The sequence below is a fragment of the Achromobacter anxifer genome, assembly GCF_903652925.1.
Classification (GTDB): domain Bacteria; phylum Pseudomonadota; class Gammaproteobacteria; order Burkholderiales; family Burkholderiaceae_B; genus Achromobacter; species Achromobacter anxifer.
This window is the reverse complement of record NZ_CAHLAR010000011.1, coordinates 1-55,837: the sequence shown is the minus strand read 5'-3', so window position 1 is coordinate 55,837 and position 55,837 is coordinate 1. Positions and strand designations below refer to the sequence as shown.

The window sequence follows — 55,837 nt, the reverse complement described above, 5'->3', positions numbered from 1 at the left end:
TGGGTATCGCGCAGCCGCGCGTCGCGGTCGCCGGCCTGAATCCGCACGCGGGCGAAGGCGGCAAGTTCGGCCGCGAGGACATCGACATCATCGAACCCGCGATCGCCGCCGCCCGCGAACAAGGCATAGACGCCAGCGGCCCCTGGCCCGGCGACACGATCTTCATGCGCGCGCGGCGCGGCGAATTCGACATCGTGGTCGCCCAGTATCACGACCAGGGCCTCATCCCGGTCAAGTACCTGGGCCTGGACCATGGCGTGAACGTGACGGTGGGCCTGCCCTTCGTGCGCACCAGCGTCGACCACGGCACCGCCTTCGACATCGCGGGCAAGGGCCTGGCCGACCACGCCTCGCTGGTCGCCGCCTTCGACCTGGCGCTGGCCATGACGCCTTGAGGCCGGCCGGCGCCGCTTCGCGGCGCTGACAACTGGCTGTCAGGAAGCATTGCGTCCCCGGGACTACAATACGCCCCGTTTACGGCGCCTCCCGGGCGCTTCCCGTCCGTCTCCCTCCCGTCCTCATGTCACGCCTTGCCCGCCTTCTGCCCGACCGCTTCACCCTCTACCTGATCTGCACCGTCATCATTGCCAGCATCGTGCCCGCGCACGGGCAAGGCGTGGCCGTGTTCGGCTGGATCACCAACATTGCGGTCGGCCTGCTGTTCTTCCTGCACGGCGCGCGCCTGTCGCGCGAGGCCATCATCGCCGGCCTGACGCACTGGAAGCTGCACCTGACGATCTTCTCGGCGACCTTCCTGATGTTCCCGCTGCTGGGCCTGGCGCTCAAGCCCGTGCTGGAGCCGCTGGTCACGCCGGAGCTTTACCTGGGCATCATGTTCCTGTGCTGCCTGCCCGCCACGGTGCAATCGGCCATCGCCTTCACCTCGATGGCGCGCGGCAACGTGCCGGCCGCCGTGTGCAGCGCCTCCGCTTCCAGCCTGCTCGGCATCTTCCTCACGCCGCTGCTGGTGGGCACGGTGGTCGCCAATGCCGGCAGCGCGCCGATTTCCTTCGACGCCGTCATCAAGATCATGCTGCAGCTGCTGCTGCCTTTCGTGCTGGGCCAGTTCGCGCGCCGCTGGATCGGCGCCTGGGTGCACAAGCGCAAGGCCATGCTCAAGTTCGTCGACCAGGGCTCCATCCTGCTGGTGGTCTACACGGCCTTTTCGGAAGCCATCAACGAGGGCCTGTGGAGCTCGACCCCGATCCCCGCGCTGGCTGGCCTGGTCGTGGCCTGCTCCGTGATCCTGGCGCTGGCGCTGGGCCTGTCGGCGCTGGCCGGTCGCGTGTTCGGCTTCAATGTCGAAGACCGCATCACGCTGCTGTTCTGCGGCTCGAAGAAAAGCCTGGCCAGCGGCATCCCGATGGCGCAGGTGCTGTTCGCCGGCCATGCCGTGGGCGCCATCGTGCTGCCCCTGATGCTGTTCCACCAGATCCAGCTGATGGTGTGCGGCGTGCTGGCGGCGCGCTTCGGCAAACGGCCCGAAGCAGAAGCCTGACATCGCTTTCCAGAACGCAATAAAAAACCGCGCCGAGGCGCGGTTTTTTCATGGGCCGGGCAGGCTCAGTACATGTCGCGCGGCTGCGCGCCCGAGAAGTTCAGGAAGCGCGTGCTGGAGCCCTGGAAGGTCAGGCGCACAGAGCCGATAGGACCGTTACGCTGCTTGCCGATGATGATCTCGGCGGTGCCCTTGTCCGGCGAATCGGGGTTATAGACCTCGTCGCGGTAGATGAACAGGATCACGTCGGCGTCCTGTTCGATAGCGCCGGATTCGCGCAGGTCGCTCATCACGGGACGCTTGTTGGGGCGCTGCTCCAGGCTTCGGTTCAGCTGCGACAGCGCGATCAGCGGGCAGTTGAGTTCCTTGGCCAGGCCCTTGAGCGAGCGGCTGATTTCCGACACTTCGGTGGCCCGGTTTTCACCCGAGCCGTTGCCCGACATGAGCTGAAGGTAGTCGATGATGATCAGGCCGAGCTGGCCGCACTGGCGCGCCAGGCGGCGCGCGCGCGCGCGCACTTCCATCGGGCTGAGCGCCGGCGACTCGTCAATGTAGACCTGCGCGTCCTGCATCAGCTGGACGGCGTGAGTCACGCGCGGCCAGTCCTCGGCGATCAGCTTGCCGGTCCGCATGCGGTGCTGGTCCAGCAGGCCGACCGAACCCAGCATACGCATGGCCAGCTGCACCGCGCCCATTTCCATGGAGAACACCGCCACTGGCAGCCCTTCCTCGATGGCGACGTGCTCGCCGATGTTCATCGAGAACGAGGTCTTGCCCATCGAGGGGCGGCCGGCCACGATGATCAAGTCGCCGCCTTGCATGCCCGAAGTCATCTTGTCCAGGTCGGTGAAGCCGGTGGGCACGCCGGTCACGTCGGAGGTGCTCTCGCGGTGATAGAGCTCGTCGATACGCTCCACCACCTGCGTCAGCAGCGGCTGGATTTCCTGGAAGCCCGCGGCGCCGCGGGCGCCCTCCTGGGCGATCTGAAAGACCTTGGACTCGGCCTCGTCCAGCAGCTGGCGGGCTTCCTTGCCCTGCGGGCTCATGGCGGCCGCCGAGATCTCGTCGGCAATCGCGACCAGCTTGCGCAGCATGGCGCGCTCGCGCACGATCTCGCCATAGCGGCGGATGTTGGCCGCCGACGGCGTGTTGTGGGCCAGCGCGTTCAGATAAGCCAAGCCGCCGGCGTCCTCGGCCTTGCCGGCGCTGACCAGCGATTCATGGACGGTGATGACGTCGGCCGGGCGCGCCAGGCCGATCAGGCGGGCGATATGGTGCCAAATCAGCCGGTGGTCATGGCGGTAGAAATCTTCTTCGACCAGCACGTCGGCAATGCGGTCCCAGGCCGCGTTGTCCAGCAGCAGGCCGCCCAGCACCGACTGCTCCGCCTCGATGGAATGGGGGGGAACGCGCAGGTATTCGAGCTGGGAATCGGCAGGTGTATTCATGACTTCAATAGTAACGGCTGCAGGATGTCCGCAACGCGGAAGAATCCCTGGATGTCGCGCGAAGGCAGGCGGCCCAGCACCACGCGCAGGGGCGCCGCGACGGCGCATAGCACCCGCGCCAGGCGGGTCAGGCGGGCCCGGACCTCCGCGTCGGGATTGCTCTCGAAGTAGACGTCAAGCGCCAGTTTACCCAGCGTGCGGGCCACGTCGTCGGGCAATTTACGCAAAGACACCATAGAGGCCAGCATCTGGAACAGATCGTAGGCCTGCGCCAGCGGCCGCGACAGGGTCGCGCCGATGTTCTCTTCGAAATCAATGCGCCAGAGCTCGCCGTCCTGCAGCGTAATGTTGCGGATCTGCGCGCCGCCGTGCCACATGCCGCGGGCATGGAAGGCGGCCAGGTCGGCCGCGGCCGCGCGCGCCAGCCACATCCGGGACGTGGTGTCCTCGTTGCGGATCAGGTCCGCCAAGTCCTCGCCCACATATTCCAGCACCAGCAGGCCTTGCTCCTGCCACCATACCTCGGGCACGCGGCAGCCCGCTTCGAGCAACTGCGCCAGGCGCCGCGCCTCATGCGCCAGACCGTTGTGCAACAGCACGCCAGGCCGCGGAAACTCGCCCAGGAAGAGCTTGCAGCCCACGCCCAGGAACAGCGCGCGCACATAGCGCAGCGCGTAGCTGACGCCGCGCCCGATGCTGGGGCGGCGGCGCTTGATGATGCAGCGCACGCCATCTATCGTCACATCCCGCACCGAAGGCTCACGCGACGCATCCACGCCATCAAGCCAGGCTCGCAGGCCAGGCGGCGCGTTGTGGTGAACGGGGGGCTGAGTCAAGAGGTCCTCTGAGGAAAGCGGTGCTGAGCCTGGATCGTGAGCCCGAAGACTACACGCAATACGGCGAGACAAACAGAAAAAAAGCCGGCACGCGGGCCGGCTTTTTTCTTACTGCGGATACCGGCTTAGGACAGTTCGCCTTCGACCAGGATCGTCACGTCGACCAGCACGTCAGCGTGCAGGGCGACCTGGGCGGGGAATTCGCCGATCGACTTCAGCTGGCCGTTGGGCAGGCGGATTTGCGACTTTTCGACGGCTTCGAAACCGGCCTTGCGCAGACCTTCGGCGATGTCGGCATTGGTGACCGAGCCGAACAGACGGCCGTCGACGCCAGCCTTCTGGACGATCTTCAGCTGGAAGCCGGCGACGCGCTCGCCCAGGGCTTGGGCAGCGGCCAGCTTTTCAGCCTGGGCCTTTTCCAGTTCAGCGCGGCGCGCTTCGAATTCCTTCAGGGCGGCGTCGGTTGCGCGACGGGCCTTGCGCTGGGGGATCAGGAAGTTGCGGGCGTAGCCATCACGCACGCGCACGACTTCGCCGAGGTTACCCAGGTTGACGACTTTTTCGAGCAGAATAACTTGCATTTCAGTGCCCCGGATTAGTTGTGGTTATCGGTGTAAGGCAACAGAGCCAGGAAGCGCGCGCGCTTGATGGCCGTGTCCAGCTGACGCTGGTAGATTGCCTTGGTGCCGGTCAGGCGAGCCGGGATGATCTTGCCGTTTTCTTGCACGAAGTCGCGCAGGGTGTCCAGATCCTTGTAGTCGATCTCTTCCACGCCGGCAGCGGTGAAGCGGCAGAACTTACGACGCTTGAAGAGCGGGTTCTGCTGCGTGAATTTGCGTTTTTCCTTGCGTTTTCCGAAGAAAGCCATGATATGTGCCTCTTTGTTTGAGGGGGCCGGGTTTTACCCAAAACGGGCCCAAACCCCCATAACCTATCCGATTTCAGAAGGCGCTCATCGCGCCTCTTGCTCAATTCCCTTCAAGCCACCAGCGGATCGCGTCCTGCGCTGCCGCTGATCTTGCGTGCCTGCTGCAAATGCAGCTTCACCTTCACCGAGTCCTTGCGGGTGGGAGCCAGAAACCCCTGCACCAGCAATTCGGACCCTAGGGCGGTGTCCTTCAGCAGCAACGCCAGATCGCCCAGTGCCACGGCCGAGATAGTCAGTTCGACGCGGCGCGGGAGGCCTGCTTCGACGACTTCCGACTCGTGCGCCAGCACCATTTCCAGTGCGGGCAATCCGGCGGGAGTGTGGCGCAAAGGCTCGCATTCGAGAACGCGGGCGCTGAGTTCCAGCTTGTTCATCCTGCCAGGCACCGAGGGGACTTCATGGGATGAGCTCTGCGTGAGCCCTGCTTACTCGGCCTGAGCCGGCGCTGCTGCTTCAGCCGAAGCCTTGCGGGCTTCTTCGCGTTCGACCGACTTCATCATGATCGAGGGCGTGGCTTGAGCCTTCTTGGTCTTGATGACCAGGTGGCGCAGAACGGCGTCGTTGTAGCGGAACGAGTGTTCCAGCTCATCCAGCGTGGCTTGGCCGCACTCGATGTTCAGGCAGACGTAGTGAGCCTTGACGAGCTTCTGGATCGGGTAGGCCAGTTGACGGCGGCCCCAGTCTTCCAGGCGGTGAACCGAGCCGCCTTGGCCCGTGACCAGCGCTTGGTAACGCTCGACCATGGCGGGCACTTGCTCGCTTTGGTCGGGGTGAACGATAAACACCACTTCGTAGTGACGCATGAGTAAAACTCCTTGAGGATGTCTCGCCGGCCGGCCGTCTTGCACCCATGCTTTCCATCAGGGGTGGTCATGCATATCGGGATTTGCATCGCCGATCTGCGTCCTAGACAGTGGCCCGCAAGGGGCAGCCCGCTACCCAAAAACCATGGGCGGTCGAGCAAGAAAGCTCTCGATTATCACCGATCGAGGCAATCGGCGCAAGCCAGGAAGGCCTCAGGAAATCAGGGACGGACTATTTTCGCCTCCCTGCCCCGCTGGCCGAGGCAAATCGGCCACATCGATTTCCTGGGGACGGTTGACCACGCTGACCATCACATAGCTGATGATCATCAGCAGGAACCACGAGCCCAGCTTGGCGATGGACACCAACTCCCAGCCCTGCGACTGGTTGGGATAGCGCCAGGCATTGGCAAAGGTGCCGATGTTTTCCGCGAACCAGATGAACAAGGCCACCAGCACGAAGCCCAGCAGCAAAGGCATGCGGCGGTAGACCCGCCAGATCCGGAAATACACCCAGGTGCGCGCGAACAGGATGGCGGTCAGCGCGAACAGCACCCAGCGGAAATCCATGACGTAGTGATGCGCAAAGAAATTCACATAGATCAGCACCGACAGCGCCACGCAGGCCGCCACCGGTGGATGGGCGCGAAAACGGAAGTCGAACAAACGCCAGACGCGGGCAAGATAGCTGCCCACCGCCGCGTACATGAAACCGGTGAACAGCGGCACGCCGCCGATGCGCAAGACACTGGCCTCCGGATACAGCCATGAACCCGCGGCGGTCTTGAACACTTCCATCCCAGTTCCCACCACATGGAACAGCAGGATCACGCGGGCTTCGCTCCAGGTCTCCATGCGCTGCGCCAGCAGCAGCGCCTGGATGCCCAGGGCCGCCAGGGTCAGGAAGTCGTAGCGGGCCAGCGCGGCATCCTTCGGATACCACCAGTGCGTGCCCAGCAACAGCGCGCACATCAGGCCGCCGAACAGGCAGGCCCAGGCCTGCTTCACGCCGAAGCGGAAGAACTCGTAGAGCGCGACGCCAAAACGGCCGCGGCCGGCCAGATTGCTGGCCAGCCGCGATTCCCATTCCTGCAGCCCCGCGATGAGCGGCCAGTCATTGGCCGCCGGATGGCTCACGGAAAGCTCAGCCTTCCACGACGGCGTAGGCCGAGTGGTTGTGGATGGATTCGAAGTTCTCGGCTTCCACGCGGTAGCGGGCGATGCCGGGATGCGCATTCAGGCGGGCTGCCACGTCGCGCACCAGGTCTTCGACGAACTTGGGATTGTCGTAGGCTCGCTCGGTGACGTATTTCTCGTCGGGGCGCTTGAGCAAGCCCCAGAGTTCGCATGAACCCTCTTCCTCGATCAGGCGGATGACGCCGTCCATGCCGATGTCGGCGTTCAGGATGGCGGACACCGTGACGTGCGAGCGCTGGTTGTGCGCGCCGTATTCGGAGATGGCCTTGGAGCAGGGACAGAGGCTGGTGACGGGCACCTGCACGATCAGTTCGAACTCGACCTCGTCGCCCTGTGCGCGAGCAATCCACTGCACTTCGTAGTCCAGCAGGCTCTGCACGCCGGAGATCGGGGCGGACTTGTTGATGAAGTACGGGAAGGCGGCGGTGATGTCGCCGCGCTCGGCATGCAGCAGCGGCAGCATGTCGGCCGCCATGGCGCGGAACAGGGTCGGCGTCATGGGGGTGCTGCGGTACTTTTCCAGCAGGGCCACGAAGCGGGACATGTGCGTCCCTTTTTCTTCGGGCGGCAGCGCGACGGTCAGCGTCCAGTTGGCCACGGTGCCCTGGGGCGAGCCGTCGCCGCTTTCAATCAACATGGGATGGCGCACGCCACGGATACCCACGCGCTGGATCGGGATGTGCCGGGTGTCCGCCGAACTCTGGACGTCGGGCATCACGATGGCGGGGTCGATCGGAGAATTCATTTCGGCTTACCTGTCTAGGCAGTCAGTCGTGAAAACGCACGGGCCTAGGAATCTTTGAGAGGGGGCCATTATCGCCCATAGTCCGCCAAGCGCCAGGGAAAACCCTTTCATTCGTAGGTTGGCGGGGCCGGAACAGTGTGTTTCATTCCCGCGGGCCGGAACGGGCCTGCCCGCGGGATCGGGCCGGATTCAGCCCAGCAGATTCGCGTAGCGGGCGCGGATCGAGCCCTCGATGCCGGCGGCATCCAGGCCGACGCCGGCCCACAGCGCCGACTGTTCGCCATGATCAATGAACTCGTCCGGCAGGCCCAGCTGCAGTACCGGGATCGTCACGCCCGCCGCGCTCAGCGCTTCCAGCACCGCGCTGCCGGCGCCGCCCATGATGGAGGCGTCCTCCAGCGTGACCAGCGCGTCGTGCCGGCTGGCCAGGTCGAGGATCAGTTCGCGGTCGATCGGCTTGACGAAGCGCATGTCGGCGACGGTGGCGTCCAGCTTTTCGGCGGCGCCCAGCGCGGCCTGGACCAGCATGCCGAAGCCCAGGATGGCGATCTTGCGGCCTTCGCGGCGCACCACGCCGCGGCCGAGCTCGACCGTTTCCAGGCCGGGCGCTTCCTGCGCGCCGCAGCCCGCGCCGCGCGGATAGCGCACCGACGCGGGGCCAGGATACTGATAACAGGTCGACAGCAGCAGCCGGGTCTCGTTTTCATCGGACGGCGTGGTCACGACCATATTGGGCACGCAGCGCAGGAAGGCGATGTCGTAGTTGCCGGCATGCGTGGCGCCGTCCGCGCCCACCAGGCCGGCGCGGTCCAGCGCGAACGTGACGTCCAGGTTCTGCAAGGCCACGTCATGGATGAACTGATCGTAGCCGCGCTGCATGAAGGTGGAGTAGATCGCGACCACCGGCTTCTGGCCTTCGCAGGCGATGCCGGCGGCGAAGGTCACGGCGTGCTGTTCCGCGATGCCGACGTCGAAATAGCGCTGCGGAAAGCGTTTTTCGAATTCCACCAGGCCGCTGCCTTCGCGCATGGCGGGCGTGATGGCGACCAGGCGCGTGTCCTGCTCGGCCGTGTCGCACAGCCACTGGCCGAAGACCTGCGTGAAGCTGCGCTTGCCCGGCGCCTTGGATTGCTGGATGCCGACAGCCGGATCGAACTTGCCGGGGCCGTGGTACAGCACAGGATCGGCCTCGGCCAGCTTGTAGCCATGGCCCTTCTTGGTGACCACGTGGAGGAACTGCAGGCCTTCCAGGGCTTTGAGGTTCTGCAGGGTCGGCACCAGCGCGTCCAGGTCGTGCCCGTCGATCGGGCCGACATAGTTGAAGCCGAATTCCTCGAACAGCGTGGCCGGCGTGACCATGCCCTTGGCATGCTCTTCGAAACGGCGCGCCAATTCCAGCACCGGCGGCACGTGCTGCAGCACCGCGCGGCCCACGTTCTTGGCCGCCGCGTAGAAGCGGCCCGACATCAGGCGCGCCAGGTAGCGGTTCAGCGCCCCCACCGGCGGCGAGATTGACATGTCGTTGTCGTTCAGGATCACCAGCAGATTGATATCGGGCGTGACGCCCGCGTTGTTCATGGCCTCGAAGGCCATGCCGGCCGACATCGCGCCGTCGCCGATGATGGCGATGTGCTGGCGCGGCACGCCGGCGTTGCGCGACGCCACTGCCATGCCCAGCGCGGCGGAAATGGAGGTGGAAGAGTGCGCGGTGCCGAAGGCGTCGTATTCGGATTCGCTGCGCTTGGGGAAGCCCGAGATCCCGCCCTGCTGGCGCAGCTGGGCCATGCCGGCGCGGCGTCCGGTCAGGATCTTGTGCGGGTAGGACTGGTGGCCCACGTCCCAGACGATGCGATCATGCGGCGTGTCGAACACCTGGTGCAAGGCCAGGGTAAGCTCGACCGTGCCCAGGTTGGACGACAGGTGCCCGCCCGTCTTGGACACCGACTCCAGTATGAAGCCGCGCAGCTCGTCCGCCAGCTTCTTCAGCTCGCGGCGATCCAGGCGTTTGAGGTCAGCCGGGGATTGAATGCGGTCCAGTAAATCTGTCGTCATGCTTTTATGTGGTTCGTTGGCCCGGCCTGCCTCCAGCCCGGGCTGTTCCCGGCTCAGCGGTCTCGTAGGACGATGAAGTCGGCCAGTTCGGCCAGGCGCGATCCGGCCTCGCCCAGCGGAGCCAGGGCGGCCAGCGCATCCTCTCGCAGCTCCTGGGCGAACGAGCGCGCGCCGTCCAGCCCCAACAGCGATACATAGGTAGGCTTGTTTTCGGCGGCGTCCTTGCCCGGCGTCTTGCCCAGGCTGGCGCTGTCGGCGGTGACGTCCAGGATGTCATCGACCACCTGGAAGGCCAGCCCGACGGCCTGCGCGTAGGCGTCCAGCGCCTGGCGCGAAGCCGAGCTGGCGCCGGCGACGATGCCGCCCAGGGCCACGCTGCAAGCCAGCATGGCGCCCGTCTTCATGCTGTGCATGGTCTGCAGCTCATCGCGCGACAGCGAATGGCCGACGCTGAACAGGTCGATGGCCTGGCCGCCCGCCATGCCCTGGCTGCCGGCGGCGCGCGCCAGCGACTGGGTGGCCTGCACGATCAGCGCGGGCGCGATCGGCATGGAAGCCAGCAGATCGAAGGCCAGCGGCTGCAGCGCGTCGCCCGCCAGCATGGCCGTGGCTTCGTCGAACTGCACGTGGGTGGTGGGCCGGCCGCGGCGCAGGGTGTCGTCGTCCATGCAGGGCAGGTCGTCGTGCACCAGCGAATAGGCGTGGATCAGTTCCACGGCCGCGGCGGCGCGGTCCAGCGAGGCCTGCACGGCCAGCACGCTGCCGCTCACCGGGCAGGCCTGGCCTGCCGCGTAGACCAGCGCGGCGCGCACCCGCTTGCCGCCGCCGAGCACGGCGTAACGCATGGCTTCGTGCAGCCGGGAGGGCAACGCGTCCGCCGGAGGGAGCAGATCGTCCAGGACGTCTTCGACGTGCTGCACGCGGCCCTGCAACCATTCCGGGAAGGCGAGTTGAATTTGCTTCATTGGATTCTTATTCGTCATCCAGCGCCGCCGGGTCCAGCGGACGCAGCAAATCGCCTTCCAGGACCTTGACCTGCTGTTCGGCCTGCGCCAAGCGTTCCTGACAGACACGCGTGAGCGCCACGCCGCGCCGGTAGGCGGTCAGCGACTGCTCAAGCGGCAACGAGCCGTCTTCCATGGCCGCGACCAGCGATTCGAGCTCGGCCAGCGCCGTTTCGAAATCCTGGGGCAAGGGACGGTCATCGATCTGCGGATCGGCTTGTGAAGATTTGGCCAAACGGGTCTCCGAGGGCGCTAGGGGTGGATCAATCCGTGAATTGTACGAGATACCCGCAAGGCCGTCGGGCTTGCCGCCGCGCGCCGCGCGTATCAGGCCGGCGCGCCCGCCAGCCCCGCTATCGCGGCTCGCAGCAAGGGCGCCACGCGCGTGCGCAGGCCGGCCTCGGGCAGCAGGCTGGCGGGGCCGCCGCAGCTCATGACGAAGACCCCCTCGCCGGTGATGGACGAGAACGGCACCGCCACGGCGTTGATCCCCGACTGCCACTCGCCGATGGCGTAGCAGCAGCCCGTTTCCCGCAATTCCGCGCGGGCGCGCTCGATCGCCGCGGGCGCCGGCGCGGCCTCGCCCAGGCGGGCCAGCGCGTCAGCGCAGGCCTGGGGCGGCAGGCTGGCCAGGTAGGCCCGGCCCATGGCGCTGTCCAGGCTGGCGCGATAGCCGACCGGCAGGCGCAGGTAGAGCGCCGACGAACCGTGGATGGCTTCGACATAGGTCATGGCATCGCCGTCGAAGGCCCCCAGGGCCACCGCGCCGCCCGTGGCGCGCGCCAGTTCGGTCATCGAGGCCTTGGCCAGCTCGCGCACCTCCAGCCCCGCCAGCAGCCCGAAGCCCAGGGCCAGCACGCCGTAGCCGGGCGAATACTTGCCGGTGTCCGGGTGATAGCGCAGGTAGCCCAATTCAGTAAGCGTGTAGGTGATGCGGCTGATCGTGGGCTTGGGCAGGCCGGTCAGGCGCGCCAGGTCCAGGTTGCCCAGCGCCGCCACGCCATGGCGGAAGCAGCGCAGCACGTCCAGCCCGCGCGCCAGCGCCGTAATGAAATCGGGCGAACTGGCGCCCTCGCCCGCCCCGGCGGCGCGCTTGCGGCGCGCGGGCAGGCTGAGCTCGACCTTGCCGTCGGGCTTGGCGGCGGGATGGGCGATGCGCTTGGGGTCAGAAAAAGATTGCATTTCTATTCGCTTCGTTTTTATAGTTTATTTCGAATAACAAAATTAAATTCCGATTTACGGAATTTAATTTATCCAAGGAGACTTGGCAAGCGCCGCCCCCGCGGCGTCAAAGCCAGGCCCGATTCCATCCATGCACACGTTTTCAAGGGGAAAACATGCTACGCACTAGCCTCAAACTGCTGGCCGGCCTGCTGCTCAGCGCCGCGGCGCTCGGCGCCCAGGCCGAGTCCTATCCGGCCCGTCCGATCAAGGTCGTCTCGCCCTTCCCGGCCGGCGGCGCCACCGACGTGCTGACGCGCATCCTGGCCGAACGCATGGCCAAGACGCTGGGCCAGCCCATGATCGTCGAGAACAAGGCGGGCGCCGGCACCTCGATCGGCGCGGCGTTCGTCGCGCGCGAAGCGCCGGACGGCTACACCATCCTGATGGCGACCAACTCCACCCTGGTCACCAACCGCTATCTGTATAAGGAACTGCCCTACGATCCCGACGGCTTCGCCCGGATCGGCATGGTGGGCGTGGGCCCGCTGGTGCTGCTGTCCAGCCCCAAGCGCCCGTTCAACAGCACCCAGGACGTGGTGGCCTACGCCAAGCAGAACCCGGGCAAGCTGACCTTCGCCACCTTCGGCCCCGGCACGTCCTCGCACCTGGCGGGCGAACTGTTCAAGGAACGCGCGGGCATCGACATCCTGCACGTGCCGTTCAAGGGCGCGACCCAGGCCCTGCCCGCCCTGATCAGCGGCGACGTGGACCTGTTCTTCGACATGGTGGCCACGGGCATGCCGCAGGCCGACGCCGGCAAGGTCAAGGTCTTCGCCATCACCAGCCCCAACCGCCTGGCCACCCTGCCCAAGCTGGCGACGCTGGCCGAGGAAGGCTATCCCTCGTTCGACATGACCGCGTGGTTCAGCTTCGTGGCGCCCAAGGGCACGCCCGCTCCGGTCATGGAAAAGCTGCAACAGGCCCTGACCGAAACCCTGCAGGATGAATCGGTGAAGAAGCGCATGCTGGACATGGGGATCGACCCGCGCTCCGGCACCGCCGCCGAACTGGATAAGCAGATCAAGACCGAACAACCCATCGTGTCGCAATTGATCAAGCAGGCCAACATCGTTCTGCAATGAGGTCCCGGGGCATTTCGTGAAGAAGCGAGATATGCCCTAACCCCTCGATACAGAAACCGGGCGCGCGCGGCTGCTAAGGTGAAAAGGCAAACACCGCAAGCTGGAGTCCGATGCCTTACACCGATGAGAAGTACGCGCGCCTGGACGCCGCCCGCTGGCTGGCGGCGGTGGCCGTGGTGCTGTTGCACAGCGCGGCCATGATCGTCAGCAACCCCGCCATCTACGGCGGCGGGGCCTGGCTTGCCGCCAACCTGTATGACTCGGCGGCACGGTGGTGCGTGCCCGTGTTCGTTATGGTCAGCGGCGCCCTGCTGCTGGATCCCGACAAGCCGCAGGATGCGCGCCAGTTCTACAGCCGGCGCGTGGCGCGGATCTGCGCGCCGCTTCTGTTCTGGACATTCTTCTACCTGACCTGGCGCACGGCGCTGGACTGGTGGGACGACGGCCGCGTCGATTTCTCCTTCTGGCCGCGCAAGGTGGTCCAGGGCGAGCCCTACTACCACCTGTGGTACCTGTACATGATCGTGGGCCTGTACCTGTTCGCGCCGCTGGTGCGGATCCTGTATGCGCGCAGCACGCCGCGCGCCCGCGGGTTGTGGGTGGTGGGCATCCTGGGCGTGGCGATCCTGGACGCGCTGTACCGCCGCGCGCTGGGCGCGCCCGCGGGCTTCTTCCTGACCTGGTTCCTGCCCTACCTGGGCTACTTCGTGGCGGGCCGCCTGATCTTCGACGGCCAGATGCGCATCCCCCGCCCCGGCCTGATGCTGGCCGCCAGCGTGGCCGCGACCGCGCTCGGCGTCTACGCCATGTCCAGCAACCGCACGCTGGACACTTACTTCTACGATTACTTCAGCCTCACCGTGCCCTTCATGTCGCTGGCCGCCTTCCAGTGGATCATCTCGTCGCCGCGCCTGCCCCGGCTGGCCTCGCTGGCGCCGCTGACTTTCGGCATCTACCTGATCCATCCGCTGTTCCTGGACGTGGCGCATCGCGCCGGCGCCTTCACGGGCGCGCGCAAGGACGCCTGGATGATGCCCCTGCTGGCCGCCCTGATATTCGCGTTGTCGGCCGCCAGCAGCTGGTTGCTCAGGCGCCATCCGGCCACCCGGCGCTTCGTCTGAAAGGCCTACATCTTCAAGGGGTTATGCCGCGATAAACGTGGCTGCGCCGGCTTCGGCATAACTTCACCAAGCTTCGCAGATCTTCACGGGCGCGGGGTAAGGGCTTGGGGTACAATTCACGGCTTATTTGATCGGCCAGACACCGATTTTTCTTCGCGCCAGCACGGAACGCATCCTGCGGATTTCAAAGCCGCCAGGCAAAAGCCTCTCCGTCCTGGCTTTTTTATCCGAGCGGGGGGAATCATGACCGACATCGGTCGGATGGCACATTTGGTGCCAGCTCGCACCCAGCTACCCGTCAGCGCGTATTTTGACGAAGCCCTCTTTGCCCGCGAGCAAGAACTCATTTTCAAGCAATCCTCGCAATACGTCGGCCACCAGAAAGTGGTGCCCGAAATCGGGGATTGGCGTACGTTGGCCCAGGAAGACGGAGGCCGCGTGCTGGTTCGCAACCAGCAAGGCGTCGAACTCATCTCAAATGTCTGCCGCCACCGCCAGGCATTGATGCTGGGCGGCGAGACCGGCAATGTGGCCGGCAACTGCAATACGCATGGCAATCTGAAGGCAACGGGCGGCAACATCGTCTGCCCCTTGCACCGCTGGACGTACAACAACCAGGGCGAGTTGTTGGGCGCGCCCCAGTTCGCCACCACGCCCTGCATGAACCTGCAGAAGTTCCGCCTGCGCGACTGCCACGGCCTGCTGTTCGAAGGCCCGCGCGATCCGGCCGCCGACATGGCGCCGCTGTTCTCGCGTCAGGAATTCGACTTCGGCGACTACGTGCTGGATCACGTCGAAGTGCACCAGTGCAACTACAACTGGAAGACCTTCATCGAGGTCTACCTCGAGGACTACCACGTCGGTCCGTTCCACCCGGGCCTGGGCCGCTTCGTCACCTGCGACGACCTGAGCTGGGAATTCAACGACTGGTACAGCCTGCAGAAGGTCGGCGTGCACAACGCCCTGGCGCAGCCGGGCTCTGACGTCTACAAGCAATGGCATGACCGCCTGCTGGCGTTCCGCGAAGGCGACGCGCCGGATTTCGGCGCGGTCTGGGTCACGTATTTCCCGACCCACATGATCGAGCTGTATCCGCACGTGCTGGTGCTCTCCACGCTGTACCCCAAGAGCCCCCAGGAAACGGTCAACGTGGTGGAGTTCTATTACCCCGAGGAAATCGCCGCCTTCGAGCGCGAATTCGTCGAGGCGCAGCGCGCCGCCTACATGGAAACGGCCATCGAGGACGACGAGATCGCCGAGCGCATGGACGCGGGCCGCAAGGCGCTGATGCTGCGCGGCGTGAACGAAACCGGCCCCTACCAGTCGCCCATGGAAGACGGCATGCAGCACTTCCACGAGTGGTATCGCCGCATCATGCAGGACCGGGTCTGACCCTTCCCCTCCATGCAAAAAAGGCCTCGCGGATGCGAGGCCTTTTCTTTTGGCGGCTGCCGGGATCAGCGTCCCAGCGCGCCCGCCACGGTGCGCTCGCCGATGGCCAGGCCCACCGTCATGCCCACGCCCGAGTGCATCACCGCCACGGTCGTGGCCGGATCGACCGGCATGACCGAGAACGGCGCCGGGCCATGCGCGCCATAGACGCCTTGCCAGCGTTCCAGCACGCGCAGGCGCGCGCCCAGCGCCTGGCTCGCCAGGTCCAGCATCGCGTTGTCAACGGCCTCGTCGTTGAACGGCAGCGCGTCCTGGCCGTAGCGGTGCGAATCCCCGATGATCAGTTCGCCGTAGGGTGTGGGGCTGATCAGCAGGTGGATGCCGTTCTCCAGCAGCATCGGCGTGCGCTGCTGGATCACCTCGCGCAGCGCCAGCGCCGAAGGCAGGTCGGAGAACGCGCCGTAATGCACGCAAGACAGGCCCGTCAGCAGGGGACGGTCGAGCGCGATGGGATGGGTCTCGAAGGCCGCGCGCAGCATCTGCAGGCGCGTGACTTCCAGGTTCATCGGCGCGAAGCGTTCGGGCAGCAGGGTCAGGTAATCGTGGCCCGGGCAGACGAACACATGGCCGCCCTTGAATTCGCCGGCCGAGGTGCATACCAGCCCGCCCTCCACCGCGCGCGCCAGCGTGCCGGTAATGAACTGCACGCCCAGCGACTCGGCCAGGTAGCGCGTGATGGCGGGCAGCGCCTCGCGCGAGTAGATCTGCAGATCGTCATGGCCTTGCAGGGCCGCGCAGTGGTGCGCCAGCTGGCCGCCGTACAGCTGAGCCACCTCGCGGCCCGACAGCAGCTCGGCGCGATAGCCTTCCTGGCGCATGCGCGTGTCGGCGAATTCCTGCAGCACGTCGGCCTCTTCGGCATTGCGCGCCAGCACCAGGGCGCCGTTGGCGCGCACATGGAAGCCCGCCTGGCCGGACAGCTCCAGCCACAGTTCGCGCGCCTGCTGGGCGTGCGACAGCATCATGCCGGGCGCCTGGCCCGTCACGATGACCTGGCCGAAATTGCGGATGGTGGCGCCATGCGCCTGGCGGCTGCGCTCGATCACGGCCACCGACAGGCCGCGCTTGGCGGCGGCCCAGGCGTGGGCGATGCCCAGCATGCCGGCGCCCACCACGACTACGTCGAAATTTTTCATAGCTGAATCCCACCCTCGAAGCGCGTCGGCGCGACGAAGAACGGAAGGTGAAACTGAGAGGTGAAACGGAGTGAGCGCGCGGGCAGCGCCGGGGCTGGCGCCGCCCGCGCAACCCTGCTTACTTCTTCTTCGGTTCGGACTTGCCGTCGTAGCGCTTGGTCCACTCGGCGATGATGCGGTCGCGGTTGGTGGCGGCCCAGGTGAAGTCGTTCTTGATCATGCGCTTGGTCAGGTCGGCCGGCAGGTTCGGGTTGGACGTGGCGATCGACGGGATGGCCAGCACGGCGAAGTTGGCCTTGTACAGCTCGTTGGCCTCGCGGCTGGCGGAGAAGTCGGCCAGCTTGCGGGCGGCTTCCAGGTTCTTGGTGCCCTTCATGATGGCGGTGGCTTCCACTTCCCAGCCCAGGCCTTCCGACGGGAACACGGCTTCGATCGGCGCGCCGTCGGCCTTCAGCTTGGCGGCGCGGTAGTCGAACGACACGCCGATCGGGAACTCGCCAGCGGCGGCCATGTTGCAAGGCTTGGAACCCGAGTGCGTGTAGGAACCGATGTTCTTGTGCAGGGCGTCCATGTAGGCCCAGCCCTTCTCTTCACCGAAGATCTGCAGCCAGGCGCTGACGTCCAGGAAACCCGTACCCGAGGACGCCGGGTTCGGCATCACGATCTTGCCGGCGTATTCCGGCTTGGTCAGGTCCTGCCACGACGTGGGTTTGGGCAGCTTCTGCTTTTCGGCTTCGATGGTGTTGAAGCAGATGGCGGCGGCAAAGCCGTCCATGCCGACCCAGGTGGGCTCGGCCTTGGCATCGCGCATGTTGGCGGCGATCTGGTCCAGACCCTTGGGGGCGTAGGGCTGCAACATGCCTTCCTTGTCCATCAGGCCCAGCGAGGTGCCGGCCAGGCCCCAGATCGCGTCAGCCTTGGGATTGTTCTTTTCGGCCAGCAGCTTGGCGGTGATGATGCCGGTGGAGTCGCGCACCCACTGGATCTTGATGTCGGGATTGGCCTTCTCGAATGCGGCCTGGTAGGCCTTGATCTGGTCGGCTTCGAGCGCCGTGTAGACCGTCAGGGTGGTCTCGGCGGAGGCGGCGCCCATCACGCCCGTCAGGGCGGCGGCCAGTGCAAGCAGCTTGTAGCGGTTCATGAATTACTCCGTGGGTAGGCGGAAAAAGGCCGAAGAAGGCCCCCGGGGCTGGCCGAAACCGGCCCCGGCAAGGGGTGCAAACAGGTGGAAGAGCGGTTAGGGTCGCTGGCCCGCGGACAGGCGGGATTCGATATCGGCGATCACGGCGGGCAGGTCGGCGACGGTGTCGATCAGGTAGTGCGGCGCGGCGGGCGACAGCTCCGCGCTGGCGGCGGTGCGAGCCGTCTGGCGGCCCGCCTCATCCAGGCTCAGGTATTCCTCCAGGGTCAGGCCGGCGGCGTTGCCCGACAGCAGCAGGCCCACGGTCCACATGCCGGCGCGGCGTCCTTCCTCGATGCCGGGCGCGGTGTCGTCGACCTTGATGCAGGCGGCCACGTCCGACAGGCCCAGCTCGACCACGTTCTTCAGCGCCATCGCGGGCGCCGGACGGGCGCGCGGCACGTCGTCGCTGGCGACGATGCAATCGGGCTCCAGGCCCTCGGAAGCGGCGCGCTCGACCACGCGGCGCATGACGCTGCCGGGATAGCCGGAGCAGGAGCCCACCTTCAGGCCGCGCTGGCGCAACGCGCGCAGCAGCTCGGCCGCGCCGGGAATCGCCGCCGAATACTGGGCGACCTTTTCCAGCTGCATCGGCAGGAAGCGTTCGTAGATGGCCGTCACGTCGTCATCGGTAGGCAGGCGGCCGAACTGGGCCTGGTACTGGCTGGCGATGACGGCGTCATTGCAGAGCGTGCGGATGTGATCCCACTTGCCCATGCCCATCGGGCCGCGGGCCTGCGCCAGCGACATTTCCACGCCGAACTGCGCGAACGCGTCCACGAACACCTTGGTGGGGGCAAAGGAACCGAAGTCGACCAGCGTGCCGGCCCAATCGAAGATCACCGCTTCCAGGCGGACGGGCAAAGGCGAAACAGTCATGAGGGTCTTCCTTGAAAAATCGTTCAATGGGCCGCGGGACGGCGCCAGGCCTGGCTGCGCGCCACCAGCGCGCGGCTGGCCAGATGCAGGACCAGGGCGGCAACGGCCGAGCTGGCCATGATCACGGTGCACATGGCGGCGGCGGGGCCGATGAAGCCGGCATCGTCCATGTTCAGCACCGCAACCGCGGCCAGCACCGTCGAGGGGCTGTACAGAAACACTACCGCGGACACCGTGGTCATGGCGGAAACAAACAGATAGCGGGCGACATCCAGCGCGGCCGGCAGGCACATCGGCAGCGTCACGCGCAGGAAGGTCGTCAGGCGCGGCACCTTGAGCGAGGCCGAGGCGGCCTCGAACTCGGGGTCCAGCGCATTGAGCGCGGTCGCCGCGGTGAGATGGGCGCTGGTGTAGAAATGGACGACGGTGCACAGGACCAGCAGCGGCATGGTGCCGTACAGCACGTTCAGCGGATTCGACAAGCTGTTGAAGAAGAAGATGTAGCCCAGGCCCAGCACCAGGCCGGGAACCGCCATGGGCATCAGGGCCAGCATGCCGACCATGCCGCGCAGGCCGCGCGCCACCGTGCCGCGGGCGGGCACCTTCTCCATCATCCAGGCGCCGGTAAAGACCACGGCCGTGCCCACCAGGGCGGTGCAGAACGCCAGCTGCAAGCTGTTGCGCCAGGCCAGCCAGCCGCCGCCGTCCATATTGTCGAAGTCATACGAGCGCAACGACATCGACAGGTTGTAGGGCCACATCTTCACGAACGAGGCCCACACCGCCACGCCGATGATCAGCAGCAGGAACGCGGCCAGCACGCCGGCCAGCGCCAGGAACGCGGCATCGCGGCGGCGGTGGGGGCTCGCGGCGTAGGGCTGGGCCCGGCCGCTCAGCTGGGCGCCCTGGCGGGCGCGCAGCCGCCGGTCCAGCGCGAAGGTCAGGACCGCGGGCAGCAACAGCAGGATGCCGATGGCGGCGCCCTTGGGGAAATTCTGCTGGCCGACCACGGCCTTGTAGGCCTCCATCGCCAGCACGTTGTAGTCGCCGCCGACCACCTTGGGCACGCCGAAGTCGGTCACCGTCAGCGTGAACACCACGCAGCAGGCGGAGAACACGGCGTAGCGCGTGCCTGGCAGGGTTACCGTCAGGAAGGTCCGCAGGGGGCCTGCGCCCATGGCGCGCGCCGCGTCGTAGAGGCGGCCGTCGGCCAGGGCCAGGCCAGTCAGCAGGATCATGAGCGCGTGGGGGAAGGTATAGAACGCCTCGCCCACGACGATGCCCCAGAAACCGTAGATGGTGGCGCCGCCGGTCAGGCCCTTGAGCAGGCCCTGGTTGCCCAGCAGGTACACCAGCGCAATGCCCGGCAACAGCGACGGCGCCAGCAAGGGCAGCAAGGCAATGGTGCGCAGCAGCCCCTTGCCCGGCAGCCGCGTGCGGGTCAGGCCGTAGGCGAACCCATAGGCGCAGGGCACCACCAGCAGCGTGGTCACGACGCCCACAGCCAGGCTGCGCCCGACCATGGACATGAAGCCGTCGCCGCCGATGATGCCGGCAAGCACCGACAGCCCGGCCCAGGCGCCATCGCTGTCCGTCACCGACTTGAGCAGGATGGCGGCCAACGGCAGCGCCAGGAACAGCAGCAGGCCAAGCGCCAGGGCGCCCTGCCCGGCGCTCAGGCCGAAAGCGCCGACCCAGGCCGGCAGCGGGCGGCGGCCCAGCGCCGGCGCCGGCGCCGAGGCCGTGATGCCGGCGGCAACCGGAGCGGCCGCGTCGGAGGAAGAACGGCTCATGACGGGATCAAGCGTAGGCGCGTATCGCATGGCGCGGCAGCTCCACCCAGCAGCGGCTGGCGGCGTGAGGGCCCAGCAGGGCGTCTCCGATCTCAGGGGACACGATGGAATGCACCGTGGTGCCGGGCACGCCTTCCAGGCGCAGGGCCAGGCGATAGCCGCGGCCGAGGAACACCCCGTCCAGCACGTCGGCCAGCATGGCGTTGGGCTCGTCCGGGCGCGCGGTGCTAACGCGCACCGCTTCCGGGCGCACGAACAGCTTGCCGCTGCCGGCGTCCAGCGCCTGGTCCACGGCCAGTTCCTGGCGGCCAACGCGGGCGCGGTGCGCGTCGACGCGTTCGAACGGCAGCCAATTGGCCTCGCCGACGAAATCGGCGATGAAGGCCGAGCCGGGCTGACGATACAGTTCGCGCGGAGTGCCGTACTGCTCGATGATCCCGCCGTTCATGACGGCGATGCGGTCGGCCATCACCATGGCCTCTTCCTGGTCGTGCGTCACCATCAGCGTGGTGATGGACAGGCGTTTCTGCAGTGCGCGCAGTTCGATGCGCAGGTGCTCGCGGACGCGGGCGTCCAGCGCGGACATGGGCTCGTCCAGCAACAGCAGGGAGGGCGACGGCGCCAGCGCGCGCGCCAGGGCCACGCGCTGCTGCTGGCCGCCGGAGATCTGGCCCGGATATTTTTCCGCCGCGCCGGCCAGCCCGACCAGCGTCAGCATTTCCTCGACGCGGTTGGCGACATGGTTGCGGTGCGCGCGCTTGCCGCTCAGGCCGTAGGCCACGTTCTGGGCCACGGTCAGGTTGGGAAACAGCGCATACGACTGGAAAAGGATGCCGTAATCGCGCGCCTGCGGCTCGGCGTGCGAGATATCGCGGCCCGACAGCACGATGGTGCCGCTGTCCTGGCGCTCCAGGCCGGCGATGGCGCGCAGCAGGGTGGTCTTGCCGCAGCCCGAGGGGCCCAGCAGGCACACCAGCTCCCCGGCGCGGATGTCCAGGGAAACGTCGGACAGCGCGGTGTGGCTGCCAAAGCGCTTCACTAGATGCCTGACAGAGAGAAATGCGGTATCGCGTTCGGCCATGGGGCCTCCGGTCTAAGAACGGAGGCAGTATGGAAGACGCGTATTGAGTGTTTATGACACTTCGCGCAAATGCAGTAATAAAAACATCAAATTATTTTGGTGTACTGGCGGTCTTGCGCATTGCGCCCATCTTCCGCCCCTCAAAACCGTGCTCGTCGCCGAACTCAAATCCTTCTACGCCGTGGCTCGCTGCGGCACCGTCACCAAGGCCGCCGCCCAGCTGGGCGTGAGCCAGCCCACGGTGACGGGGCAATTGCGCCAGCTGGAGTCCCGTTACGGCGTCGAACTGTTCCATCGCCAAGGGCGCGGCATGCGCCTGTCGGATGCCGGCCACAGCCTGATGCCCATGGTGGAGAAGCTGGTGCAGCAGGAAACCGAGATCGATTTCCGGCTGCGCGACGCCAGCGACCTGCGCGAGGGCAATCTGCGCATCGGCGCCACCGGCCCCTACTACATCATGGACACGGTGCGCGCCTACAACCAGCGCTACCCGGGCATAGACCTGACGCTGACCATCGGCAATTCGCAAAGCATGCTGCAGGCGCTGCATGACTATCGCATCGAGATTGCCACGTCTTCCTTTCTGATGGATGACAAGCACCTGTACCGGCGCGTGATCGCCGCCGATCCCATCCGGGTGGTGGCGCATCGCGACCACCCTCTGGCGCGCCACGGCCAGTTGCGCCTGGCCGACCTGGCCGAGCATGCGCTGCTGGTGCGCGAGCCCGGCTCGATGACGCGCCAGCTGACGGAGGACGCCTTGCAGGCGGCCGGCGTCACGGTGCGCCGCACGCTGGAGATCGGCAGCCGCGAATCGATCCGGCAAGCCATCTTGTGCGGCCTGGGAATCAGTCTGATCCCTTCGCGTGAGATCCCTTCCCATCCCGAACTGGCGGCCCTGGACATCGAGGGCGCCGACATCGTGATGCACGAATACCTGTACTGCCTGCGCGAGCGCCAACCGGTGCAACTTATCGCGCGCTTTCTGGAGATGGCGCCGGCCCCGGGCTGAGCGCCGCCCTCCCCTATGCGGCCACTCAGGAGACAACCATGGCCTTGACCTTGCAAGATATCGAGCAGATTTTCCTGGAACGCGGACACCGCTCCTATGACGGCGAATCCGTCAGCCACCTGCGGCATGCGCTGCAGACCGCGACGCTGGCCGAACGCAATGGCGCCGGCGCCCACCTGATCACCGCCAGCCTGCTGCACGACCTGGGGCACCTCATCGCCGACCGGCCGGGCACGCCCACGCTGCGCGGCATCGACGACAAGCACCAGTACTTCGTGCTGCCCTTCCTGCGCGGCCTGTTCAGCGCGGCGGTGCTGGACCCGATCCGGCTGCATGTGGAGGCCAAGCGCTACCTCTGCTATGTGGAACCGCAATATGAAGCGTCGCTCTCGGAGGATTCGAAACGCAGCCTGGCGTTGCAGGGGGGCAGTTTCGATGCGAGCCAGGCGGTGGAATTCGCGAGCATGCCGGGTGCGCCGGATGCGATCCGCCTGAGGCGCTGGGACGACCTGGCCAAGGTTCCCGCCATGGCCACGCCGCCGCTGGACCATTTCCTGGAAATCGCCGAGAGCGTGTCCGGGCGGGTCAAGCTGGCCGCGATCTGGTAACAGGCGCGGCGCGATGAAGGCGTCTTCCCTCAAGCCGCTGGCGCAGCGGTAGCCAGCTTGCGATGGATGCGGCCATCACTCGGCGGAAGAACGCCCACATAGCGCGCGCGGTCGAATCAACTGACCGGAACCGGCCTGCTCCAGCGCATGCGCAAGCCATCCGACACAGCGGCTGATGGCGAATAGACCCAAGGAGGCATGGGCGGGCAGCCGGTGGACGATCGTCAAAACGGCCAAGCCGAAATCCACATTGGGCTGCTCCCCGACCAGGCGCTCCACCTGCTGCAAAAACGCCAGGTAGCGGGATGGCATGGTCAACCGGCTCAGCAAGGCGGCGGCTCTCGGGTCGCCGGCGGGATACAAGGGATGTCCGAACGCGGGAAAGCCCAAGCCTGAACGCAGGCGCTCCCGCACGACGGTTTCCGCGTCAGTCGTCGCCATCTGATCGATCAATGCCGCCAGACTCATCCCTGCCCGGCCATGCAACGGACCCGTCAGGGTAGCGAGTCCGGACAACACGCCCGCGGCAAGACTTGCTCCCGTGGAGATCGCCACGCGTGCCGCGAAGGTCGACGCATTGAGTTCATGGTCCGCCAGCAGGCAGAGCGCTTGCCGAATATGCGGCTCCGCTTCGGGCCGCTGCCACGCCTTCGCCATTTGCGCACTGATGCTGCCGCCAGCACGAATGACGTCTGAACCGAACATGGCGCCGACGAGTGCTCCAAGTACGCCTTGGGCCTCTTCCCTCAAGGCCGCCAACGTTCGCCCTTGCGTGGTAGATCGGTGACGCTGCGCCTGGCCATTGAGGCAATGCCGGACTGTATGGATCCCGCTTTCTCGCGGGGCGGGCTTTCATGATGGGGAGCGCCTGAAAGATCGATCTTTTCATCGCTGCATTCCCACAACAAGGCCGCGATGTTTTCCAGCTGGCTGGTTTGCGCCAGTTCCATCGCGTCCGCCCCCCGATACCACGGGCGGCCATGTTGAATCGTCGTGATGGCGGAGGGCAGGACGGGAGCGCCCCATTCCAAGGCCTCTCCCGCGATGGCCCTTGCGTTTTGCCGTCCCCTGCTTCGGCCGGCCATGCGAACCACGTCATCGCGCTGATACAAGCTACGGCGAGGGTCGTTCTTGTCCGGCTTGCTGCGGATCTTCCCCCGGCTAACGTAGGCGTACAGGGTTTGCATCCGCACGCCTGTCAGGTCGATGGCTTCTTGAGCGGTGATCCAGGCCATGAGCAGCTTTATATTGACTTAATAAATCAAGATTGACGTCAATGTATCGGCGCCTGACCATCTGGGCAATGGCAAGGAGACCGACATGACCCGTTCGTTCAATCCCGTAGCGCTGGAGGCGGCCACGGCGGCGCCGCGCACCAGCCCGTCCAATTATCCGGAGCCGTTTTTTTCGCGCATGGGCAAGCGGACGAAGCGGCCGCTCGGCGCCGCGTTCGGACTGAGCAACTTCGGTGTCAACCTGACGCTTCTTCAGCCAGGAGGGGAATCGGCGCTGCGCCACGCCCACACCTTGCAGGACGAATTCATCTACATCCTGCAGGGGGAACCGACGCTCGTGACCGACGAGGGCAAGACGCTGCTCAAGCCCGGAATGTGCGCGGGCTTCAAGGCCGGCAACGGCAACGCGCATGCCCTCATCAACCATACCGATCAGGACGTCGTCTATCTTGAGGTGGGCGACCGCAGCGCAGGCGATTCCGTTTCGTACCCGGACGATGACATTGCGGCGGTCCTCATTGACGGTCAATGGAGGTTCGCCCACAAGGACGGGACGCCTTACTGACTGACCCTTGTCCGGTTCAAGGCATGAGCGGCACGGCCAGTGTGGCGAATGCGGCGCTGGGCCAGCGTAAAACAAAAAAAACCGGGGCGACTGCCCCGGTTTCCATGGTCATGCGCCCTTGGCCACCGGCCGGGACGGATCGCTGCACCATTCGCTCCAGGAGCCCGGGTACAGGCGAGAGCCCGACAGGCCCGCGATCTCCATCGACAGCAGGTTGTGACAAGCCGTGATGCCCGAGCCGCACTGGTGCACGATGGCAGCGGGATCGCGGCCGTCCAACAGGCTGGCGAATTCCTCGCGCAATTGCGCGGCCGGCTTGAAGCGGCCGTCGGCCTGGAGGTTCTCGCCATTGGGACGGTTCAAGGCGCCCGGAATATGGCCGGCCACCGGGTCCATGGGCTCGACCTCGCCGCGGTACCGGTTGGTGGCGCGCGCGTCGATGACCGTGAATGCGGGCCGCGAGATGTTGTCCAGCACCGTCTGGGCGTCCACCGAGCCGGCGAGCGAGAGGCCCGGCTCCACCGGTTCGCCCGCGCGCACGGCCGCGGCCGCCACGGTCGTGGTCGGCAGTCCGGCGGCGGTCCAGGCCTGCCAGCCGCCGTCCAGCACCGCCACCTGGTCGTGTCCCAGCCAGCGCAGCATCCACCACAGATGCGCGGCATACATGCCGCCGCTGCCGTCATAGGCCACCACCAGGGTCTGGGGCGTCACGCCGTGCGCGGCCATGAGGGCGCCGAACGCGGCGCGGGACGGCAGCGGATGGCGGCCGTTCTTGCCGGTGCGGGCCGCGGACAGCTCGGTTTCGTGGTCCAGGTAGCGGGCGCCGGGGATATGGCCGGCGTCGTAGGCCTGGCGGCCGGCGGCGTGGTTGGTCAGGTCGTGGCGCACGTCGAACACGCGCACGTCGGGCGCATCCAGGCGCTTGGCCAAATCGGCGGCGGAAATCAGGGTCATCGTCATTCGGTGTGCTCCAGTCATGATCCGGGGAAACCGCGGGTCAGGCCGGCTTGGGATCGCGCATCGTGCGCCAGATCGACAGCAGGCCCGCGAAAATGATCAGGCCCATGCCGGCCCAGGCCAGGGCGTCCAGCTGCTCGCCCCAGAATCCCATGCCCAGCAAGGCCGCGAAAATGATGGTGCTGTACTGCAGCGCCGCCGTCAGCAGCGCCGATCCCAGGCCGAAGGCCCGGGTCATGGCCAACTGGCCGAACAGCCCGGTCACGCCCACGCCCAGCAGCGACAGATAGCCGGTCCAATCGGCGTGGCCCCAGCCCTCGAACAGCAGCCCGGCCAGGCTGGACACGCACACCGCCACGGAGAAGAACAGCACCGTGCGCCATTCGGGTTCACCGACCCGGCCCAGCTGGCGAATCTGCATCATGGCGATGGCCGACATGGCGCCAGCGGTCATCCCCAGCAAGGCGGCCAGCCACTGGTCGTCGTTGATGCTGGGGCGCAGGACGGCGATCACGCCGACGAAGCCCAGCGCGACGGCAGTGATGCGCACGGGGTCGCGCTGCGCGCCGCCCCAGCCCAGCATCCAGCAGGCGATGAACAGCGGAGCCGTGTAGTTCAGGCTGGTGGCGGTGGCCAGTGGCAGGTGGGCGATGGCGAAGAAGCCCAGCCACATCGAGGTGACGCCGGACAGGTTGCGCCACAGATGCAGCTTCCAGCTGACGGGGATAATGGACTGGCGGCCGGCGCGGGCCCAGATCAGCAGCAGGACGACCGACGGCAGACCGCGAAAGAGCACGACTTGCGGCAACGAGGCGCCGTGCTCGGTGCCCAGTTTCACGAACGAACCCATGATGGCGAACATGGCGGACGCCAGCAACATCCAAAGTGCCTGCATGGGGGTCTACGCTAAGGGAAAAGTGAGGAGGAATAAGGGAAAGCGATACTATACTCTCCGTCACCGGGAGCGGCGCCGGCGAGTCGGGGAACTGGCAGGCCGCCGCCATGTCGAAACCCGGCACATCCTGCTCGCAGAGGAACACAAAAAACATGAAACGCATTGTCTTGTTCGTCCTGACCAACCTGGCCGTCATGCTCGTGCTGTCGGCCACGCTGCGCATCCTGGGCGTAGACCGCTACATCACCGCCAACGGCCTGAACCTCAACGCCCTGCTGATCTTCTCAGTAGTGGTGGGCTTCACGGGCGCGATCATCTCGCTGCTGATCAGCAAGCCCATGGCCAAATGGAGCACCGGCGCCCAGGTGCTGGATCCGAATTCGCCGCGCAACCAGCGCGAAGCCTGGCTGCTCGACACCGTGCACCAGCTGGCCGACCGCGCCGGCATCGGCCGCCCGGAAGTCGCCATCTATGAAGGCGCGCCCAATGCCTTCGCCACTGGCGCGTTCAAGAACGACTCCCTGGTGGCGGTGTCCACCGGCCTGCTGGAAAGCATGAGCGAGGAAGAAGTCGCCGCCGTGCTGGCCCACGAGGTCGCCCACATCGCCAATGGCGACATGGTCACGCTGACCCTGATCCAGGGCGTGGTGAACACCTTCGTCGTGTTCCTGGCGCGCGTGGTCGGCTACTTCATCGACCGCGTCGTGTTCAAGAACGAACGCGGCATCGGTCCGGGCTACTACATCACCGTGCTGGTCTGTGAAATCATCTTCGGCGTCCTGGCCTCGATCATCGTGGCCTGGTTCTCGCGCCAGCGCGAATACCGCGCCGACGCCGGCTCGGCCCACCTGATGGGCGCCCGCGAACCCATGATCCGCGCCCTGGCCCGCCTGGGCGGCCTGGAGCCGGGCGAGCTGCCCAAGTCCTTCGAGGCCTCGGGCATCACCGGCAAGGGCGGCCTGGCCGCGATGTTCGCGTCGCACCCGCCGATTCCGGCCCGCATCGACGCGCTGCAAAACGCCCGGGTGATCTAAGCCTCCCAGGCAACAAAAAGCCCCTCTCCGGAGGGGCTTTTTGTTGGCCGCGGCCGGGGCAATCGATCAGCATTCGACGATGTTCACCGCCAAGCCGCCACGCGCGGTTTCCTTGTACTTGGTCTTCATGTCGGCGCCGGTCTCGCGCATGGTCTTGATGACGGAATCCAGCGACACATAGTGCTGCCCGTCGCCCCGCAGCGCCATGCGGGCGGCGTTCACGGCCTTGATGGAGGCCATGGCGTTGCGTTCGATACAGGGAATCTGCACCAGGCCGCCCACCGGATCGCAAGTCAGGCCCAGGTTGTGCTCCATGCCGATCTCGGCCGCGTTCTCGACCTGTTCGACCGTGCCGCCCAGGGCCGCGGCCAGGCCGCCGGCCGCCATCGAGCAAGCCACGCCGACCTCGCCCTGACAGCCCACCTCGGCGCCCGACAGCGAGGCGTTGTACTTGTAGAGCAGGCCCACCGCCGCCGCGGTCAGCAGGAAGTCCCGCACGCCTTCGCGATTGGAGCCGGGCACGAAGCGGTCGTAGTAGTGCAGCACGGCCGGGATAATGCCCGCCGCGCCGTTGGTCGGCGCCGTGACCACCCGGCCGCCGGCGGCGTTCTCTTCGTTGACCGCCATGGCATACAGGTTGACCCAGTCCATCACGGACAGGGGATCGGACAGCGTGCGCTCGGCGCGCTGGGTCAGGTTGCGGTACAGCTCGGGCGCGCGGCGGCGCACGCGCAAGGGGCCGGGCAGCTCGCCGTCGGCTTCCGGGTAGTTGATGCCGCAGCCGCGCGACACGCAGTCCTGCATCACCTGCCAGATGCGGTCCAGCCCGGCATTCACCTCGGCCTCGTCGCGCCAGGTGAGCTCGTTCTTCATCATCAGCTGCGCCACCGTCAGTCCGCTGGCGCTGCACATGGCCATCAATTCGCGGCCCATGCGGAACGGGTACGGCAACTGGTCGTGCGCGGCGATGACCTGGCTGTTGGAAGCCCCGGCCGTCACCACGAAGCCGCCGCCCACCGACAGGTAGCGCGCCTCGCGCAGCGACTCGCCGTTGGCGTCAAAGGCGTGAAACTTCATGCCGTTAGGATGCTCGGCCATGGCTTCACGGCGGTAGAACAGCATGTGTTCCTTTTCCACGAAAGGCACCGGATAGCGGCCCAGCAGGGGCAATTGGCGGCTGGCCCGCACCGAGGCGACCATGCCGGCGATGGCGGCGGGATCGACGGTATCGGGGGCTTCGCCCATCAGGCCGAGCAGCACGCCCTTGTCGGTGCCGTGGCCCTTGCCCGTGGCGCCCAGCGAGCCGTAGAGCTCGGCGCGGACCGAGGCCACCTCGGGCATCAGCCCGTCGCGTTCCAGGCCCTGCGCGAACAACAGGGCAGCCCGCATGGGGCCCACGGTGTGGGAGCTGGACGGGCCTATGCCTATCTTGAACAGGTCGAATACGGAAACGGCCACGCAAAACTCCAGTGCATCTGCGAATGATGGGGCAATGATACGCGTAGGCCAGCCTGCGCGCAGCCTGTCCCCGGCCGGCGGGCAGGCGTATGCTGTATTGCGGGGACAGGTTCCCCCGGCAGCGCCCCGCATGCGATCATTACAAAATTATTACTTGTCATAAAAGAATGGAAATACGCCAGGATGTCCGGACTTATCACCCTGCTTGACTTCGCCGGCTACGTCGCCCTGCTCCTCTGGGGCGTGCACATGGTCCAAACAGGCGTGCAGCGCGCCTTCGGGGCCGCGCTGGGCGCGGCGTTGGGCAAGGCCCTGGGCACCCGATTGCGGGCCTTCGCCGCCGGGCTGGGCATCACCGCCGCCCTGCAGAGCAGCACCGCCACCGGCCTGATGATCACCGGCTTCGCCGCCGGCGGCGTGGTCGGCCTGGCGCCCGCCCTGGCCGCCATGCTGGGCGCCAACGTCGGCACCACGCTCATCGTGCAGCTGCTGTCCTTCGACCTGACCTCGCTCGCCCCCATCCTGATCCTGGCGGGCGTGTGGATGTTCCGCCGCTATCCGCCGGGGCGCACGCGCGACCTGGGCCGCGTCTTCATCGGCCTGGGCCTGCTACTGCTGTCCCTGCACCAGCTGGTCGAACTGTTCCAGCCGTTCCAGACCGCACCCATGCTGGGCATGATCCTGGACGCGCTGGCGACCCAGCCCGTGGCCACGGTGCTGCTGGCGGCCGCCTTCACCTGGGCGGCGCATTCCAGCGTGGCCGTGGTGGTGCTGGTCATGTCGCTGGCCAGCCACCACATGGTGGCCCCGCACGTGGCGTTCGCGCTGGTGCTGGGCGCCAACCTGGGCACCGCCATCAACCCCATGATCGAGGGCGTGACCGGGGACGATCCCGCCGCGCGCCGCCTGCCCCTGGGCAACCTGCTGACGCGGGTGCTGGGCGTGCTGATCGGCCTGATACTGCTGCCCTATCTGCAGCCGATGATGAGCGATCTGGCCTCCGACCCGGCGCGCGCCGTGGCCAACTTCCACACGCTGTTCAACGCGGTCATCGCCCTGGTGTTCCTGCCGCTGCTGACGCCCTACGCCGCCCTGCTGACGCGCTGGCTGCCCAAGCGCGCGGACCCGAACGATCCGTCGCGCCCGCAGTACCTGGATGAATGGGCTCACGACGTGCCGGCGGTGGCCCTGGGCAATGCGGCGCGCGAAGCCCTGCGCATGGCCGACATGCTGCAGACCCTGCTGCTCTACGCGCGCGCCGGCTTCAAGCGCGACAACCGCCACCGCATGGTGCAGGCGCGCCAGCTGGACGCCGCGCTGGACAAGCTGGAAAACGCCATCACCACCTACCTGGCCACCCTGGACCAGGAGAACATGACGCGCGACGACATCCAGCGTCTGGACGACATCCTGGCCTTCACCAGCAATATTGGCCATGCCGGCGACATCGCCCATCACGGCCTGCTCAGCCATGTCGCCAAGCTGCGCAAGCAGGGCTGGGTCTTCTCGCCCGAACAGCGCGCCAGCCTGGACGACACGCTGGGCCAGCTCATCGCCAACCAGCGCACGGCGGCCGCGCTGTTCGTCAACGACGACCTGCGCCAGGCCCGTTCGCTGGCGGGTGAAAAGGCGCGTTTCCGCTCGATCGAAACCAGCGCGGCGGACACGCATCTGCAGAAGATCAAGGCGGGCGAGGTCGACGCCGCCGAGGTCGGCGCGCTCTATCTGGACATCCTGCGGGACATGAAGGGCATCAACTCCCACCTGGTGGGCGCGGCCGCCTATCCGCTGCTGGCCCGCCATGGCGAGCTGCTGCCCAGCCGGCTGCGCGAAGCCGGAAACTGACAAGAAAAAGCCGGCCCACAAAGGCCGGCTTTTTTTCAACCGCGCTTCGGGGCGCGGCCCCTTTCTACAGATACCGCTTGAACCACTCCAGCATGCGCTTCCAGCCGTCCTGCGCGGCCTCGGCCTTGTAGCTGGCGCGGTAATCCGCCAGGAAGGCGTGGTCGGCTTCGGGGTACACCACGAATTCCGAGCGCTTGGCGTTGTCGTTGCCGGCCGCCAGCTTGACCTTCATGGTTTCGACGTCGGCCAACGGAATGCTGGCGTCCTTGCCGCCATACAGTCCCAGCACCGGCGCGTGCAGTTCGTTGACCACGTCGAAGGCGAAGCGCTTGATCAGCGGGCCATGACCGACGCTGAGCTTGCCGTACCAGGCCACGGCCGCCTTCACGTCGGGATTGTGCGCGGCGTACATCCAGGTCAGGCGTCCGCCCCAGCAGAAGCCCGTCACCGCCACGCGCTTGGGGTCGCCGCCGTGCGCGGCGGCCCAGGCCACGCTGGCGTCCAGGTCGGCAAACACCTGTTCGTCCGGCACCTTGCTGACCAGCTCGGCGATGAGCTTGGGGATATCGGTATAGACCGAAGCATCGCCCTGGCGCTCGTAGAGGTTGGCGGCCACGGCCAGGTAGCCGGCCTTGGCGACCCGGCGGCACAGGTCCTTGATGTGCTCGTGCACGCCGAAGATCTCCTGCACCACCAGCACGATGGGCAGGTCGCGCTTGCCTTCGGGCGCGGCGTAATAGGCGGCGATCGTGCCGTCGGCCACGGGCAGCTTGAAATCCCCGTGGACCAGGCCCTGGGTATCCGTATGGATCACGGTGGGGGCGACATTGCCGGCTGCGGCGGAAAAACTCATGAAGAACTCCTGTGTAGGGATGATCGACCAAGCCGGATATCCCGCCCGCGCCCGCATGGCTCCGCGCCAGTCCTAATGCCGGTGGCCATGCTCCGCTTGCGGCGCGCCGTGGCTGGCTTCGGCGCCATGGTCGTGCCCGTGATGCATCACCGTGGTGACGCTGTAGATCAGGGCCACGCCCACGCCGACCAGCAGCAATTGCGGGACGGCATCGGCCAGGGATACCCGTTCGTGCATCTGCGGCATCAGGTCGGCCACCGAGATGTAAAGGAAGCTGCTGGCCGCAACCACCAGTACATACGGCACCCACTCCTGGGCCTGCTGCAGCACGAAGTACCCTATTATGCCGCCCACGGCTGAACACAAGCTGGTGAACAGGATCAGCGAGAAGGCGCGGCGGCGCGCCAGGCCGGCGTTGAGCAGCACCACGAAGTCGCCCAGCTTGTGGGGCACCTCGTGGACGATGATGGACGCCGCGGTCAGCACGCCCAGCAGCGGATCGGTCAGGAAGGCCGCCGCCACCAGCACGCCGTCGCACAGATTGTGCAGCGAGCTGCCGACCAGGATCAGCATGCCACCGCGGCCCGCCTCGTGGCGGTCGTGGCCCTTGTGGTGGTGATGGCCGTCGCCCTCGTGGTGATGGCTGTGCCGCAGCAGCGCGATCTTCTCCAGCACGAAGAAGCCGATCAGGGACGCCAGCATCAGCCCGAAGAGCACGTGGGCATCACCCACGCCGGTCTCGAAGGCCTCGGGCAGCAGATGCAGCAGGGCCACCGACAGCAGCACGCCCACCGACAGGCTGACCATGTGGTGCAGGTACTGCGCGAAGACCTTGTAGGCCAGCCAGCTGGCGACCACGACGGCGATAAGCCCGCCGGTGACGGTGGCGAGCAGAATCCAGAGCAGCAACATTTGGGGGACGTGTTTAAGGCGGGGAAGCGCAACATTATATTGTTGCAATACCAAAAACGGAAATGGGCCGCCCGAGGGCGGCCCATGCGTCCTGCGACGGAACCTGCCGGCCTTAGTGGGCCTGCTCCCAGTTCTTGCCCATGCCCACTTCGGCCACCAGCGGCACGCGCAGCTCCGCAACGTTGCACATCAGGCGCGGCAGCGCTTCCTTGACCAACTCCAGCTCGGCGTCGGGCGCTTCCAGCACCAGTTCGTCGTGCACCTGCATGATCATGCGCGTCTGCAGCTTTTCGGCTTCCAGCCAGTCCTGCACCGCCACCATGGCCATCTTGATCAGATCGGCCGCCGTGCCCTGCATGGGCGCGTTGATGGCCGCCCGCTCGGCCGCCTGGCGGCGCGGGCCCGAGGCGCCACGGATTTCCGGCAACTGCAGGCGGCGTCCGAAGACGGTTTCCACGTAGCCTTGCTCGCGCGCGCGGCGGCGGGTGTCGTCCATGTACATGGCCACGCCGGGATAGCGGGCGAAGTAGCGGTCGATATAGGCCTGCGCGGCATCGCGCGTGATGCCCAGGTTGGACGCCAGGCCGAACACGCCCATGCCGTAGATCAGGCCGAAGTTGATGGCCTTGGCGGCGCGGCGCTGCTCGGTGGAAACGTCGGCCAGCGCCACCCCGAACACTTCCGAGGCGGTGGCGCGGTGGATGTCCTCGCCTGCCGCAAAGGCGCGTTGCAGGTTGGCGTCGTCGGACACGTGCGCCATGATGCGCAGCTCGATCTGCGAATAGTCCGCCGACAGCAGCATGCCCTGCTCGGCGATGAACGCCTCGCGCACGCGCCGGCCGGCTTCGGTGCGCACCGGGATGTTCTGCAGGTTGGGATCGGACGACGCCAGGCGGCCGGTGATCACGGCGGCCTGCGAATAATGCGTGTGCACGCGGCCCGTGTCCGGGTTGATCATGCGCGGCAGCTTGTCCGTGTAGGTGGACTTCAGCTTGGACAGGCCGCGGTATTCCAGCAGCACCTGCGGCAGCGGGTAGTCCTGCGCCAGCTTGCTCAGCACTTCCTCGTCGGTGGACGGCGCGCCGCTGGCGGTCTTGCGCACCACCGGCAGCTGCATGCGACCGAACAGGATTTCGCCCAGCTGCTTGGGGGAATTCAGGTTGAACGGCTGGCCGGCCAGTTCATAGGCCTTCTGTTCGAGCTGCAGCATCTCCTGGCCCAGCTTGTGGCTCTGGCGCCCCAGTTCCGCGGCGTCCACCTTGACGCCGTTGCGCTCGATGGTGGTCAGCACCGCCGACACCTGCATTTCCAGCAGGTAGATGCGGTTCAGCCCTTCATCGGCCGCCACCATGGGCCGCAGCACCTGGTGCAGCTGCAAGGTGAAGTCCGAGTCTTCGGCGGCGTAGTGGCCCGCCTTGTCCACCGCCACTTCGTCGAAGCCGATCTGCTTGGCGCCCTTGCCGCAGAGGTCCTCGTAGGACACGCCGCTGCGGCCCAGGTAGCGCTGGGCCAGATCGTTCAGGCCCACGCCGCGATGCGATTCCAGCACGTAGGCCTGCAGCATCGTGTCTTCGGCGATGCCGGCCAGCTTGATGCCTTCGTTGGCGAACACGTGCGCGTCGTACTTGGCGTGATGCAGCAGCTTGGCGCGGGACGCGTCCTCCAGCCAGGGCTTCAGGCGCGCCAGCACCTCTGCCTTGGGCAGCTGCGGGGCATTGTCCGGGCCGCGGTGCGCCACCGGGATGTAGCAGGCCACGCCCGGCGCCACCGCCAGCGACATGCCCACCATCCTGGCCTGCATCTCGTCCAGCGAGGTGGTCTCCGTGTCGACCGCGACCAGGGGCGCGTCCTTCAGCTTTTCCATCCAGGCATCGAACGCGGCCCAGTCGGAAATGATCTGATAATCCAGCTCCGCGGGCGCGGCCGGCGCCTCGTGCGCGACGCGCGCGTCGCCCGCCGGCACGCGCTCGGCGTCGCCGGTCAGGTCGCGCAGCCAGGTGCGGAAGCCGTAGCGTTCGTAGAGTTCGGTTAGCGTGGCGACGTCGCGCTCGCGCGGCGTGAGGTCCGCCACGCCGTCGACATGGCCGGCCAGATCGCAGTCGTACTTCACGGTCAGCAATTGGCGCGTCAGCGGGAAATTGGGAATGGCTTCGCGCAGATTGCTGCCCGCCACGCCCTTGACGCTTTCCGCGCCTTCCACCAACTTGTCAATCGAGCCGAATTCCGTAAGCCATTTGACCGCCGTCTTCGGGCCCACCTTGGTCACGCCCGGCACGTTGTCCACGGCGTCCCCCACCAGCATCAGGTAGTCCACGATGCGATCGGGCGGCACGCCGAACTTGTTGACCACGCCGGCCTCGTCCAGCACTTCGCCGGTCATGGTGTTGACCAGGGTGACGTGGCTGTTGACCAGCTGCGCCAGGTCCTTGTCGCCGGTCGACACAATGGTGTGCACATCATGCTCGGCGGCGCGCTTGGCCAGGGTGCCGATCACGTCGTCGGCCTCTACCCCTTCGATGGCCAGCACCGGCCAGCCCAGCGCGCGCACGGCGCGGTGGATGGGCTCGATCTGCGCGGCCAGGTCTTCAGGCATGGGCGGGCGGTGCGACTTGTATTCCGGGTACAGGTCGTCCCGGAAGGTCTTGCCGCGGGCATCGAAAATACATGCGGCATACTCTGCCTTATGATCAGAGACGAGTTTGCGCAGCATATTCACCACGCCGTAGAGCGCCCCCGTGGGTTCGCCTTGCGCGTTGCGCAAATCAGGCATAGCGTGGAATGCGCGGTACAAGTAACTTGAACCGTCGACCAGTAATAAGGTTTTTTTCATGGTTACAAAGGCAGATATGGCAATAGCTGCGGAAACACCCGCCAACAAACAAATTCCGCTGATTATGTCAGAGATACGGACGGCGGCAGACAAGCTCGCGAACATCGGGCCTGCTGTCAGCGTCTTCGGCAGTGCGCGAGTCAGCCGTAATTCCCCACACTATGAAACCACCGTCGCAATTTCCGCCGCTCTGGCCGACGCCGGTTTCGCGGTGATCGCCGGAGGCGGTCCCGGCATCATGGAGGCAGCCAATAAAGGCGCATTCGAAGCAGGAGGCACGAGCATCGGCCTGAACATCAGCCTGCCCCACGAAGCGCACAACAACGAATATCAGACCATCAGCCTGTCATTCGAGTATTTTTTCTCTCGCAAGGCAACCTTCTTCATGCACAGCTTCGCCTATGTGGCGATGCCTGGCGGCTTTGGCACCCTGGATGAACTCTTCGAAGCGCTGACGCTCATCCAGACGGGCAAGGTCCCTCCCGCTCCCATCGTCCTGGTGGGCAGCGAATACTGGTCCGGCCTGGTGGACTGGCTGGGCGGCCAGGTGCTGGGCAATGGCATGATAGGCGCGCACGACCTGGATCTCTTCATCATCGAAGACGATCCCGTCAAGGTGGTGCGCAAGGTGGTGGAATTCCACGCGAAGGTCAACTCGGAAGCGCAATACGCGCCTTCCCTGCCGGCCTGAAATCGAGCGTAGCCCGGGGCCCGCGCCGCCGCCAGGCCGCCCTAAGGCGCCGCCGCCCCCCTCGGGGGGCAGCAAGCGTGTGAAGCGCTCGCGGCGTGGGGCCCGCCCCGCCGCCAGGCCGCCCTAAGGCGGCGCCGCCCCCTCGGGGGGCAGCAAGCGCGCGTAGCGCGCGCGGCGTGGGGGCATCTATCTACTTCCTCATGAAAGACGGCAAGACGTCCGCCGGTATCGGGCAGACGTAAGGCTGTCCGCGGCGCGTCTCCACCAATTCTTCCTTGGCGCGAGCCAGCGCCTCGGGTTGCGTGTACAGATCGGCGGCCGTTGCCGCGATGATCTTGGCCGCGTGCACCATGCCCTTGTGCGCCATGGACATCTTGCCCTGCGCCACCATCTGCCACGAATGGAATGGCGTGCCGTAGGCATAGCAGGCGCCCCAGCATTGCGCGGTGGGCGTGACCCAGCTGACGTCGCCCACGTCGGTGGAACCGTAGGTGATCTCGGCCTTGCCGGGCTCGTACGGCGCCACGCCCGTGAACAGCGGCGTGGGATTGCGCAGCACCGCGCCCAGGTTCTTGCCCGCGTTGTCGATGTCGTCGGCGGAAATCGCGTCCCACATGCGGCGCGCGGCCTGCTGCTCGCCCGCGGTGTAATCCGGCCCCTGCAATGCCAGCATGTTGTCGTACATGACCTGGTTGAGCACGCCGTTGGGGATGTAGTTCGAGCAGGCCTTGTCGAACACGATTTCCAGTTCGCAGCCCGTCATCAGCGCCGCGCCGCGCGCCACGTTCTGCACGCGTTCGTACAGTTCAGCGGCCTGCGAATTGATCGGCGCTCGCACCAGGTACAGCACCTCGGCGCGGGCCTGCACCACGTTGGGCGAGATGCCGCCGCTATTGGTCACGGCGTAATGCACCCGCGCATCCGGCACCATGTGTTCGCGCAGATAGTTCACGCCCACGTTCATCAGCTCGACCGCGTCCAGCGCGCTGCGGCCCAGATGCGGCGAGTTCGCCGCGTGCGCGGCGACGCCGCGGAAGCGGAAATAGGCCTGGATATTGGCCAGCGACGATTGATGGAAGATGCCGGTGTGCGACGCGGGATGCCAGGTCAGCGCGGCATCCACGTCGTCGAACAGGCCCGCGCGCGCCATGAAGGTCTTGCCCGAGCCGCCCTCTTCCGCCGGACAGCCATAGAAGCGGATAGTGCCGGGCAGGCCGTTGGCCTCCAGGAATTCCTTGACCGCCACCGCGGCGAAGTGCGCGGCCGTGCCCAGCAGATGGTGGCCGCAACCGTGGCCATTGCCGTTCGGCGTTTCGGGCGACGGCAGGCAGGCATAGGCGCCGCTTTCCTGGCTCAGGCCGGACAGCGCGTCGTACTCGCCCAGGATGCCGATCACCGGGCCGCCGCTGCCGGCCTCGGCCACGAAGGCGGTGGGGATGCCGGCGGCGTCGCGCGTGACGCGAAAGCCGGCTTCTTCCAGCATGGCGATGTGCAGCTCGGCGGACTTGTGTTCGTCGTAGCGCAGTTCGGCCAGGCTCCAGATGCGGTCGCTCAGTTCCGCGTAGCGCTCGCCGCGCGCGTCGATGAACGGCGCAAGTTTGTCGATGGCACCCATTGTTTCTCCTGTGGCTGGTATGGCGGGGAAAAAACCGGTCGGATCACTCGTCGAGCTTGATACCGGCAGTTTCAATGATTTTGCGGTTGGCGGCCAGCGTCTGCGAGATGCGCTCGGCGAACGCCTGCGGCGTGCCCGCGTCGGCCTGCGCGCCCATGCCTGCCAGTCGCTGCACCAGCGCCGGATCCGCCAACGCGCGCACCGCCGCCTGGTTCAGGCGCTGCACCACCGCGTCAGGCGTACCGGCCGGCGCCACCAGGCCGAACCAGGTCTGGCCCAGCGCGTTCAGCTGCGGGTAGCCCAGTTCCGCCAGGGTCGGCAGATCCGGCATTTCCGGCAGCCGCGCCGCCGCGGACACGGCGATGGCGCGCAGCTTGCCGGCCTTGACCAGCGATTGCGCCGACGCGTACTGATCCTGCTGCACCTGCACTTCGCCGCCCACCGCGGCGGTCAGCGCCGGCCCCATGCCGCGGTACGGCACGTGCAGCACGTCGACCTTCAGGTCGGCGTTCATGGCCGCCAGGTTCAGATGGCCGAGCGAGCCGACGCCGGGCGAACCATAGGAATACTTGCCCGGATGCGCGCGCAGTTCGGCCAGGAACTGCGCGAAGTCCTGCGCCGGGAACGCCGGATTCACCATCCACACGACCGGCACCGTCGCGACCGAGGCCACCGGCTTGAGCTGCTTCTCGGGATCCACGCGCTTGGTCCCGTACAGCAGGGGATTGACGGCCATGGTGCTGACCGTGGCCATGCCCAGCGTGTAGCCGTCGGGTTCCGCCCGCGCCACCGCCTCGGTGCCCAGCAGGCCGCCCGCGCCGGCGCGGTTTTCCACCACCACGCTCTGGCCCAGTTCCTTGCGCAGGCCGTCGGCCACGGCGCGGGCCAGCGCGTCGGTGGAGCCGCCCGGCGCGAACGGCACGATCAGGCGCACCGGCTGGGAGGGATAGTCGCCCTGGGCGACTGCCAGGGAAGAGGCGCTGAAAGTTACGGCGCAAACAAGGGCATGCAGCAGACGGGACTTCATGAACCAGCCACTCCTGGGGAACGGAAGCGATGAACGGAATCGCTGCATTGTGGCCAGGGCATATCCTTATTTCAAATACATTAATGCGTGGATATATTCGAGTTTTGAATAGCTTAATGACGCGCGCCATGGACGTCGCTCCCGCCACCCTGCTGTCCCGCCTGCTGGCCAAGGGCCGCCTGCGCCATCTGCAATTGCTCGCCAGCATCGCCGACCTGGGCAGCATCCAACAGGCCGCCAGCCACATCGGCCTGAGCCAGCCGGCCGCCACCCACGCCCTGGCTGACATCGAGGATCTGCTGGAAGTACAGCTGTTCGAGCGCCACGCCCGGGGCATGCGCACCACCCGCAGCGGCCAGCTCATGGCCGAATGCGCCCGCAGCATGCTGACGACGCTGCGCGCCTCCACGGACTCGGTCGCCGCGCTGCGCCAGGGCGCCACGGGCAATCTGCGCCTGGGCGCCATCCCCGCCGCCACCGGCGGCCTGCTGGCCGAGCGCCTGCCCGCCTACATGAAGGCGCGGCCCGGACTGCAAGTGGAAATCGTGGAAGGCAGCCGCGAACAGCTGCTGCCGCAAGCCGCCAGCGGCAGCCTGGACATGCTGCTGTGCCGGCGCCCGGAAGCGGTGCCCGCCGGCCTGGAGTTCGTGCCGCTGCAGCAGGACGCGGCGGTCATCGTGGCCGCCGCCGGCCATCCGCTGCTGGCCATGGATGGCGCGCCGACGCTGGCGCAGGTGGCTTCCCAGCTGTGGATCGAACCGCGGCCGGAACTGGCCATCCACGCGGTGTTCAAGGCCTTCTTCGAACGCGCCGGCGTGGTGCCCCGGCTATGCAGGCTGAGCAGCGCCGCGCCGCCCATGCCCCTGCTCATCGCCGTCATGCAGGCCCAGCAGGCCTTGGCGATGGTGCCGCAAACCCTGGGCAACTGGTACATGCAGCACGGCCATTTCCAGCGCGTGCGCATCGACTCGCCGGGCTCGTTCCAGCCCATCGGCGCGATCGCGCGCGACCAGGGACCCGGCCGCGATTTCCTGGACTGGCTGGCGAACGCGAGCGAGTCCCGCTAAGGCCAGCCCGGCCTTCAGCCTATGTCGCCGCCGGCCACGTACATGATCTGCCCGGTGATGTACGAGGCTTCTGGCGCGGCCATGAAGCAGATCGCGGCGGCGACTTCCTCAGCCTGGCCCAGCCGGTCCTGCGGCGTGTCGCGCAGGCACGAGGCATACATCTCGCTCATCCACGCCGTATCCTGCGCGGACGGCGCTTCGTGGTTGCGCGGGATCGCGCGCACGCCGTTGTCCAGCGCCCCTGGCGACACACAATTGACGCGCACGCCCGATTTCGCCAGCTCCAGCGCCATGCAGACGGTGGCCGCATGCACCCCGCCCTTGGAGGCCGAGTACGGCACGCGGTAGATGCCGCGCGTGGCGTTGGAACCCACGTTGACGATGGCGCCCGCGCCCTGCGCCCGCATCACCGGTATGACCTCGCGGCAGGACCACAGCGTGGGCCACAGCGAGCGGTTGACCTCGCGCTGCATCTGCTCGGGCGTGTACTCCCAGAACGGCCGGGTCCAGATCGTGCCGCCGACGTTGTGCACCGACACGTCGATGCGGCCGTTGACTTCCAGCGCCGCGCGCACCATGGATTGCGCGCCCGCATGGGTTTCCAGGTCGGCCTCGACGAAGCTGGCGCGCCCGCCCGCCGCGCGGATTTCCTCGGCGACGGCGGCGCCCTGCTCGGCTGCCCGGTCCACCGCCACGACGTGCGCGCCTTCGGCCGCCAGGCGCCGGGCCGTTGCCCGGCCCACGCCCTGGGCGGCGCCGGTGACCAGGGCCACCAGGCCCTCGAAACGTTGATGTGTGCTCATGATTGACTCGTCCTTGCAGCTCAATGCGCCGCCGAAAGCGCGCCGTCCGGCCGCGCGTGCTTGAGCTTGAGGCTCAGCACCGCCAGGGCCGCGACCGCCAGGGGGATGGCAAGCGCGATGAAGAATCCCGACGGTCCGCCCCAGGCCAGGAAGCTGCCGCCGATGGCCGAACCCGCGATCGCGCCCGCGCGGCCCATGCCGATGGCCCAGCCGGTGGCGGTGGCGCGCAAAGCGGTGGGATAGGCGCCCACGACCAGGTAGTTCAGCGCGATCTGCTGCCCGCCTATGCCGAAGCCCGCCGCGCCGACCAGGATGAAGACCAGCGTCCAGTTGGTGCCCGCCTGGCTCAAACCGACGGCCACCGCGATACCCAGCGCGAACATGCCGCCCAGCAGCCGCCGGGTGTTGACGCGCGGCAGCACGAAGGACAGCGGAATCGCGCAGATGATGAAGACGGCGTTGACGATGACGGTGCCCATGGGCGCCTGCTCGGCGGGCAAGCCCGCGGCCTTCAGCACCGTGGGCAGCCAGGACAGCAGCATGAACCAGGCGACCCAGTTCAGCAGGTACACCGCCCAGATCGCCACGGTCTTGGCGCCGTGGCCATCCGAGAACAGCGCGCCCACGCCGGCCCGCGCAACGGATTCCTCCGGCACGGTGAACTGCGTGTCGGCGCCCAGCTTGCGGCTCGATATGGCCGACAGGATGCGCGCGATGTAGCGCTGGCTTTCCGGATCGCGGCGCGTGGCCTTGAAGTAAAGCGACTCGGGCAGCATCAGCGCAGCGACGGCCAGCAGCGCCAGCGGCGCCAGGCCACCCACTATGAAGATGCCTTCCCAGCCGATGACGGGCAACATGCGCGCGGCCAGCAATCCGCCCAGCATGGCGCCGGCAGGCAGGCCCAGCAGCACGCCGGTCATGATGGCGCCGCGCAGGCGCGCCGGGCCGTATTCGGCGGCCAGCGCCAGCAGCACCGGGGTGCAGCCGCCCATGCCCAGGCCGGCGATGAAGCGCAGCACCAGGATGTGGGTCGTGTCGGTGGCCCAGGCCGTGGCCAGCGTGGACAGGCCGAACAGGGCCAGGCCCAGCATGATGGCCGGGCGGCGGCCGATGCGGTCGCCGATCAGGCCCAGGGTCATCGCGCCCACGGTCATGCCGACGATGCCCGCCGTCAGGATGGGCGCCAGCGCGCCGGCCTTCAGATTGAAGGCGGCCAGGATCGCGGGCCCGGTGAAGGCGATGGCCTGCGTATCGAATCCGTCGAACAACGCGATCAGGAAACACAGGATGAGGACGCGCCATTGGAAGGCGCCCAGTCGCTCCTGGTCGATCAGCGTCGGTATCGACCAGCTGTTGGTAGCGGTCATGATGTTTGTCTCCATGGCGCGGCCGGTCCCGGCCTCGCGCCTGCGGGATTGTTCTGTGTGGTGTCGGGGGTGGCGGCGCCGCGGCGGGCGCCGCCCGGGTGGCGCTTAGGCGGTGGCGCGGTCCATGCGGGCTTGCGGACGGGCCTCGTCGGCGTCGAGCGCCGGCTGCATCACGAAGTCGAAACAGACCCGCGTGAAGGGCTCGTTCACGCCCAGGCTCTCGTAGCCTGCCGGCGGCGTGCCTGGCTGCAGCTCGACCACCAGGCCGTCGCGCGTGGCGAAGGCGAAATCGTCATCCAGGAAGGTGTCGCCCGGGATGTTGACCTGGGTCGTCAGGGTGCGCTGGCCGTCGGCGGCCACCAGGAAGTGGATGTGCGCCGGACGGTTGCCATGACGGCCCAGCCCTTCGAACAGTTCGGAGGTCGGGCTGTTGGGCGGAATCGCGTAGCCCGGCGGAATGAAGCTGCGGAAGCGGTAGCGGCCTTGCGCGTCGGTCTTGATCTTGCGGCGCAGATGGTAGTCCTTCTGGTCCGGATCGAAGTGCGAATAGCGGCCCAGTTCGTTGGCGTGCCACACGTCGACCAGGGCGCCGGCGACGGGCTTGCCGTCCACGTCGCGCACCTGCCCTTCCATGACCAGGACCTGGCCGCGCACGGGATCCTCGTCCAGGCGGGTCTCGCCGTCCGACAGGGGCGCGCCCGCGATGTAGAGCGGGCCCTCGATCGCGCGCGGCGTGCCGGCGGCGCGGCCGGCGGCCTCGTCGGCCTCTTCCTCGCGGATGTCGATCAGGCGGTCAAAACCCAGGCCGGCGGTGATCAGGCCGATCTGGCCGCTGGCGCCCAGGCGGGCAAGCCAATCCACGCCCGCCCAGAACTCGTCGGGCTTGATGTCGAGATCGTCGATCGCGCGGAACAGGTCCGACACGATGCGCTGCGTGATCTCGCGCACCCGGTCGTTGCCCGGATTGACCTGGGAATTGTTGACCAGGTCCAGTAGTTGTTGCTGGGTATATTCAGCCATGCTGCGTCTCCTGCTTTTTTTGAATGATCGGGGGAATGGTGGCTCAGGTTGCGGCCGGCGCGCCAAGGCGGCCGAAATCGACCGTCGCCGGCGTTAATCCTTGTCTGGCGCGGTCGAAGCGATCCAGCCGTTTTTCGTCCACGACGACGCCGAAGCCGGGGCCGTCGGGCAATTCGAGTTCGAAGTCGCGCACCGCCATGGGCTGCTCGACGATGTCGTCGACCAGCAGTTGCGGGCCGAACAGCTCGCAGCCATGGTGCTGGTCCGACAGCGTGGCAAACACGTGCGCGGAAGCGGCGCTGCCCAGCGAGGTCTCCAGCATGGTTCCCCCGTACCAGCCCAGGCCGGCCGCTTGCGCCACGGCCGCGACTTCGCGCGTGCGCAGCAGGCCGCCATGCTTGGCGACCTTGAGGGAAAACACATGGCAGGCCCGTTGCGACGCCAGCATGAAGGCGTCCTGCGCGGAGCACACGGTCTCGTCCGCCATGATCAGCGCGGCGCCGCCCAGCGACTGCGTCACCTCGCGCAGGGCCTGCACATCCCACTTCGCCACCGGCTGTTCGATCAGGGTGACGCCTGCCTCCACCAATTGCGGCAGGAACTGGCGGGCGGTGTTGCCGTCCCAGGCCTGATTGACGTCCACCGTCATGCTGGCGCGCCCGTCCAGGCCGCGCGCGATGCGCGTCACGTGCGCCACGTCGTCGGCCGGACTGCGCGCGCCGATCTTGAGCTTGAAGAGGCGATGGCGGCGCGCCTGCATCATCTGCTCGGCTTCCTCCAGATCGCGTTGCGAATCGCCGCTGGCCAGGGTCCACGCCAGCGGCAGGCGCTCGATCCGCTTTCCGCCCAATAGCTGCCAGACCGGCACGCCCAGGCTGCGCGCGACCGCGTCGATCAGCGCCATCTCAACGGCGCTCTTGGCGAACGCATTGCCCTTGCAGACGGCGTCAAAGCGCTGCACGTGTTCGGCGAACCGGCGCGCGTCGGCGCCGGCCACGGCGGGCGCCAGGTAGTTCTGGATGGCATGCAGGATGGTCTCGGGCGACTCCTCGTTCCAGGAGGGGCCGCCGATGGTCGCCGCCTCGCCGTAGCCGCAGGCGCCGTTGGCCAGCCAGAGCTGCACGATGACCGGGCTTTGCCGGTTGATGGCGCCGAAGGAAAACTTGTGGGGCCGGATGGTCGGAATGTCGACGATCCGCGCGTGGATGCGCTCGATGCGCCAGGAGGCATCGTCAAGCGTGATCGGCGCCTGCGCCGGCGTCTGGGTTGCAACAGAAGTCATAAAGCCCTGCCATGAATGATGCTGGGAAGGTTAGGGCTGGGGCTGATTTGCATCCAATGATTTATTTTGCATTAACCGTTCGATATGATCGAATAATACATATCCAACAATCGACAGCCATTTGGCTTTGCGCCAGGAATCTCCTCCATGGAAATGCGCCAGCTCCGCTACTTTCTCAGCGTCGCGGAAACCGAGCACCTGACCCGGTCGGCGGACGCCTTGCACGTCACCCAGTCCACCCTGTCGCACGGCCTGCGGCAGCTGGAAGAAGAGCTGGGCATGCCCTTGTTCGACCGCATCGGCCGCGGCCTGCGCCTGTCCCAGGCCGGCCGCGTGCTGCGCGATCACGCCAGCCGCGCGCTGCAGGAAGTCGAGGCGGGCAAGATGGCCCTGGCGGACCTGGCCGGCCTGCAGGCGGGCTCCCTGACCATAGGCGTCATTCCCACCTTCCTGACCCACTTCGTGCCGGATGCGGTGGCCGGCTTCAGCCTGGCCTACCCCAAGGTCCAGATCCAGGTGCGCGACCTGCGCGCCGGCCCCATCGAAGACCTGCTGGTCGGCGGCCAGCTGGACCTGGGCATTTCCTTCCACCCGGCGCTGCGCGAGGAAATCGAGGCGCAGCCCCTGTTCGACGAACGCCTGCAGGTGGTGGTCGGCAAGCGGCACCCGCTGGCCTCGCGGCGCAGCCTGCGCATGCGGGACCTGGAGGGCGTGCCCCTGGCCCTGCTGCCGCGCAGCTTCGCCACGCGCCGAATGATAGACGCCGCCTGCGCCACGGCCGGGCTGTCGCCCGACGTCCGGGTCGAGATGGAATCGGTCGACGCCCTGATCCACCTGTGCCGGCAAGGCGAACTGGCAACCATCGCGGCCGAGCATGCGGCCGGCGCCGCCGGAGCGGAATTGAAGAGCATCGCGCTGACCGATCCGACCACCATCCGCCGTGCGGCCATCCTGTGGCGCAAGGACGCCTCGCGCAGCCGCGCGGCGCAGGAATTCGCCGCCCGGCTGCTGGACGCCGTGCAGCGCCTGCCGGGCGCCGCGGCCGCAAGCCGGTCCCCTAGCCCAGCGCCTTGACGATGGCCTCGCGTGCCAAGCCGATGAACTCGCTTTCACCGGCCCTGGCAGGCAACAGGCGGAACTCCGCCATCGGCAGCGCCGGCAGGCCGGGCGCATGCAGGCGGGCCATGCCGGCCCCCAATGCGGATTCATTCAGGCATGCCACGCCCAGCCCCGCCGCGACGGCCAGTTGCAGGCCGGCCACGCCGGAGGCGACATGCGCCACCGAATACGGCACGTCCCGGCGCGACAGCAGGCGCTCGACATACTGCCGCAGGGCGCAGGTCTCCGGCAGCACCAGCAGGGGCAATACGCCCTCTTCTGGCGCCGCGGCGCCGTCCGCCGACATCCACAGCAGCGGCTCGCGCCGCAGCAGCGCGCCTGACGCCCGGCCCCGGGCGGCGCCGCGCTCCATGATGCGCATGGAAATGCCGACGTCGATCTCGCCGCGCTCATAGGCCGCCTCGATCGCGCCGCTCTTCATGATGGTGACGTGCAGGCGCACCTGCGGATATTGCTCGTTCAGGCGGCGCAGCATGCGCGCCACGTCGCCGGGGCGGAAGTAATCCGTGATGCACAGGCGCAACTGGCCGCGCAGCGCCACGCCGCGCAAATCGCGGTAGGCCTCGTCGCTCAGCGCCAGGATGCCGCGCGCATGGGCCAGCAGCCGTTCGCCCGCGGGCGTGGCGACCACGCCCGCCTTGCCGCGCAGCAGCAGCGGCTGCCCTGCCCGCTCTTCGAGTTTGCGCATCTGCTCGCTGACCGACGACTGCGACAGGAACACCTTGGGCGCGGCCGCCGTCAGGCTGCCCGCGTCCAGCACGGCGACCAGCGTGCGCAATTGGTCCAGATCGAATCCCGACATCGCTTATCCAACGGATTTATCGATGGATTAAATCGTAAATTCCCGCTTTTCCGATGTCAATCGAGATCCTAGACTGGCTACGCACCCTCACATAAAGGAGTTCCGCCATGCCCCACATCGTCGTCCATCTGTCCGGCCAATCCGATGCCGCCGTCAACCGTCGCGTGGTCGAGGCCGTGGCCGGCCTGACCCAGTCCGTGCTGGGCAAGAAGCTGCCCGTCATCGCGATCACGCTGCAGCACATCCCTCACGACCTGTGGTTCATCGGCGGCCGGCCGCTGTCCGAGCTGGGCAGGAACGCCTTCCACCTGGACATCAGCGTGACCGACGAAACCAATACCAAGGCCGAGAAGGCGCGCTACATCAAGGAGATCTACGCGGCGTTCCAGGACATCCTGGGCGAGCTGCACGAATGTTCCTACGTGCACGTGATCGACGCCCGCGCGGCCGCCTATGGCTATGGCGGCGCGACGCAGGAATACCGGCACCAGCACGGGTAGTCCACCGGCGCGCCATAAAAAAACGCAGCCCGAAGGCTGCGTTTTTTGTGGGGTGCGGCAAGCTTGCTCCGCGTCCCCTCCGCTTAGACGGCGGATTCGCGCGCGGCGCGCTTGCGCTCGTTTTCCAGCAGGTAGCGCTTGCGCAGGCGGATCGACTTGGGCGTGATTTCCACGAGTTCGTCGTCGTCGATGAATTCCACGGCGTATTCCAGCGACATCTGGATCGGCGGAACCAGGCGCACGGCTTCGTCGGTGCCCGAGGCGCGCACGTTGGTCAGCTGCTTGCCCTTGATGGGGTTCACGACCAGGTCGTTGTCGCGGCTATGGATGCCGATGATCATGCCTTCGTACAGCGCATCGCCCGGGTTCACGAACATGCGGCCGCGATCCTGCAGCTTCCACAGGGCGTAGGCCACGGCGTCGCCGTTGTCCTGGCTGATCAGCACGCCGTTGCGGCGCTCGCCGATCGAGCCTTCCTTGATGGGCGCGTATTCGTGGAAGATGTGGCTCATCAGGCCGGTGCCGCGCGTCAGCGTCAGGAATTCGTTCTGGAAGCCGATCAGGCCGCGGGCCGGGATCAGGTATTCCAGGCGGGTACGGCCACGGCCGTCCGGCTGCATGTCCTGCAGGTCGCCCTTGCGGCGGCCCAGCTCTTCCATCACGCCGCCCTGGTGGGCGTCTTCGACGTCGACGGTCAGCGATTCGAACGGCTCGCACTTCACGCCGTCGATTTCCTTGAACACCACGCGCGGGCGCGACACGGCCAGCTCGTAGCCTTCGCGGCGCATCGTTTCCAGCAGGATGGTCAGGTGCAGTTCGCCACGGCCCGACACTTCGAACACGGTATCGTCGCCCGTGTCGCGCACGCGCAGCGCCACGTTGGACTTCAGTTCGCGGTCCAGGCGGTCGCGCAGCTGGCGGCTGGTCACGAACTTGCCTTCGCGGCCGGCCAGGGGCGAGGTGTTGACCATGAAGTTCATGGTCAGGGTGGGCTCGTCGATGCGCAGCATCGGCAGCACGTCCTGGTTGGCGGTGTCGGTCACCGTGCAACCGATGCCCAGGTCTTCGATGCCGTTGATCAGCACGATGTCGCCGGCTTCGGCTTCATCCACGACGACGCGCTCCAGGCCATGGAACTTCAGGACCTGGTTGATGCGGCCGCGGCCGCCCTGGCCGTCGGGACCGAACTTGTAGGCCACTTCCATGCCGGGACGCATGCGGCCGCGGTTGATGCGGCCCACGCCGATCTTGCCGACGTAGCTGTTGTAGTCCAGCGAGATGATCTGCATCTGCAGCGGACCGTTGGGATCGTCGTCGCGCTGCGGCACGTGTTCGAGAATGGCTTCGAACAAAGGGCGCATATTGCCTTCGCGCACATCCGGGTTCAGGCCGGCATAGCCCGACAGGCCCGAGGCGTAGATCACCGGGAAGTCCAGCTGCTCATCGGTGGCGCCCAGCTTGTCGAACAGGTCGAACGTGGCGTTGATGACGAAATCGGTGCGAGCGCCGGGACGGTCGACCTTGTTGACCACCACGATGGGCTTCAGGCCCAGGGCCAGCGCCTTGCGGGTCACGAAGATGGTCTGGGGCATCGGGCCTTCGACCGCGTCCACCAGCAGCAGCACGCCGTCGACCATGGACAGCACGCGCTCGACTTCGCCGCCGAAGTCCGCGTGTCCCGGGGTGTCGATGATGTTGATGTGCGTGCCTTCGTATTCAACGGCACAGTTCTTGGCCAGAATCGTGATGCCGCGTTCCTTTTCCAGGTCGTTCGAGTCCATGACCCGTTCGGCCACCGCCTGATTTTCGCGGAAAGTGCCGGATTGGCGCAGCAGCTGGTCGACCAGGGTGGTTTTACCGTGGTCCACGTGGGCGATGATGGCGACGTTGCGCAAGGCGCGAGTCATAGCGAGTCCTTTAAGGTCAGGTGGCGGGCAGCAAGCCCGCCGGCAATTCGTTCAATGCAAGCAATGCCTGCTTGGGGTCTGGCATGGCCTGCAAGGCATCCAGCGCGACGGCGCGATCCAGGGAAAACGGCCCGACGTGCGTGCGCCGCAGCGCCGTCAGGTGGGCGTAACAGCCCAGCACGCGCCCGATGTCCTGGGCCAACGTCCGGATGTATGTGCCTTTACTGCAAGCCACATCGATCTCTGCCTGCGTCCCGTTCAGGGACAGCAGCTCGATGCGGTAAATCGTGATCTGGCGCGGCGGCCGTTCCAGCTCGATGCCGGCGCGCGCGTACTCGTACAGGGGCTTGCCGTCGCGCTTGAGCGCGGAATACATGGGCGGAATCTGTTCGATCGTGCCCGAGAAACGTGACAGCGCATCGCGCAGCGCCTGTTCCTCGACCACAAAGCCCGGCTCGGCGGTCGACACGACGTTGCCGGTCAGATCGCCCGAATCGGTTTCGGAGCCAAATTGCAGCGTAGCGCGATATGCCTTGTCGGCGTTGAGCATCGCGCCGGAAATCTTGGTTGCGCGACCCATGCAGCACACCAGCAGGCCGGTGGCGAAGGGATCCAGCGTGCCAGTGTGCCCGGCTTTCGCCGCGTCCATGGCGCGTTTGGCGCGTTGCAGGGCGTGGTTACTCGACAAACCCACGGGTTTGTCGAGCAACAGCACACCGTCGAGCGTAAGCCCGCGTCGTTTAGCCATCGTCGGAATCCGGTTTAAAGCAGTGACGACAGCCCGATCAGGACTGGTCTTCAGGTTCGTCGGGCACGCCCGAGTGCGGGCCGGGCCGGTTCGCGCGGTCGATGAGGATCGACATTTCGATACCACGGGCGATTTGCTCGTCGTGGAAGAAGCGCAAAGTGGGGACAGTGTGGATGTGCAGCAGCTTGTACAGCTGGGAATGCAGCCAACCGGCTTTTTCGTTCAGCAAGGCGGTCGCGGCTTCGGGCTCGGCGCCCAAAACCGTGAAATACACCTTCGCGTGCGCGTAGTCGGTCGACAGTTCCACACCAGAGAGCGTGATCAGTCCAGCGCGGGTCGTGTCGATCTCGCGCTGGATGATCCCGGCCAGATCCTTCTGGATCTGGTCGGCCAACCGCAAATTGCGGCCGGGGATGGCTTTGGACTTGTGACGGCTCATTAAAAAATGCCTCGCGGACGCTTTACAGCGTACGCGCGATTTCCTTGATTTCAAAGACTTCCAGCTGGTCGCCCACCTGGATGTCGTTGTTGCCGCGCAGCGTAAGGCCGCAGTCGAAACCCGACTTGACTTCCTTGACGTCGTCCTTGAAGCGGCGCAGCGAATCGAGCTGGCCGGTCCAGTGGACCACGTTGTTGCGCAGCAGGCGGACTTGCGAATCGCGACGCACCAGGCCGTCCAGCACCATACAACCGGCGATGTTGCCGATGCGGGAGATGCTGTAAACCTCGCGGATCTCGACCAAGCCGATGACTTCTTCCTTCTTCTCGGGCGCCAACATGCCCGACATGGCTGCCTTCACCTCATCCACGGCGTCGTAGATGATGTTGTAGTAGCGCACGTCGATGCCGTTGTTCTCGGCCAGCTTCTTGGCGCTGGCTTCGGCGCGGACGTTGAAGCCGATCACGACGGCGTTCGAGGCGATGGCCAGGTTGATGTCGCTTTCCGAGATGCCGCCCACGGCCGCGTGCACGACCTGCACGCGCACTTCGTCGGTCGACAGCTTGGTCAGGGACTGCACCAGCGCTTCCTGCGAACCCTGGACGTCGGTCTTCACGATCAGGGCCAGGGTCTGCGTGCCCTCGCCCAGGTTGTCGAACATGGACTCGAGCTTGGCGGCCTGCTGGCGGGCCAGCTTGACGTCGCGGAACTTGCCCTGGCGGAACAGCGCGATTTCACGCGCCTTGCGTTCGTCGGACAGCACCATCAGTTCGTCGCCGGCGGCCGGCACTTCGGTCAGGCCCTGGATTTCCACGGGGATCGACGGGCCGGCTTCCAGGATCGGCTTGCCGTTTTCGTCCAGCATGGCGCGCACGCGGCCGAAGCTCGCGCCGGCCAGCACCACGTCGCCGCGGTGCAGCGTGCCGCTTTGCACCAGGATGGTCGCAACCGGGCCGCGGCCCTTGTCGAGACGGGCTTCGATCACCAGGCCCTTGGCGGGCGCGTCGACGGGAGCCTTCAATTCCAGCACTTCGGCCTGCAGCAGCACGTTCTCGAGCAGATCGTCGATGCCCTCGCCGGTCTTGGCGGACACGGACACGAACGGCACGTCGCCGCCGTACTCTTCCGGCACCACTTCCTCGGCAACCAGTTCCTGCTTGACGCGGTCGGGGTTGGCCGAAGGCTTGTCGATCTTGGTCATGGCCACGACCATCGGAACGCCAGCGGCCTTCGCGTGGTGGATGGCTTCGCGGGTCTGCGGCATCACGCCGTCGTCGGCCGCGCAGACCAGGATGACGATGTCGGTGGCCTTGGCGCCGCGGGCACGCATGGCGGTGAACGCCTCGTGGCCCGGGGTGTCAAGGAAGGTCACCATGCCGCGTTCGGTCTGAACGTGGTAGGCGCCGATGTGCTGCGTGATGCCGCCGGCTTCGCCCGCGGCAACCTTGGCGCGGCGGATGTAATCCAGCAGCGAAGTCTTGCCGTGGTCGACGTGGCCCATGACGGTCACGACCGGGGCGCGCGGCAGCTGTTCGGCTTCCGACACGGCGGCGGTTTCGTCCAGGAAGGCTTCCGGGTCGTCCAGCTTGGCGGCGATGGCCACGTGGCCCAGTTCCTCGACCACGATCATGGCCGTTTCCTGGTCCAACACCTGGTTGATGGTGACCATCTGGCCCAGCTTCATCAGTTGCTTGATGACTTCGGCGGCCTTGACGGACATCTTGTGGGCCAGGTCGGCCACGCTGATGGTTTCCGGCACGTGAACTTCACGCGCGATGAATTCCTGCGGCGCCGGCTCGTTGCGGCGGTCGTTCTGCTGGTTGCGGCCGCCTCGGCCGCTACCCTTGCCACCGCCCTTGCCGCCTGCGCGCCAGCCATCGCGGCTGGCCGGGGCTGCCGGCTTGTCCGCGGGCTTCTTGCGCGAAGCGTCGTCGGACCAAGTCGAAGCGACTTCGGCGGTCTTGATGGTCTTCTTGGTGCCGGGAGCTGCGGGCTTGGCATCCTTCTTGGCGCCAGGAGCGACGCCCGGCTTGCCGGCCGGCTTGTGCAACGTGCCCGAGATCGGGGCCGCGGCGGGCGCTTCCGGTTCAGGCGCGCGCAGCACCTTGCGCGGACGGTTCAGCATCTCGCGCAGGGCGGCGGCTTCAGCCTCAGCCTTGCGGCGGGCCTCGTCGCGGCCGGCCGACGTAGCGGAGGCGGCAAGAGGCGGGCCAGCGCGGCGGTTGTCAACGCGGCCGCCAACCTTGACGGCAGGCGCGGCGGACTCGGGCTTCGCGGCGGATTTCACGGGTTCGGACTTCGCGGCAGGCTGAGCCTGGGCGACAGGCGCGGTGGCCTGGGGGGAAGATGGTTCGGACTTATTGGCTAGCACAACGGGTTCCGGCTTGGCTTCTTCAGCCTTGGGCTCGGTGGATTCAGTCTTGACTTCGGGCTTGGCCTCTTCGGCCACGGGCTCGGCAGGAGCAGGCGCGGGCGTCGGTTCGGGTTCAGGCTGGGCCTGGACTTCGGCGGCTTTCGCCTCGACGGGTGCGGGCGCTTCGGCCGCGACGGATTCAACAGGCGCGGGCGCTTCAACCGGCGCGGGCGCTTCTACAACAGCGGGTTCTTCCGCCTTGGCGGGGGCCTCGGCCTCTGCCTGGACGGGCGCGGCCTCGCGAGGCGCGGCCGCGGCAGGAGCCTCGGGCGCGACGGGCGCCGACACCTGCGGCGCCTCTTCGACGGCTGCTTCATCTTCGGCGCGCGCGGACGCGGCCTGTTCCAGGGCGATTTCGGAGGGATCACGCTTGACGAACACGCGCTTCTTGCGCACTTCGACCTGGATCGTGCGCGAACGGCCGGTGGCATCGGCTTGGCGGATCTCGGACGTCTGGCGGCGCGTCAGGGTGATCTTCTTGCCTTCGGTCGCGCCGTGGGCGCGGCGCAGCGATTCGAGCAATTTCGCCTTGTCGCTGTCGGTGACGGAATCGTCGACCGATTTGAGGTCAACGCCGGCCGAGCGCAGCTGATCCAGCAGCACATTGGCAGGCATTTTCAGCTCGGTAGCGAACTGCGCGACGGTATTACTCGACATTAGGCTCTCTCTTCCCTATATGCAGCTATTACAAACAACGTGAACTCGCGGCGGTTGGCATTCCGCCCGCCGCGGACCCGTGTCCTTTTGGTTATTCTTCGTCGAACCAATGGGCGCGGGCACGCATGATGAGGTCGCTGGCTTCCTGTTCGGTCAGGCCGGCGATTTCCGCCAGCTCGTCCGTCGCCAGTTCGGCCAGATCATCACGCGTATGCACTTGGCGCTCGGCCAGCTTCGCAGCCAGTTCGGGCGTCATGCCTTCGAGTTCAAGCAAATCCTGCGCGGTCTCAAGGCGCTCTTCCTGGGCGATCGCCTCGGTCAGCAGCGCATTGCGGGCACGGGCGCGCAACTCATTGATGGTGTCTTCGTCAAAGGCCTCGATTTCCAGCAGTTCCTGCATGGGCACGTAGGCGATTTCCTCGATACCGGTAAAACCTTCGTCGATCAGGATGTCAGCGACTTCCTCGTCGACGTCCAGCTTGCTCATGAACGTGGCGCGCAGGCCCGAACGCTCGACTTCCTGGCGGTTCAGGCTTTCTTCCGGCGTCATGATGTTGATCTGCCAGCCGGTCAGCTCGGATGCCAGGCGGACGTTCTGGCCCTTGGCGCCGATGGCCTTGGGCAGGTTTTCCTCGTCCACCACGACGTCCATCGCGTGCTTGTCTTCATCAACGACGATGGACTCGACGTTGGCCGGCGCCAGGGCGCCGATGACAAACTGCGCGGGATCTTCCGACCACAGAACGATATCGACCTGCTCGCCGCCCAGCTCGTTGCGCACGGCGGTAACGCGCGAACCGCGCATGCCCACGCAGGTGCCGATCGGGTCGATCCGCTTATCGTATGCCACCACGGCGATCTTCGCACGCACGCCGGCGTCGCGGGCCGCAGCCTTGATCTCCAGCAGGCCCTGTTCGATTTCAGGAACTTCGTTCTCGAACAGCTGGCGGATGAACTCGGGCGAGGTGCGCGACAGGATCACCTGTTGGCCGCGCGCGGCGTGGTCCACGCGCAACACAAAGGCGCGGACGCGGTCGGCCACCCGCAGGTTTTCCTTCGGGATCATTTCGGAGCGCGGCAGGCGCGCTTCGATCTTGCCGGTTTCGACGATGGCGTCGCCCTTGTCCATGCGCTTGATCGTGCCGGACACGATGGTCTCGCCACGGTCCAGGAAGTCGTTCAGCACCTGTTCGCGCTCGGCGTCGCGGATCTTCTGCAGGATGGCCTGCTTGGCGGCCTGCGCGCCGATGCGGCCGAACTCGATGGGTTCGAGCGGCTCTTCGATGTACTCGCCTTCCTTGATGCCGGGGACGATTTCCTGCGCGTCCGACAGCATTTCCTGCTTGTCGGGCTCTTGCAGGCCTGCTTCGTCAGGCACGACCAGCCAGCGGCGGAAGCCTTCGTGATCGCCGGTGTCCCTATCGATGGCGACACGAATGTCCGCATCATCCTTGAAGCGCTTTTTCATCGCCGAGGCCAGCGCGCTTTCGAGCGCGCCGAACACGACGTCGCGCGTGACGTTCTTTTCACGCGCCAAGGCATCGACCAACAGAAGAATTTCGCGACTCATCGCTTTTTGCCCTTGAAATCCAGAACGGGATCCAGTTTTGCACGCTCGATATCATCGACCGTGAAGTTCAACACCTGGACTTCGTTCTTTTTTGCCTCAAATTCGAGACCGAACACGGTCTTTTGCACTGCTGCCGCCGCGTCGGAGGCTGCGGCGTCGTCTTCGGGCACCGTCAGGGTGCCGGCGAAGACCTTACGGCCGTCCAATGCCTCGCGCAGCTTGATTTCGATGCGCTCGCCCGCGAACCGGCGGAACTCGGCCTCGCTGCGCAACGGGCGGTCCACGCCCGGCGAACCGACTTCCAGCCGCTTGTAGTCGACGTTTTCGACTTCAAACACCCGCGACAACTGGCGGGACACCTGCTCGCAGTCTTCGATGCGCACACCGCCGACCCGATCGATCGTGACGCGCAAAAGGCCCAGGGCGGCACGCTCGACGTCCACGAGTTCGACGTCCATGCCGGCCAGAGCCTCTTTGGTCAATGCGAATAAATCAGCCATATACTCAAAAAAAATGGGCTGCACGCCCAGCCCACCGTATTGCACAAGGCCCAGCCGCCACCCTACTGCACGTAAGGAGCAATGCTGGGCAGTGCCCTATATTGCGACCTAAATTTGGCTTGCGCCGCCACGGTCTGTCCTGACCCGCCGCCCCAACCCGAAATCCGGGTCCGGCGGCATCTGGCGCAAAGTCCGATGCCCCACTGCCGTCGTTTATTGCTGCCGCCATTCACTGCATTTGTCCCGCGGCAACGGCCTCAGGACACGCAATTGGCAACAACACGGCAACGGCATGAAGCCATGAAAACCATTGATTTTACCAGATAAACTGGAAAAACGCCTGATTCGTCACGGGCTTACGCTTATACGGGACATATCCCACCCAGCGGCGCGGCCAGCGCGCCGCCCGACAGCGATCAACGGCCTTGCCGGCCGCGCCCGCCCATCACGCCCAGACGGGATTCGTGCGCCGAGGCGCCGCGCGGCTGCCAGTCGTCGCCACGGGGCGCCGACGAGGCATTGCGCGGAGCTCGCGGCTTGCCGCCAGCTCCCGGTCCCTTGTTGCCAGCCGCAGCGCCGGCCTTGTTGCCAGCAGCGCCGCCGGCCTTGTTGCCGCCGCGACCACCACCGGCGCCCGCCGGCTTGCC

Annotated in this window: 52 protein-coding genes and 1 pseudogene (1 of these 53 cut by a window edge); 14 read left to right on the top strand and 39 right to left on the bottom strand. The window is 66.6% G+C overall.

The window, feature by feature from the left end:
* Positions 1–395 carry the 3' portion of a 4-hydroxythreonine-4-phosphate dehydrogenase PdxA gene (pdxA, locus tag HWY37_RS27575; RefSeq protein WP_175208668.1) on the top strand. Its footprint begins 586 nt before the window's first position, so 395 of the gene's 981 nt are visible here — the last part of the coding sequence; its start codon lies beyond the left edge, outside the window; it ends in the stop codon at positions 393–395.
* Positions 396–520: 125 nt separating this feature from the next.
* Entirely contained in the window at positions 521–1,498 is a 978-nt protein-coding gene (locus tag HWY37_RS27570) for a bile acid:sodium symporter family protein (protein WP_175208669.1), read from the top strand.
* Between the two features lie 65 nt (positions 1,499–1,563).
* Here HWY37_RS27570 and HWY37_RS27565 read toward each other — a convergent pair whose 3' ends face one another.
* The 12 genes from HWY37_RS27565 to HWY37_RS27510 form a co-directional block, all read right to left on the bottom strand.
* Complete coding sequence (locus HWY37_RS27565; RefSeq protein WP_054451030.1) at positions 1,564–2,946, bottom strand: replicative DNA helicase; 1,383 nt, start codon at positions 2,944–2,946, stop codon at positions 1,564–1,566.
* The gene (locus HWY37_RS27560; RefSeq protein WP_175208670.1) at positions 2,943–3,782 is read right to left on the bottom strand and encodes an RIO1 family regulatory kinase/ATPase domain-containing protein; all 840 of its coding nucleotides are present in this window, start codon (positions 3,780–3,782) and stop codon (positions 2,943–2,945) included. Before HWY37_RS27560 ends, HWY37_RS27565 begins: the two co-directional genes overlap by 4 nt.
* 125 nt (positions 3,783–3,907) lie before the next feature.
* Positions 3,908–4,363 (bottom strand): 50S ribosomal protein L9, encoded by a 456-nt coding sequence (gene rplI / locus HWY37_RS27555; protein WP_175208671.1) that lies wholly within the window; start codon positions 4,361–4,363, stop codon positions 3,908–3,910.
* A 14-nt stretch (positions 4,364–4,377) separates the two neighbouring features.
* Complete coding sequence (gene rpsR, locus HWY37_RS27550; RefSeq protein ID WP_006218308.1) at positions 4,378–4,650, bottom strand: 30S ribosomal protein S18; 273 nt, start codon at positions 4,648–4,650, stop codon at positions 4,378–4,380.
* Between the two features lie 110 nt (positions 4,651–4,760).
* On the bottom strand, positions 4,761–5,084 hold the full coding sequence (priB, locus tag HWY37_RS27545) for a primosomal replication protein N (protein WP_175208672.1): 324 nt from the start codon (positions 5,082–5,084) through the stop codon (positions 4,761–4,763).
* A 51-nt stretch (positions 5,085–5,135) separates the two neighbouring features.
* On the bottom strand, positions 5,136–5,513 hold the full coding sequence (gene rpsF / locus HWY37_RS27540; protein ID WP_013392507.1) for a 30S ribosomal protein S6: 378 nt from the start codon (positions 5,511–5,513) through the stop codon (positions 5,136–5,138).
* A 213-nt stretch (positions 5,514–5,726) separates the two neighbouring features.
* On the bottom strand, positions 5,727–6,650 hold the full coding sequence (locus tag HWY37_RS27535) for a DUF817 domain-containing protein (RefSeq protein WP_176090291.1): 924 nt from the start codon (positions 6,648–6,650) through the stop codon (positions 5,727–5,729).
* A 7-nt stretch (positions 6,651–6,657) separates the two neighbouring features.
* Positions 6,658–7,455 (bottom strand): GTP cyclohydrolase FolE2, encoded by a 798-nt coding sequence (folE2, locus tag HWY37_RS27530; protein WP_013392505.1) that lies wholly within the window; start codon positions 7,453–7,455, stop codon positions 6,658–6,660.
* A gap of 189 nt (positions 7,456–7,644) precedes the next feature.
* On the bottom strand, positions 7,645–9,507 hold the full coding sequence (gene dxs / locus HWY37_RS27525; protein ID WP_176090290.1) for a 1-deoxy-D-xylulose-5-phosphate synthase: 1,863 nt from the start codon (positions 9,505–9,507) through the stop codon (positions 7,645–7,647).
* A 53-nt stretch (positions 9,508–9,560) separates the two neighbouring features.
* Positions 9,561–10,472, bottom strand: coding sequence for a polyprenyl synthetase family protein (locus tag HWY37_RS27520; protein WP_175208675.1), 912 nt, complete (start codon positions 10,470–10,472; stop codon positions 9,561–9,563).
* A 7-nt stretch (positions 10,473–10,479) separates the two neighbouring features.
* Positions 10,480–10,746: an exodeoxyribonuclease VII small subunit gene (locus HWY37_RS27515; protein WP_175208676.1), complete on the bottom strand. Its 267-nt coding sequence runs from the start codon at positions 10,744–10,746 to the stop codon at positions 10,480–10,482.
* A 92-nt stretch (positions 10,747–10,838) separates the two neighbouring features.
* Positions 10,839–11,693 (bottom strand): IclR family transcriptional regulator, encoded by an 855-nt coding sequence (locus HWY37_RS27510; protein ID WP_176090289.1) that lies wholly within the window; start codon positions 11,691–11,693, stop codon positions 10,839–10,841.
* Between the two features lie 155 nt (positions 11,694–11,848).
* Here HWY37_RS27510 and HWY37_RS27505 point away from each other — a divergent pair, with 155 nt between their 5' ends.
* The 3 genes from HWY37_RS27505 (at position 11,849) to HWY37_RS27495 (ending at position 15,330) form a co-directional block, all read left to right on the top strand.
* Positions 11,849–12,817, top strand: a complete 969-nt coding sequence (locus HWY37_RS27505; RefSeq protein ID WP_176090288.1) for a Bug family tripartite tricarboxylate transporter substrate binding protein — start codon at positions 11,849–11,851, stop codon at positions 12,815–12,817.
* Between the two features lie 110 nt (positions 12,818–12,927).
* Positions 12,928–13,938, top strand: coding sequence for an acyltransferase (locus HWY37_RS27500; protein WP_176090287.1), 1,011 nt, complete (start codon positions 12,928–12,930; stop codon positions 13,936–13,938).
* Positions 13,939–14,181: 243 nt separating this feature from the next.
* Positions 14,182–15,330, top strand: a complete 1,149-nt coding sequence (locus tag HWY37_RS27495) for an aromatic ring-hydroxylating oxygenase subunit alpha (protein WP_175208680.1) — start codon at positions 14,182–14,184, stop codon at positions 15,328–15,330.
* A gap of 65 nt (positions 15,331–15,395) precedes the next feature.
* On the opposite strand, the gene HWY37_RS27490 is transcribed toward HWY37_RS27495, so the two are convergent.
* The 5 genes from HWY37_RS27490 to HWY37_RS27470 form a co-directional block, all read right to left on the bottom strand.
* Complete coding sequence (locus HWY37_RS27490) at positions 15,396–16,526, bottom strand: TIGR03364 family FAD-dependent oxidoreductase (RefSeq protein WP_175208681.1); 1,131 nt, start codon at positions 16,524–16,526, stop codon at positions 15,396–15,398.
* Between the two features lie 118 nt (positions 16,527–16,644).
* Positions 16,645–17,667, bottom strand: a complete 1,023-nt coding sequence (locus HWY37_RS27485; protein WP_175208682.1) for a putative 2-aminoethylphosphonate ABC transporter substrate-binding protein — start codon at positions 17,665–17,667, stop codon at positions 16,645–16,647.
* A 96-nt stretch (positions 17,668–17,763) separates the two neighbouring features.
* Positions 17,764–18,585 (bottom strand): phosphonoacetaldehyde hydrolase, encoded by an 822-nt coding sequence (phnX, locus tag HWY37_RS27480; protein WP_175208683.1) that lies wholly within the window; start codon positions 18,583–18,585, stop codon positions 17,764–17,766.
* Positions 18,586–18,608: 23 nt separating this feature from the next.
* Complete coding sequence (locus HWY37_RS27475; RefSeq protein WP_246302419.1) at positions 18,609–20,378, bottom strand: putative 2-aminoethylphosphonate ABC transporter permease subunit; 1,770 nt, start codon at positions 20,376–20,378, stop codon at positions 18,609–18,611.
* Positions 20,379–20,385: 7 nt separating this feature from the next.
* Complete coding sequence (locus HWY37_RS27470; RefSeq protein WP_176090285.1) at positions 20,386–21,459, bottom strand: putative 2-aminoethylphosphonate ABC transporter ATP-binding protein; 1,074 nt, start codon at positions 21,457–21,459, stop codon at positions 20,386–20,388.
* A 148-nt stretch (positions 21,460–21,607) separates the two neighbouring features.
* Between HWY37_RS27470 and HWY37_RS27465 the strand changes: the two genes are divergently transcribed.
* Positions 21,608–22,471: a LysR family transcriptional regulator gene (locus HWY37_RS27465; protein ID WP_175208686.1), complete on the top strand. Its 864-nt coding sequence runs from the start codon at positions 21,608–21,610 to the stop codon at positions 22,469–22,471.
* A gap of 38 nt (positions 22,472–22,509) precedes the next feature.
* A complete protein-coding gene (locus HWY37_RS27460) occupies positions 22,510–23,079 on the top strand; it encodes a phosphonate degradation HD-domain oxygenase (RefSeq protein ID WP_175208687.1) in 570 nt (189 codons plus the stop codon).
* A 75-nt stretch (positions 23,080–23,154) separates the two neighbouring features.
* On the opposite strand, the gene HWY37_RS34700 is transcribed toward HWY37_RS27460, so the two are convergent.
* Entirely contained in the window at positions 23,155–23,784 is a 630-nt protein-coding gene (locus HWY37_RS34700) for a citrate synthase (RefSeq protein WP_246302418.1), read from the bottom strand.
* Between the two features lie 41 nt (positions 23,785–23,825).
* Entirely contained in the window at positions 23,826–24,314 is a 489-nt protein-coding gene (locus HWY37_RS34695) for a citrate synthase family protein (protein WP_246302417.1), read from the bottom strand.
* An 85-nt stretch (positions 24,315–24,399) separates the two neighbouring features.
* On the opposite strand from HWY37_RS34695, the gene HWY37_RS27450 reads away from it, so the two are divergent.
* The gene (locus tag HWY37_RS27450; protein ID WP_175208689.1) at positions 24,400–24,879 is read left to right on the top strand and encodes a cupin domain-containing protein; all 480 of its coding nucleotides are present in this window, start codon (positions 24,400–24,402) and stop codon (positions 24,877–24,879) included.
* Between the two features lie 108 nt (positions 24,880–24,987).
* Here the strand turns inward: HWY37_RS27450 and HWY37_RS27445 are convergent, their stop codons facing one another.
* Together HWY37_RS27445 and HWY37_RS27440 are read right to left on the bottom strand one after the other, a co-directional pair.
* Positions 24,988–25,839 carry a sulfurtransferase gene (locus HWY37_RS27445; RefSeq protein WP_176090284.1) on the bottom strand — a complete coding sequence of 284 codons (852 nt, stop codon included), beginning with the start codon at positions 25,837–25,839 and terminating at the stop codon, positions 24,988–24,990.
* A 37-nt stretch (positions 25,840–25,876) separates the two neighbouring features.
* On the bottom strand, positions 25,877–26,731 hold the full coding sequence (locus tag HWY37_RS27440; RefSeq protein WP_176090283.1) for a DMT family transporter: 855 nt from the start codon (positions 26,729–26,731) through the stop codon (positions 25,877–25,879).
* Positions 26,732–26,883: 152 nt separating this feature from the next.
* Here HWY37_RS27440 and htpX point away from each other — a divergent pair, with 152 nt between their 5' ends.
* Positions 26,884–27,765: a protease HtpX gene (gene htpX / locus HWY37_RS27435; RefSeq protein WP_176090282.1), complete on the top strand. Its 882-nt coding sequence runs from the start codon at positions 26,884–26,886 to the stop codon at positions 27,763–27,765.
* 66 nt (positions 27,766–27,831) lie between these two features.
* On the opposite strand, the gene HWY37_RS27430 is transcribed toward htpX, so the two are convergent.
* Complete coding sequence (locus HWY37_RS27430; protein WP_175208693.1) at positions 27,832–29,223, bottom strand: L-serine ammonia-lyase; 1,392 nt, start codon at positions 29,221–29,223, stop codon at positions 27,832–27,834.
* Between the two features lie 183 nt (positions 29,224–29,406).
* Here HWY37_RS27430 and HWY37_RS27425 point away from each other — a divergent pair, with 183 nt between their 5' ends.
* Complete coding sequence (locus HWY37_RS27425) at positions 29,407–31,068, top strand: Na/Pi cotransporter family protein (RefSeq protein WP_175208694.1); 1,662 nt, start codon at positions 29,407–29,409, stop codon at positions 31,066–31,068.
* A 64-nt stretch (positions 31,069–31,132) separates the two neighbouring features.
* Here HWY37_RS27425 and HWY37_RS27420 read toward each other — a convergent pair whose 3' ends face one another.
* The 3 genes from HWY37_RS27420 to polA form a co-directional block, all read right to left on the bottom strand.
* Positions 31,133–31,921, bottom strand: a complete 789-nt coding sequence (locus tag HWY37_RS27420; RefSeq protein ID WP_175208695.1) for a dienelactone hydrolase family protein — start codon at positions 31,919–31,921, stop codon at positions 31,133–31,135.
* Positions 31,922–31,993: 72 nt separating this feature from the next.
* Positions 31,994–32,833, bottom strand: coding sequence for a ZIP family metal transporter (locus HWY37_RS27415; RefSeq protein WP_175208696.1), 840 nt, complete (start codon positions 32,831–32,833; stop codon positions 31,994–31,996).
* A 112-nt stretch (positions 32,834–32,945) separates the two neighbouring features.
* Positions 32,946–35,663: a DNA polymerase I gene (gene polA, locus HWY37_RS27410; protein ID WP_175208697.1), complete on the bottom strand. Its 2,718-nt coding sequence runs from the start codon at positions 35,661–35,663 to the stop codon at positions 32,946–32,948.
* Here polA and HWY37_RS27405 point away from each other — a divergent pair.
* Positions 35,662–36,354, top strand: a complete 693-nt coding sequence (locus tag HWY37_RS27405; RefSeq protein WP_444547889.1) for an LOG family protein — start codon at positions 35,662–35,664, stop codon at positions 36,352–36,354. The two genes, polA and HWY37_RS27405, sit on opposite strands and share 2 nt — an antisense overlap.
* A 190-nt stretch (positions 36,355–36,544) precedes the next feature.
* Here the strand turns inward: HWY37_RS27405 and HWY37_RS27400 are convergent, their stop codons facing one another.
* Positions 36,545–37,969, bottom strand: coding sequence for a M20 family metallopeptidase (locus HWY37_RS27400; protein WP_175208698.1), 1,425 nt, complete (start codon positions 37,967–37,969; stop codon positions 36,545–36,547).
* A gap of 43 nt (positions 37,970–38,012) precedes the next feature.
* Positions 38,013–38,996 (bottom strand): Bug family tripartite tricarboxylate transporter substrate binding protein, encoded by a 984-nt coding sequence (locus tag HWY37_RS27395; protein ID WP_175208699.1) that lies wholly within the window; start codon positions 38,994–38,996, stop codon positions 38,013–38,015.
* Positions 38,997–39,124: 128 nt separating this feature from the next.
* On the opposite strand from HWY37_RS27395, the gene HWY37_RS27390 reads away from it, so the two are divergent.
* Positions 39,125–40,063, top strand: a complete 939-nt coding sequence (locus tag HWY37_RS27390) for a LysR family transcriptional regulator (protein WP_175208700.1) — start codon at positions 39,125–39,127, stop codon at positions 40,061–40,063.
* 14 nt (positions 40,064–40,077) lie between these two features.
* Here HWY37_RS27390 and HWY37_RS27385 read toward each other — a convergent pair whose 3' ends face one another.
* The 4 genes from HWY37_RS27385 to HWY37_RS27370 all read right to left on the bottom strand — a co-directional run bounded on the left by HWY37_RS27385 (position 40,078) and on the right by HWY37_RS27370 (position 44,535).
* The gene (locus HWY37_RS27385; RefSeq protein ID WP_175208701.1) at positions 40,078–40,866 is read right to left on the bottom strand and encodes a 1,6-dihydroxycyclohexa-2,4-diene-1-carboxylate dehydrogenase; all 789 of its coding nucleotides are present in this window, start codon (positions 40,864–40,866) and stop codon (positions 40,078–40,080) included.
* A gap of 20 nt (positions 40,867–40,886) precedes the next feature.
* Positions 40,887–42,233 (bottom strand): MFS transporter, encoded by a 1,347-nt coding sequence (locus HWY37_RS27380; RefSeq protein WP_175208702.1) that lies wholly within the window; start codon positions 42,231–42,233, stop codon positions 40,887–40,889.
* A 105-nt stretch (positions 42,234–42,338) separates the two neighbouring features.
* A complete protein-coding gene (locus HWY37_RS27375; protein WP_175208703.1) occupies positions 42,339–43,253 on the bottom strand; it encodes a dioxygenase family protein in 915 nt (304 codons plus the stop codon).
* A 43-nt stretch (positions 43,254–43,296) separates the two neighbouring features.
* Positions 43,297–44,535: a muconate cycloisomerase family protein gene (locus tag HWY37_RS27370; RefSeq protein WP_246302416.1), complete on the bottom strand. Its 1,239-nt coding sequence runs from the start codon at positions 44,533–44,535 to the stop codon at positions 43,297–43,299.
* A gap of 147 nt (positions 44,536–44,682) precedes the next feature.
* On the opposite strand from HWY37_RS27370, the gene cynR reads away from it, so the two are divergent.
* On the top strand, positions 44,683–45,609 hold the full coding sequence (gene cynR, locus HWY37_RS27365; protein ID WP_175208704.1) for a transcriptional regulator CynR: 927 nt from the start codon (positions 44,683–44,685) through the stop codon (positions 45,607–45,609).
* Here cynR and HWY37_RS27360 read toward each other — a convergent pair.
* Entirely contained in the window at positions 45,593–46,456 is an 864-nt protein-coding gene (locus tag HWY37_RS27360) for a LysR family transcriptional regulator (protein WP_175208705.1), read from the bottom strand. The two genes, cynR and HWY37_RS27360, sit on opposite strands and share 17 nt — an antisense overlap.
* 107 nt (positions 46,457–46,563) lie before the next feature.
* On the opposite strand from HWY37_RS27360, the gene HWY37_RS27355 reads away from it, so the two are divergent.
* Positions 46,564–46,956, top strand: coding sequence for a tautomerase family protein (locus HWY37_RS27355; RefSeq protein ID WP_175208706.1), 393 nt, complete (start codon positions 46,564–46,566; stop codon positions 46,954–46,956).
* Between the two features lie 83 nt (positions 46,957–47,039).
* On the opposite strand, the gene typA is transcribed toward HWY37_RS27355, so the two are convergent.
* The 7 genes and pseudogenes from typA to HWY37_RS27320 form a co-directional block, all read right to left on the bottom strand.
* The gene (gene typA, locus HWY37_RS27350) at positions 47,040–48,863 is read right to left on the bottom strand and encodes a translational GTPase TypA (RefSeq protein ID WP_175208707.1); all 1,824 of its coding nucleotides are present in this window, start codon (positions 48,861–48,863) and stop codon (positions 47,040–47,042) included.
* 16 nt (positions 48,864–48,879) lie between these two features.
* Entirely contained in the window at positions 48,880–49,611 is a 732-nt protein-coding gene (gene truB, locus HWY37_RS27345; protein WP_175208708.1) for a tRNA pseudouridine(55) synthase TruB, read from the bottom strand.
* A 37-nt stretch (positions 49,612–49,648) separates the two neighbouring features.
* Positions 49,649–50,050 (bottom strand): 30S ribosome-binding factor RbfA, encoded by a 402-nt coding sequence (gene rbfA / locus HWY37_RS27340; RefSeq protein WP_006388333.1) that lies wholly within the window; start codon positions 50,048–50,050, stop codon positions 49,649–49,651.
* Positions 50,051–50,072: 22 nt separating this feature from the next.
* Positions 50,073–53,120, bottom strand: coding sequence for a translation initiation factor IF-2 (infB, locus tag HWY37_RS27335; protein WP_176090281.1), 3,048 nt, complete (start codon positions 53,118–53,120; stop codon positions 50,073–50,075).
* A 91-nt stretch (positions 53,121–53,211) separates the two neighbouring features.
* Positions 53,212–54,690, bottom strand: coding sequence for a transcription termination factor NusA (gene nusA / locus HWY37_RS27330; RefSeq protein WP_175208710.1), 1,479 nt, complete (start codon positions 54,688–54,690; stop codon positions 53,212–53,214).
* On the bottom strand, positions 54,687–55,190 hold the full coding sequence (gene rimP / locus HWY37_RS27325) for a ribosome maturation factor RimP (RefSeq protein WP_175208711.1): 504 nt from the start codon (positions 55,188–55,190) through the stop codon (positions 54,687–54,689). Before rimP ends, nusA begins: the two co-directional genes overlap by 4 nt.
* Before the next feature lie 416 nt (positions 55,191–55,606).
* Positions 55,607–55,837: pseudogene (locus HWY37_RS27320) on the bottom strand (23S rRNA pseudouridylate synthase B); the annotation flags it as partial.

Coding starts and splice junctions, on each gene's coding strand:
- HWY37_RS27570 (WP_175208669.1), top strand. CDS start 521: ATGTCACGCCTTGCCCGCCTTCTGCCCGACCGCTTCACCCTCTACCTG.
- HWY37_RS27565 (WP_054451030.1), bottom strand. CDS start 2,946: ATGAATACACCTGCCGATTCCCAGCTCGAATACCTGCGCGTTCCCCCC.
- rplI (WP_175208671.1), bottom strand. CDS start 4,363: ATGCAAGTTATTCTGCTCGAAAAAGTCGTCAACCTGGGTAACCTCGGC.
- rpsR (WP_006218308.1), bottom strand. CDS start 4,650: ATGGCTTTCTTCGGAAAACGCAAGGAAAAACGCAAATTCACGCAGCAG.
- priB (WP_175208672.1), bottom strand. CDS start 5,084: ATGAACAAGCTGGAACTCAGCGCCCGCGTTCTCGAATGCGAGCCTTTG.
- rpsF (WP_013392507.1), bottom strand. CDS start 5,513: ATGCGTCACTACGAAGTGGTGTTTATCGTTCACCCCGACCAAAGCGAG.
- folE2 (WP_013392505.1), bottom strand. CDS start 7,455: ATGAATTCTCCGATCGACCCCGCCATCGTGATGCCCGACGTCCAGAGT.
- dxs (WP_176090290.1), bottom strand. CDS start 9,507: ATGACGACAGATTTACTGGACCGCATTCAATCCCCGGCTGACCTCAAA.
- HWY37_RS27520 (WP_175208675.1), bottom strand. CDS start 10,472: ATGAAGCAAATTCAACTCGCCTTCCCGGAATGGTTGCAGGGCCGCGTG.
- HWY37_RS27510 (WP_176090289.1), bottom strand. CDS start 11,693: ATGCAATCTTTTTCTGACCCCAAGCGCATCGCCCATCCCGCCGCCAAG.
- HWY37_RS27505 (WP_176090288.1), top strand. CDS start 11,849: ATGCTACGCACTAGCCTCAAACTGCTGGCCGGCCTGCTGCTCAGCGCC.
- HWY37_RS27500 (WP_176090287.1), top strand. CDS start 12,928: ATGCCTTACACCGATGAGAAGTACGCGCGCCTGGACGCCGCCCGCTGG.
- HWY37_RS27495 (WP_175208680.1), top strand. CDS start 14,182: ATGACCGACATCGGTCGGATGGCACATTTGGTGCCAGCTCGCACCCAG.
- HWY37_RS27490 (WP_175208681.1), bottom strand. CDS start 16,526: ATGAAAAATTTCGACGTAGTCGTGGTGGGCGCCGGCATGCTGGGCATC.
- HWY37_RS27485 (WP_175208682.1), bottom strand. CDS start 17,667: ATGAACCGCTACAAGCTGCTTGCACTGGCCGCCGCCCTGACGGGCGTG.
- phnX (WP_175208683.1), bottom strand. CDS start 18,585: ATGACTGTTTCGCCTTTGCCCGTCCGCCTGGAAGCGGTGATCTTCGAT.
- HWY37_RS27475 (WP_246302419.1), bottom strand. CDS start 20,378: ATGAGCCGTTCTTCCTCCGACGCGGCCGCTCCGGTTGCCGCCGGCATC.
- HWY37_RS27470 (WP_176090285.1), bottom strand. CDS start 21,459: ATGGCCGAACGCGATACCGCATTTCTCTCTGTCAGGCATCTAGTGAAG.
- HWY37_RS27460 (WP_175208687.1), top strand. CDS start 22,510: ATGGCCTTGACCTTGCAAGATATCGAGCAGATTTTCCTGGAACGCGGA.
- HWY37_RS34700 (WP_246302418.1), bottom strand. CDS start 23,784: ATGTTCGGTTCAGACGTCATTCGTGCTGGCGGCAGCATCAGTGCGCAA.
- HWY37_RS34695 (WP_246302417.1), bottom strand. CDS start 24,314: ATGGCCTGGATCACCGCTCAAGAAGCCATCGACCTGACAGGCGTGCGG.
- HWY37_RS27450 (WP_175208689.1), top strand. CDS start 24,400: ATGACCCGTTCGTTCAATCCCGTAGCGCTGGAGGCGGCCACGGCGGCG.
- HWY37_RS27445 (WP_176090284.1), bottom strand. CDS start 25,839: ATGACGATGACCCTGATTTCCGCCGCCGATTTGGCCAAGCGCCTGGAT.
- HWY37_RS27440 (WP_176090283.1), bottom strand. CDS start 26,731: ATGCAGGCACTTTGGATGTTGCTGGCGTCCGCCATGTTCGCCATCATG.
- htpX (WP_176090282.1), top strand. CDS start 26,884: ATGAAACGCATTGTCTTGTTCGTCCTGACCAACCTGGCCGTCATGCTC.
- HWY37_RS27425 (WP_175208694.1), top strand. CDS start 29,407: ATGTCCGGACTTATCACCCTGCTTGACTTCGCCGGCTACGTCGCCCTG.
- HWY37_RS27420 (WP_175208695.1), bottom strand. CDS start 31,921: ATGAGTTTTTCCGCCGCAGCCGGCAATGTCGCCCCCACCGTGATCCAT.
- HWY37_RS27415 (WP_175208696.1), bottom strand. CDS start 32,833: ATGTTGCTGCTCTGGATTCTGCTCGCCACCGTCACCGGCGGGCTTATC.
- HWY37_RS27405 (WP_444547889.1), top strand. CDS start 35,662: ATGGTTACAAAGGCAGATATGGCAATAGCTGCGGAAACACCCGCCAAC.
- polA (WP_175208697.1), bottom strand. CDS start 35,663: ATGAAAAAAACCTTATTACTGGTCGACGGTTCAAGTTACTTGTACCGC.
- HWY37_RS27400 (WP_175208698.1), bottom strand. CDS start 37,969: ATGGGTGCCATCGACAAACTTGCGCCGTTCATCGACGCGCGCGGCGAG.
- HWY37_RS27395 (WP_175208699.1), bottom strand. CDS start 38,996: ATGAAGTCCCGTCTGCTGCATGCCCTTGTTTGCGCCGTAACTTTCAGC.
- HWY37_RS27390 (WP_175208700.1), top strand. CDS start 39,125: ATGGACGTCGCTCCCGCCACCCTGCTGTCCCGCCTGCTGGCCAAGGGC.
- HWY37_RS27385 (WP_175208701.1), bottom strand. CDS start 40,866: ATGAGCACACATCAACGTTTCGAGGGCCTGGTGGCCCTGGTCACCGGC.
- HWY37_RS27380 (WP_175208702.1), bottom strand. CDS start 42,233: ATGACCGCTACCAACAGCTGGTCGATACCGACGCTGATCGACCAGGAG.
- HWY37_RS27375 (WP_175208703.1), bottom strand. CDS start 43,253: ATGGCTGAATATACCCAGCAACAACTACTGGACCTGGTCAACAATTCC.
- HWY37_RS27370 (WP_246302416.1), bottom strand. CDS start 44,535: ATGACTTCTGTTGCAACCCAGACGCCGGCGCAGGCGCCGATCACGCTT.
- cynR (WP_175208704.1), top strand. CDS start 44,683: ATGGAAATGCGCCAGCTCCGCTACTTTCTCAGCGTCGCGGAAACCGAG.
- HWY37_RS27360 (WP_175208705.1), bottom strand. CDS start 46,456: ATGTCGGGATTCGATCTGGACCAATTGCGCACGCTGGTCGCCGTGCTG.
- HWY37_RS27355 (WP_175208706.1), top strand. CDS start 46,564: ATGCCCCACATCGTCGTCCATCTGTCCGGCCAATCCGATGCCGCCGTC.
- typA (WP_175208707.1), bottom strand. CDS start 48,863: ATGACTCGCGCCTTGCGCAACGTCGCCATCATCGCCCACGTGGACCAC.
- truB (WP_175208708.1), bottom strand. CDS start 49,611: ATGGCTAAACGACGCGGGCTTACGCTCGACGGTGTGCTGTTGCTCGAC.
- rbfA (WP_006388333.1), bottom strand. CDS start 50,050: ATGAGCCGTCACAAGTCCAAAGCCATCCCCGGCCGCAATTTGCGGTTG.
- infB (WP_176090281.1), bottom strand. CDS start 53,120: ATGTCGAGTAATACCGTCGCGCAGTTCGCTACCGAGCTGAAAATGCCT.
- nusA (WP_175208710.1), bottom strand. CDS start 54,690: ATGAGTCGCGAAATTCTTCTGTTGGTCGATGCCTTGGCGCGTGAAAAG.
- rimP (WP_175208711.1), bottom strand. CDS start 55,190: ATGGCTGATTTATTCGCATTGACCAAAGAGGCTCTGGCCGGCATGGAC.